This window comes from Marinobacter nauticus (assembly GCF_003634635.1).
Classification (GTDB): Bacteria; Pseudomonadota; Gammaproteobacteria; order Pseudomonadales; family Oleiphilaceae; genus Marinobacter; species Marinobacter nauticus.
On the sequence record NZ_RBJB01000004.1, the window covers coordinates 57,672 to 115,342 of the forward strand.

The window sequence follows — 57,671 nt, forward strand, 5'->3', positions numbered from 1 at the left end:
TGATTAACATGATGGATCAGGTGGCGGCCGGGCTGGCTACTGAACCCAGCCAGGAACTGATTCAGGAACTCGAGGCGCTGGCACAGGCAACCGCAGCCGAGCCCGCAGAACCGGATGAGTTCGAGCAGCAGTTCACCGACGATCTGGAAGAGATCGACCTCAGCCTGGAAATGGATGAACTGGAGCAGGCAACAGAAGAACCTGAGCTGACAGAAACGCCGCCACTGCTGGAAACGTCTGAAGACGATCAGGCCATGGACGACGAGCTGGCAGCAATCTTCCTGGAGGAAGCCCGCGATCTGATTGACAGCACCGCGGAAGCCCTGCACAGCTGGAGCGAGGACACTTCAAACCTGGACCTCCTGCGGTTGCTCCAGCGTGACCTGCACACCCTCAAGGGTGGCGCCCGACTGGCCGACATTCCGGCCGTGGGTGACCTGTCCCACGAACTGGAAAACCTGTTTGAAGGACTGACCGAGCAGAAATTCTCGATCAATGACACTCTGTCTGACCTGTTGTTCCGCTGCCATGACCGGCTTGCCGGCATGGTCGAGGCACTTGAAGCCAGTGAGGCGCCGAGGCCCGCGCCGGATCTGATCACCGAGATTCATTCCTACATCGATGGCGCCCGCGGCACTCGCCCGGTAACCGATGTACACACCGAGGACTCTGCGGAGCCGGAAGACGAAGAGCTGACCCTGCCGGAGCCCGAGCTCGAGGAAAGCACCGAAGAAACTGAAGGTGCAGAGGAGGAAGAGCTCCAGGCCACCGATCTGTCCCATCTGGACCCGGAACTGGTGGGCATTTTCCTGGAAGAAGCCTACGACCTGATCAACTCCACCGGCAGTGCCCTGCATACCTGGAGCGAAGACCCCTCGAACCGGGAGGTTGCCGCCGAACTGCAGCGTGATGTGCATACCCTCAAGGGTGGCGCCCGCATGGCCGGAGTCGAGGCCATCGGCGATCTCACTCACGTGCTTGAGGATCTGTTCGAAAAAGTGGCCGAAGGCCAACTTGAAGCCAGCGGTCAGATGACCGACTTGCTGTTTGCCTGCCACGACCGCCTGGCTCAGATGGTAGAGCAGGTGGCGACCCAGAAGCCGTGCCCGCCAGCCGAAGAACTGGTGCATCAGGTTCAGGCCATTCTGCGCGGCGAATCCCTGCCTTCGGAGGCACCGCCGCAGTCAGAGCCGGGTGAGCGCGACGTTAGCGAACTGGAAGAACTGGAAATCAGTGAACAGCCGGCGGCAGAATCCGAAGAATCCGCGTCCAGCCTCAGCGAGAGCCTGGAGGACGCCACCGACGACGATCTGGTTGGCATCTTCCTGGACGAAGGCCTGGAAATCCACGAGGCCATTACCGAGTGCCTCGACCAGTGGCGTGAGGAGCCGGAGGAACTGGCTGGCATTACCCGCCTGCAGCAGGAACTGCACACCCTGAAGGGCGGCGCGCGACTGTCGGATGTCGACCCGATTGCGGATCTGGCCGAAGCCTGGGCCAACGCCCTGGACCAGCTGATTGCCGGCGACCGGGGCCAGTCGGCCATGCTTGGCCTGAGTGACCGCGCCGCGGCCAGCCTGAAATCCATGCTTGATGCGCTGGAAGACAGTCGCAAGCCCGATGCCGACACGGCCCTGATCGACGCGTTGCGCACTACCGCACCAGCGGAGGACACATCCGGAACAGAATCGCCACAGCCAGAAACGGCTGAAGCGGACTCCGTGGATCCGGAAGTGCTCGAAATCTTCCTGGAAGAAGCTGGCGAAATCATGGACCAGCTGGAGCAGCTACTCGATGACTGGCGTCGTGAGCCGGCCAATGAGCACTTCAACCGGGAAGCACAACGGGCATTGCATACCCTCAAAGGCGGCGCCCGTCTGTCCCAGCTCTCCGAGCTTGGCGACAAGGCTCATGCTTTCGAGACCCGCCTGATCGATCTGGGCGGTAACGCGCCAACCGAGGAGCAATGGCAGGCCATCACCGGCGATCACGATGCCATCATCGCGCTGGTGGCGGATATCCGCAAACGCTTTGAATCCGGCGCACCGACACCTGCCCCGCAGCCGGAGAAAGCACCCGAACCGGTTCGCGAAGAACCCGCGCCGGTGCCAAAGGCCTCCACTGCGGAGCCAGCCCCGACCAAACCGGTTCCGGCACCTGCGAAACCGGAGAAATCCGCGGCCCAGGCGCGCAAGAAAGCCGCCGATGCACAGAGAGCCGCCCAGGAAACCATTCGGGTATCGGCACCGCTGCTGGATGAGCTGGTTAACCTGGCCGGTGAAACCAGTATTACCCGCGGTCGCCTGGAGCAACAGAGCAGTGATTTCAGTTACACCCTGGACGAAATGGCCGCCACCATCGAACGTCTGCGGGAACAGCTGCGGCGCATGGATATCGAAACCGAAGCGCAGATCCTGTTCCGGGCCGAGCAGGAGCACGGGCCAGACTACGGCGACGATTTCGATCCGCTGGAAATGGACCGCTACTCCTCCATCCAGCAGCTGTCACGGGCCCTGAGCGAATCCACTTCGGACCTTGCTGATTTGCGTGAAACCCTGTCCGAGCGGGTTCGGGACACCGAAACCCTGCTGGTTCAGCAATCACGAATCAATACGGAACTCCAGGAAGGTCTGATGAAGACCCGGATGATTCCGTTCTCCTCCATGGTGCCCCGTCTGCGCCGCATCGTGCGCCAGATCAGTGGCGAACTCGGCAAGAAAGTCGATTTCGACGTACGCAATGCTGAAGGGGAAATGGACCGGAACATTCTGGAGCGGATGGTCGCGCCGCTTGAGCACATGCTCCGCAACGCGCTGGACCACGGCATCGAAACGCCGGAAGACCGCACCAAGGCAGGCAAACCGGCCACAGGTGAAGTGGTTCTGTCCCTGACCCGGGAAGGCGGTGATGTGGTGTTGAGGATGATGGACGACGGTAAAGGCATTCCGTCCGACGTTATCCGCGACAAGGCCGTTCGCCAGGGCCTGATGCGCGCCGACGAAGACCTCTCGGAAAGGGAAATCCTGCAGTTCATTCTGCAGCCGGGCTTCTCCACCGCCCAGCAGGTTACCCAGATTTCCGGTCGTGGCGTGGGCATGGACGTGGTTGCCAGCGAAATCAAACAGCTCGGCGGCAGCCTCGACATCGATTCCGCCCTGGGCCGTGGCACCACCTTCACCGTACGCCTGCCGTTCACCGTGTCGGTCAACCGGGCATTGATGGTGTCCACCGGGGAAGATTTCTACGCCATCCCGCTCAACACCATCGAAGGTATCGTCCGGGTCAGCACCTACGAGCTGGAAGAGTACTACAAGCCAGACGCCCCCATGTACGAGTATGCCGGCCAGCAGTATCGCCTGCAGTACCTGGGCAGCCTGCTCAACAGTGACCACCAGCCCAAGCTTCAGGGCCAGGCTCTGCCACTGCCGGTCATTCTGGTGCGCGGCGCGGAGCAGCCCATGGCTCTACAGGTGGACCAGCTGATGGGTAGCCGGGAAATCGTGGTTAAATCCCTCGGGCCGCAGTTCAGTTCCGTCCGGGGCGTTTCCGGTGCCACCATTCTCGGTGACGGCAACGTGGTTGTGATTCTCGACTTGCCGGCGATGATCCGCTCCGACATCCTGTCCGAACGCCAGCGCCTGGCGAATCTGGAAAAGGCACGGGACAGCGCCCGCTACGAGGAAAAAGCCACGACGGTTATGGTGGTGGACGACTCCGTTACGGTGCGCAAGGTGACCTCCCGTCTGCTGGAGCGCAATGGCATGGAAGTGGTGACCGCCAAAGATGGTCTCGACGCCGTTGCCCAGCTTCAGGACCACCGGCCGGACATCATCCTGCTCGATATCGAAATGCCCCGTATGGATGGTTTCGAAGTGGCCAGCTTTGTGCGCCACGACGACAACCTGAAAGATACGCCGATCTGCATGATCACCTCGCGGACGGGCGAGAAGCACCGGGAACGTGCTCTGGCCATCGGGGTCAACGAGTACCTTGGCAAGCCGTTCCAGGAAACCGAGCTGCTTGACACCATCAAGCGGCTGACCGGGAACCGGTGATGGCCGGCCCTCACGGCCGGCCTGGCGTCGGGATTGTGTCCGATGTGGTGCTGCAACGGCATCGGCTGCAGGCGGCGACCGGAAAATTTGGCCTGGACGTCAGCTTCTCGGGAGATCCCGAGCGGCTGATGGACTACCCGGTGTTTCCGGACGCGGCGCTCTGGCTGGTGACCCTGGAAGACGAAGCGGATCACCCGGCACTGTTCGAGCATCTGCTGGAAAATACAGAAGCACCGGTCTTATTCGGCCTGGACCAGGCTCCCAAGCCCGGCACCACGGAATACTTTCGCTGGGAACGCCGGCTGCTCGACAAGCTGGAAAAACAGCTCGGGCATCTGGAGCAGCTGGATACCGCCAACGACATTGAAGAGCTGGCCGAGACCACGCCAGATGCGGTGGACGCGCCGACGCTGCCACACTGGATAACTCCGGCGGCGCCGGGTTCGGTGGCTGAGGAAGTCTGGATTCTCGGAGCCTCGCTGGGCGGTCCTGCAGCGGTGAAGACCTTTCTCGATCACCTGCCGCCAAGGCTACCGGTCGGGTTTATCTATGCCCAACATATTGATGGCAATTTTACCGAAGTCCTCACCCGGGTTCTGGGCCGGCACGCCCACTATTCGCTGAAGCGGGCCGAGGAGGGCTATCGGGTACGCAATGGCGATGTGGTGCTGATGCCGGTAGAAAGAGAGTGGTGCTTTGATCGCCAGGGCCAGCTGACGGAACAGAATCATCCCTGGCCGGGCCCTTATGGCCCATCGATAGATCAGGTGTTGCTGAACGTGGCGGATCACTATGGCAAACACTGCCATGCCATCCTGTTTTCCGGCATGGGCAACGACGGCGCTATCGCTGCACCCATGCTGAAGGCCTATGGCAGCCGCATCTGGGTTCAGGAAAGCACCAGTTGTGGTAACAGCTCCATGCCCGATTCGGTGGCCGCCACCGGCTGCGCCAGTTTCTGTGGCACTCCAGAGCAACTGGCCAGGGAACTGGTAAAAGTCATTGAGAACAACTGCCTGCTCAAGGGCCGGCAAAAACGGGATTCCGCCTGAGGTAACAAGCAATGAGTGAAAACAGCCAATCCCTGTCCTGCGTCATGATACCGGTCTCGGACCGCCAGCTCCTGCTGCCCAACGTCTCCATTGCCGAGGTGGTGGATTTCACCAGCAACGATGCCGGCGCCAATACACCGGACTGGCTGGCCGGATTCCTGGACTGGCGCGGGCTCACACTGCCGGTCATTTCCTACGATGCCGCCAACGGCAACAAGCTCACCATCCCTGGTGACAACCGTGGCCGCATCATTATCCTCAATACCATCGGCCCGAATCACCAGAGCACCCCGTTCATGGCCCTGGTCACCCAGGGCATTCCCAGCCAGGCGCGCCTGATGGAAGACCAGATCCGACAACTGGACGGCGACCCCGGCCCTGCGGACCTGATGCAGGTGGAAGTAGACGGCGAGCCAGCCTGGATCCCGAATCTGGAATACCTGGAATCCCTGGCCGTCGACGCACATCACTGAGCCTCCGGTCGGCATGGCGTGGCCGCCTGCAAATGTTATAATGTTGCAAATTTTGCAGGATCCACGCCATGCCGGAACGCGCACTTCCCTACCGTCCCCATAACCATCAGGCCTGTGTCGCCCAGGCGTTGTCCGATGCCCATGCCATCTGCCGCGATGAAAACGCCCGCCTGACTCCGATCCGTGAACGGGTACTGGAGTTGATCTGGCAATCCCACAAGCCGCTGGGCGCCTACGATATTCTGGCCAAACTGTCCTCGGATGGACATAACGCAGCCCCCCCCACGGTCTACCGGGCCCTGGACTTTCTGCTTCAACATGGACTGGTTCACCGGATTGCCTCGCTCAACGCCTTCGTCGGCTGTGCCCATGCCGGTGAACATCATCGCGGTACTTTTCTGATCTGCCGACAGTGCGGCACGGTGCTGGAACTGGCCATGCCGGAACTCAATCAGGCCATCGAATCCGCGGCGCGCGCGGAAGCCTTCCTTCCTGACGACGTTACCCTCGAAGTGGCTGGTCTCTGCCCTCGCTGTCAGGGGGAGCAAACGAATGACTGACCCCCTGGTCCGGCTAGAACAGGTTACGGTGGCATTTGACGACCGGCCAGTGGTTGATCGGGTCAACCTGACCGTGAGCCGGGGCGATATCGTCACCATCATCGGCCCGAACGGTGCCGGCAAAACCACGCTGATCAAAACCGTTCTGGGGATTCAGCGGGCGACCAGCGGTCAATTATCGGTGGCGCCCGGCCTGGTGATCGGTTACGTACCCCAACACCTGACTCTGGAGCCCACTCTGCCACTGAGTGTCCGGCGCTTCATGCTGCTCAGCGGACGTGCACTGTCAGACTGCAAGGCAGCGCTGGAAAGGACCGGGGTCGCGCATCTACTGGATGCGTCCGTCCACCACCTGTCCGGCGGCGAAAAACAACGACTGCTGCTCGCCCGGGCACTGGCCCGGAAACCCGATCTGCTGGTGCTGGACGAACCCGCCCAGGGGGTCGATATCAATGGCCAGGCCACACTCTACGATCTGATTCGCCAGCTTCGGGATGAGCTGCACTGCGGTATCATCATGATCTCCCATGATCTGCATCTGGTGATGGCGGCCACAGACCGGGTTATCTGCCTTAATCAGCACGTATGTTGCAGCGGATATCCGGAGGATATTTCCCAGGACCCGGCTTTTGTGGAAACCTTCGGTCATCAGGTTGCCGAGTCTCTGGCGGTCTACCACCACCATCACAACCATCGCCATAACCTCCATGGCGATGTGGTCTCTACCGCGGACGCCCACGAAGGTTGCAGCCATGACCATCATTGATGCGGTGCTGGGCGACTTCTTCTGGCGGGCGCTGCTCGGCGGCCTGGGCGTGGCTTTGGTGGCCGGTCCCCTTGGCTGCTTCGTAGTCTGGCGTCGCATGGCCTATTTTGGAGATACACTGGCCCATTCGGCCCTGCTGGGCATCGCGCTTAGTTTTCTGATCAGCGTGCCTTTGAATCTGGGTGTGGTGATTACCTGTGTGCTCATTGCGCTGGCCCTGGTGCTGCTGTCCCGGACCCGCACCCTGGCTACCGATACCCTGCTCGGCATCCTGGCGCACAGCGCGCTGGCCATTGGCCTGGTAACCCTGAGCTTCATGCCGGATGTCAGGGTGGACCTGACCGGCCTGCTGTTTGGCGATCTGCTGGCCATGACCCGACAGGATCTGGTCTGGATCTACGGTGGCGCCGCCTTTGTCCTGTCTTTGCTGGCGCTGCTCTGGCGCGGCCTGCTGATGAGCACCATTCATGAGGAACTGGCACGGGTAGAAGGGATTCCGGTGGAACGCCTGCGGCTGGCGTTGATGCTGATGTTTTCGCTGGTGATTGCGGTGGCCATGAAGATTGTCGGCGTCCTGCTGATTACCGCCCTGCTGATTATTCCGGCCGCAACCGCACGCCGACTGGCCCACAATCCCGAACACATGACCGCCCTGGCAGTGGTCTTCGGGGTGGTGGCGGTGTCCGGCGGACTGACCCTGTCCTGGTACCTGGACACGCCGGCCGGACCATCGGTGGTGGTCACTGCATTTCTGGTGTTCCTGATGGTGTATGCAGGTGCCCGCCAGAGCCGGCACTGACCGTCCGCGCCACCAGTCAGCACAGGGCGGCGCCTGAATTGCCGGGCCGGTATTGCTGGTCTAAAGTTAGGCGGTATCCGAGCAGCAAATGCCTCGCGGGAGCACACCAGCATGGACAGCGACCTTCGTAACACACCCGGCACCCGATTCCGGCTCTGGCCGGGTCTCTGGATGCCTGGGGTTATCCTGGGTATCGGCATACTGGTGTCAGTGGCACTGGCCAACACCCTGGCGCGAACTATCGCTGACCTTGGTCTTGAGGCCTACCATGCCAGGCATCAGGCTCTGGTTGCGACGATCGCAGCCCGACTACAACACACGCCGGGGCAGCAATTGCCTGCATCGCTAACCTCAGCTTTGGCGACAGATCTGCCCGAGGGCCTGCAGCTTCGAATCGATACTCTCGCCAGACACACCAAACAGGCTGTGCTGGAGCTCGGCAACGTAGACGAGCCCCGGGATTCCGAGGCCCTGCGTACCGAGCTGACACTGCCCGGCAGGCACTGGATGGTCACCACCACGCCCAGCGCAGGGTGGATAGACCGGGCCTCGAACCAGGCGCGCTGGCAGATTCTTACTGCAGGTGCCGGTATCTCGGTACTCGCAGCCTTACTGATGCTGGTCGCCTGCCGTCGACTGGCCATCCGCAATGCCAGAATCCGGCAGCAACAGGCACAACTCGATCGCAATCAACAACAGATTACCAATCTGCAGGTGGAGAAGTCTGTGCTCCGGCATGCGCTGAACGACAGCGAAGCAAGAAGCCGGGATCTGGTCCGGCTGGGCGGAGCGGTAATCGTCGAACTGGATCACCAGGGACGCATTGGGTTTGTGTCCGCCCAGATTGCCGACGTGCTCGGTCGCGCGCCCTCCGACCTGACCGATCAGCCGTTTGAACAACTGGTATCCGAACAAGACCGCAGCCGGTTCCGGGAAAGCCTGGACAGCGCCCGCAGCGAGGAAGACCTGACCCGAACCGACCTGGCACTGATCGGGGCCGAGGACGCCCGGCCAGTGCGGGTATGTCTGCGCCTGAAACCCATCAAGGATCCCGTCCACGGCATTACCGGCTTTCGGCTCAGTGCTACGCCGGACTAGGGCCCGCATAGACGGCCAGCGCGATCTACCAGCGACTCACAAGGGCTGAATCCGGTCCAGCAGCCGCCCACTCTCAACCAGCTCAAGAAACTCATCACCCAACCTGTCACTCTCCAAGATCGCTCGACGCCAGGCTCGTTCGCGACCGGCATCATCGCCGACGTAATTCTCGAAGTCCTTTCGATCCGGCAGTTTGCGATCCGGCAGGGTTGCCAGGTAATCCGGTGACGGCGATACCAGCACGACATCCTGCAGTCGACTGGCATCGCCCCGACGCCAGGGCAAGGTTTTATCGAACCAGCCGGGAACCACACGATCCGTAAAATGCGGATAGAGGATAATGCCAGGCTGCTGGTAAGGCAGGTCGAGGTGATAATCGAGCAGTCCGCCATCCCGGTATACACCCTCTGGCGCGCCCGGAATATTGCGGACTCCGGACATCACCAGAGGAATGGAAGCGGACGCCAGCAGGGCCGGCAACAGGTTATCCCGGCTCAGGGGCACTTCATGACTGGGGAAATCCACCAGGCTTGAGACCGGCGCGCGGCTCCGGGCATCGTGCACAATGCCACGTTCCATAAAACGACCCAGGTGCCGGCGGCTGACCATGTTGGCGCTGATGGCCCGCATCAACCCGAGGCTCAGCCTGCCACGGGTATCGTGTTGCAACAGGCCAAGACTCCGCACTACTACAATGCTCAACCGGTACCAGGGATGGCTGAGCAGAAAGTCTTCCCGCCCCCCCAGCAGCTCCTCCAGAAACAGTATGCTTTTGCGGGAGATTTCCGCAGCGCTGACGCCTTTGGCAAATCGCTGACTGGTGTACAGCTCGGCCAGGCGGGCCAACTGGGCCTTGGGATCATCAGAAGAGGCAATGGCGGCAAACCGCCAGCTGCCGATGGAAGATCCGATCAGAGCCCTTTCCTGGGGAGCCTGCGGCAACCAGTCACCAAAAATGGCCTTGTCCAGGCCACTGATTCCCAGCGCCTTCGGGCCACCGGCTGCCCCCGGAATCACGTGAACATCTTCGGGCCCCAGCGGTTTTTGCTGCAGGCGCTGCAAAGCCCGGCGTCCTGCTCGGATGGTCAGTGCGGGCTTCCGGCTGTGAATAGCAGTCATTCCTTTCTCCCCTGAAATGTCCGGCGAGTGTATCCGACCGACCGGAGGTGGCCAACTGAACAGAATTCATGACGGCCATGTATATTCTGAATAACAAATGTCTCCAGAATAGTTTTTGCGAATACCGTCAATCCGTGGTTTTTGCTTTCGCTCGCGGGACTCCGTGCTAGACTTGAGCCATCGATTACAAACGGAAACATGCCGGTTATGAACAGCGGGAGTAGGCTGTGAATCTATTTGCCTCGCCAAATACCCTGGCAACCAACCCGACCCTGGCTGTTCTCGGGTTCAAGCGGCAGTTGGTCTATCACCTGCACATCTGGGCTTTCATTGCCGTCGCGCCATTGGTCATGGTTCAGTGGCAAAATGGCAACATTTTACTGTCATCCCTGCTTATCCTGTTCTGCCTGAACGCTGCCCTGGTGATCGCGTTCCTGCGTTTTCGCAGTACCTATTTCTTCAAGGGCCGGCTGTTCCCCATACTGGCCGTGGTATGCGCAGCCTATTCCACCCTCATCAATGGCCACGCCGGCCTCTACTGGGCCTATCCCGCCGCCATTGCCCTGTTTTTCCTGCTGCCCCTGCGTGAAGCCATTTTCTGCAATATCGTGTTTGTGTCGGTCATGGCGGTGGTGTCTTTCTTCAAGTTTCCGGAGGCGGACTTCTGGCGTATCACTTTTTCACTCGGTCTCAGCTGCCTGTTTGCCATGATTTTTGCCTGGCTGGTGGGGCGCCTGCAGGCCGAGCTCACCCGCCTGGCGACAACCGATCCACTGACCGGCTGCCTGAACCGCTCCCAGCTGGCCGACATTCTGAACAGCCAGATTCAGATGCGGGAACGCTATGAGCGGGTCTCCAGTCTGGTGCTGATCGACCTGGATTACTTCAAGACCATCAATGACCGCTGGGGCCACCTGGCCGGTGACAAAGTACTCAAGGAAATGGCGCTGCGGGTACGCAAGCGCCTGCGGGAGAGTGATCAGCTGTTCCGTATCGGCGGCGAAGAATTCATGGTCGTGCTTCCGGAAACCCGGCAGAAGGACGCCGACACCCTGGCGCACCAGTTGCTGACCAGCATCAGCGCCCGGCCATTCCTGGACGACATCCGGGTAACCGCCAGTGCCAGTGTGGCGGAAGTTACCCAGGGCGAGACCTGGTCGGTTTGGCTCAACCGGGCAGACCAGGCCCTGTATGAAGCAAAATCCCGTGGCCGTAATCAGGTGGTGAACGCTCCCAGGCTCGCCAGCCAGGAGGACATCCTGGATCGGGCGCCAATGGCAGACCCGGCCACCGGCGGCACCACACCGGCCTGAGCTGGCTAGCGCGCCTTGCGAAACTCCCTGTAGGCGCTGTAGACATCCCAGGGTTGCTCAAAGTGGGGGTAATGCCCAACATTGCGCAACATCACCACATCGGCCTGAGGGATCAGCTCCCGATAGCGCCGGGCCATGGCGGCGCCGGACACCGGGTCGGCACCACCGGAAATCAGTCGCATGGGCTGCTCCGCCTTTTGCAACGCTCCGACCCAGCGGTTGCGGTGACAACGACGCTCCTCCATGAACTGAATCAGGCGATGCAGCACGCCCCGGCCGTTGTTGTAGTTCAGCAGATGCCAGAAGTCGTCCATGTCCTGCCGGCCCGGCGGATTACGCGGCCCGAACAGACGGCGGAAGTTGCGTTCGAACAGCGATCGGCTGAGGCCCCGGCCAATGAGGCCACCCAGGGGGCTGCGCAGAATCTTCTGGATAAACAGGGGATGGTGAACTTCCGGAAACAGGCCACCGTTTAGCAGGCAGACACTGCTGATGGCAAACGACAGCTCGCCCTCCTGCTCCCGGGCCAGCAATTCCTGTACGACCGTGGTGCCGTAGTCATGTCCGAACAGGTGCACCCGCTCAAGGCCCAGCCCCTCAATCCAGCCCTGAATCAGATCCGCCTGGTCTTCGATACTGTAGGAATAGTGCAGCGGTTTGTCGGAAAAGCCGAAACCGAGCATGTCCAGGGTCAGCAAGTTATGCTCGCGCACCAGCATGGGCCAGATTCGGCTCCAGTCCCAGCTCGCGGTCGGGAAACCGTGCAGCAGAACCAGCGGCTCCCCCTGCCCGCCCATGCGGCTGAAGATGGCGTGGCCCTCGTAACTGAACCATTTGCCAGCCTGCTGCCAGGCTTCCAGCGTAAATGTGTCCTGGCGACCAGACGCCGCCACTTCTGAACCCGGTATCACCTGTTCCATGTGCAATCCATGACCGTACCCGAAACCCTCACACTTTAGTGCAAAGCTGCTGCCGGAGCCATATCGCCTTTGGCGTCCTGTGCGGTGGTCCTTTTCAGGGCCACAGACGTAAACCATGGAGATACCCGGCGAATTGCCTTAAGCTTTGGCCTTTTTCAGACACCCCAAACCGGAATCGATTATGTCTCTACCCCTTGATGATCTGGCCGATCACTACCGCACCATTATCCAGGGCCTGGGCGAAGACCCGGATCGAGAAGGCCTCCAGAATACGCCCATGCGTGCAGCCAAGGCCATGCAGTTCCTCACCCGCGGCTACCAGCAGGACCTTGAAGAGCTGGTCAATAACGCCGTGTTTGAATCCGCCATGGACGAAATGGTGGTGATTCAGGACATCGAGCTGTACAGCATGTGCGAACACCACATGCTGCCCTTCATCGGCAAGTGCCACATCGCCTATTTGCCCCAGGGCAAGGTGCTGGGCTTGTCCAAGTTTGCCCGCATTGTCGACATGTATGCCCGCCGGTTACAGATTCAGGAAAACCTGACCCGGCAGATTGCCGAGGCCATCGAGAGCGTTACCCAGGCCAAGGGCGTTGCGGTGGTCATTGAAGCCCAGCACATGTGCATGATGATGCGCGGCGTCGAAAAGCAGAACTCGCGCATGAAAACCTCCATGATGCTCGGGCAGTTCCGCAAATCCCAGGCAACCCGGACCGAGTTCCTGAACCTGATCTCAAGCAACCGCTGATATCCGACTGACCCCAGGGAGTTGTTATGGCAAACGCCCAGAAGCCACTGGCCCGTGTCCAGATCAAGAACCTTCTTCTGCGCGCCTATATCGGCATCAAGGAAGAAGAGATCAACAACCAGCAGGATGTGGTGATTAACGTTTGCCTGACCTACGATGCCTCGGAGGCCATCGAGCGCAATGAAATCTCTGCTGCGCTCAACTACCGCACCATTACCAAGCAGATTATCGCCCATGTGGACGGCCAGCGGTTCGCCTTACTGGAGCGCCTGACCCACGAAGTATTGACCATCGTCATGGAACATGGCGCCGTGCGTTGGGCCGAGGTAGAAATCGACAAGCCCCATGCGCTACGTTATGCGGAATCGGTTTCCGTGACGTTGGAAGCCAGTCGCGACTAGGAGAATCTGCATCATGCCCAGCAACAGCCCCGAACAGATCCGGGAGATCCTGGAATCGGTTAATACCATCGCCCTGGTGGGTGCCAGCGAGAAGACCAACCGGCCTTCCCATGAAGTGATGGAATACCTGCAGCACCAGGGCTATCGGGTGATTCCGGTGAACCCGCGCCTGGCCGGTCAGCAGGTTCTGGGCGAAACCGTCTACACAGATCTCGCCACACTTCCAGAGCCAGTGGATATGGTGGAACTTTTCCTGGCTCCTGAGCGTACCGATGCGGTAATCGACCAGGCCATTGAGCAGAAGGTTCCGGTGCTCTGGCTGCAGATCGGCGTGATCAATGAAACCGGCGCCCAGCGTGCCGAAGCCGCCGGCCTGACGGTAGTGATGGATCGCTGTCCCAAGCAGGAGATTCCACGGCACGGCCTGCGCACCCCGGCCAATCGCTGAACACCCTTTCCCGCCCCTGCCGATTGCCTGCATTGCGGTAGCTGGCCTGAGAACCGGCTACCGGAGCTGAGCTGGATCAAGAGCCAGATCACAGTTTCAGATCGTAACTGTTACCAATTGCGACAGTCTGACATACTCTTTGAACAATAATTCGAAGACTGGCAGGGCCATGTGGTTCCGAAGTAAACCAGGCAAATCCAGAGCAGCCGCTAAAGGCCGCGATGTTCAGAGCACCCCCAAGGCGTCTGCAGACGTTGTACTGGAACGGGTGCGCCTGCCTGTGGACCTGCTTCAGTCCGGCATGAAAGTGGTCAAGCTTGACCGCCCCTGGACCGAAGTGCCGGTCCTGTTCCAGGGCTTCACCCTGCAGACCGAGGCCGAAGCCCGGGTACTGCGCCAGTATTGCGCCTGGGTCGTGGTCGAGGATGAGGCCGAAAGGCTGGCCCCGGTTCTGGATCAGATTCCCCACCTGAAGCAACGTACCACCGAACCCCTGCAAGAAACCCGCACGCTCGAACAGGAACTGCCCCGGGCTGCTGACACCTGGAGCCGAACCCAGCAATTCGTGGAGAAGGTGATCCGGGACATCGAGCAGCACAACGATCTGGAGCTGGCGTCTGCCCGACCACTGATCCGGTCCTGCGTGGACAGTGTCAAAGCCAACGCCAGTGCCATGTTCTGGATGGCACGGATCAAGCACCGGGACGCCTACACCGCCGAACACTGTTTACGCGTCGCCATTTTTACCGTGGCCTTTGCCCGTTTCCTGGGCCTGCCCGAGGATGACCTGGAAGTGGCCGGCATGTGCGGGCTCTTACACGATATCGGCAAGTTACGGGTACCGGACGAGATCCTCAACAAACCCGGGCCGTTATCCCCCCGGGAATATGAGGTGATGCGGGAACATACCACCCTGGGCCATGAACTCCTGAAACAGGATCCAAGCCTAGACCCGATCATCAGCGATGTGACCCTGCATCACCATGAACGTATCGACGGCCGGGGTTATCCACAACAATTGCCCGAGTGGCAGATCAGCCGGTTTGCCCGCCTGATTTCCATTGTTGACGCCTACGATGCCATGACCAGCGACCGCTGTTACCGTGACGGCATGTCACCCGCCGATGCCGTTCGCATCCTGTATAAAAATCGTGCTCAGCAGTTTGATGCCGACATGGTGGAGGCCTTTATCCGGATGATCGGGATTTATCCCCCCGGTAGTCTGGTGGAACTGAATACCGGTGAAGTGGCCCTGGTGGTCAGCACCCACCCGGGACGCAAGTTAAAGCCGAAAGTGGAGATTTTGCTGGATAACAACAGACATCCGATCACGCCCCGGGTAATGGACCTGAGCAGCCAGACCACCACGGACGGCCCCGCCAGAGAAATCAAGGCGCCGCTGCCGGATGGCGCTTTCGGTATCTCTCTGGAAGGCCGAGTTAAACAGCTAATGGCCAAAACCATTGCAAATCACTCATAATCTGGCCGTGCCTGCCGTTAAATCAGGTGCACCCGAAGCCAACCACACCGGAGCATAATGTGGCGAAACCCGAGACATCCATCAGACTGGTCGTACGCGCGCTGATGAGCCCGGTTTTCCCGGTTCTGATCTTCCTGGTGTTTCTGGGTATTGCCACCGGGCTCCGGGTTGGCCTGATCCAGCAGAATACCCACCAGATCCAGACCAATCTCAGCAATGAAGCCAGAGCGCTCGCCAACAACCTTGAGCGCGAATTCATGGTGCACCTCGATGCCATCGGTCGTATGGCCATGCGCATGCAGGCCAATCCATCCCAGACCGAGGCGCTCTGGCGTGAGGATGCGCGCAATTATCTGAGAGACTTCGGGGTTTACCAGGCCATTGAATGGATTGACCGCAACTACATCATCCGCTGGCTGGAACCCCTGAGCGGCAACAACGATGTCATCGGTTTCAATGTCGCCTTCAATGAACAGCGGCGAGCGGCGCTATCGCGAGCTGCAGCCTCCGGACAGTACGATATTTCCGGCATCATTGACCTCCGACAGGGCGGAGAGGGTCTGGTGATCTATCATCCTGTCGGGCGGGGTGATGCCAATAACGGTTTCATGGCTGGCGTTTTCAGAATGAATACGCTGGCAGAGCAAATGTTGACCCGGCGGGTCCTTGAACAGTTTCAGGTCACCATCACCCAGAGTGACCAGACCAGTTATCTGCTGAACACCTCGTCGGACCTTGATAACTCGCTGAACCACACCGTACCGATCAACCTGCCGTCCCTGGACTGGTCACTGACACTCACGCCTTCGAGACAGTGGGTCGAAGGCCAGCGCAGCAGCTGGCCTACCATGACCTTTACAAGCCTGCTTCTGATGGGCCTGCTCACCAGCCTTACTACCCTGCTGGTGCAACTCATCCTGAAACGCAACCAGGCTCTGCTCAAAACCCGTAAAGAGCTGGAACAGGAAATCGATCAGCGAGTAGCCATGCAGGTGGACCTGGAACGGCTGGAGTCGACCGACACCCTCACGGGTCTGGCCAATCGCCGCTTCTTCATGGAAGACCTCGCGCATACCATCAACATTGCCGATCGACAGCTGCGCCAGATCGCCCTGGTGATGCTGGATCTTGACCGCTTCCAGATGCTTAACGATTCCCTTGGGCATCAGTTCGGGGATGAGCTTCTGATCAAGGTGTCTGAACGCCTGAACGGGTTGAGCAATGAGCGGGTACTGGTCGCCTACTCCGGTGGTGACGAGTTTATGGTGTGTCAGCAGCAGGTCGATGACATTGACGATGTGATTCACCTGCTGGGCCAGATCAAGCAGTGTTTCGCCGCGCCGTTCGAGGTGCAGGGCGAGGCTCACAGTATTACCGCGACCATGGGTGTGGCGGTTTACCCCCAGAGTGGTCTGGACGCGGATACACTGTTACGCAATGCCGATATTGCCCTGTACCGGGCCAAGGAGCAGGGCCGTAATACCTACCAGTTCTATACCGAGGGCATGCAGGACCGCGAAGTGCTGCGTCTTGAGCTGGACCGTGACCTGAGCCAGGCGTTGGCTAATGATGAATTCGTGCTTTACTTCCAGCCCCAGCTCAATCTCGACACCGGCCAGATCAACAGTGTCGAGGCGCTGATTCGCTGGCAACACCCGGTTCGCGGGCTCCTGCCTCCGGTGGAGTTTATTCCGCTGGCTGAGGAAAGCGGCCGGATTACCGAGATCGGCCGCTGGGTGGTACTGGCCGCCTGCCGTCAACTGGCGCGCTGGAAAGGCACGCCCTGTGAGCACCTGAGAGTCGCGGTGAACCTGTCCGGCCGCGAACTGGATGACGATTCCCTGATTGACCATATCCGTTCAACCCTGGCATCGGAGGCAGTGGATCCGTCCCGGCTGGAGGTGGAACTGACTGAGGAAATCTTTATCCAGAACATCGAGCACAACCTCAATCAGTTGTCCCAGCTGCACCAGCTGGGTGTGCATCTGGCGATTGATGACTTCGGGGTTGGTTACTCGTCTCTGGGCTATCTGAGAGATTTCCCGGTCGACCTGCTGAAGATTGACCGGTCGTTCATTACCGACGTCACTGAGCGCCACGATGATGCGGTGATTACCCGGGCGGTGATCAATCTGGCCCACAACCTGGGCATTCAGGTAGTGGCTGAAGGCGTCGAGACGGAGGAGCAACTGAACTTCCTGAAAGCGCACCGATGCAATCTGGCCCAGGGCTATCTGATCAGCCGGCCGATTCCGGCGGCCGATCTTGAGCGCGCACTGGCCGAGGGTATTCTGATCCCGGGCCTGCCCGTCGGTTCCGGTTTGTAATTACCGGGCCAGAACTCCACACTTCACTTTCAACGGTTTGTCACGAGAGCGTTATGTCGGCCAGATATCTGACTTCGGAGCAGGATGCACAGCTTCGCCGCTGGGAGCGGTGGAACCGAAATTATTTTGTGTTTGCGTTTGTGGCGTTGATTGTGGTGCTGGTGTTCAGCAGTCAGTTGGGGCTGTCGTCCGGCGATGACTGGGGGTCGCTGGGGGTGTTGCTGGCGTTGCTGGTGGCGCCGATTGTGGTTCTGCAATTGCGGCTGAGGTGCCCTGCCTGTGGCGTGAAAATTGGCTGGCAGGCGAAGCTGATGGCGCCGGATCAGTGCAAATCATGCGGTGTGTTTCTGCGTTCGAAAAACTCTTCTTCCTGATATTCTCTCCGAAAACCTTTGACCTGTGAGTTGGTCACAGGTTTTAGTCTTGTTCTGTGGATTTGGGAGAATGCCGTGTCGGTGTGGGTGGCGCTTCCGAAAACCGCTGCAAGTACTTCCCTGTACGCTTGTCTCCGCCATCCATGGCTACGAACATTTTCGGAAGCGCCACCCACACCAACACTCCGAAACATCTGAACAAGTCTCCCATCCACCCACATGCTCGTTGGGGGATTCGGCACCATGAAAGTCAAAGAAATCGCCACCGCCGCCGGGGTTAACCCGGATACCGTCCGGTTTTACACCCGGGAGGGTTTGTTGCGCCCTACTCGCAATCCGGACAACAACTATCAGCAGTACGATGCCGAGGATCTGCGACGGTTGCGGTTTGCCCGCAAGGCACGGCAGCTGGGGTTTTCTCTGCCGGAGATACGGCAGATTCTGGAGCAGGCGGACGATCATCATTCGCCCTGCCCGATGGTTCGGGATGTGTTCCAGCAGCGGCTGGCGGAGGTTGAGCGGGAGATTTCGGAGTTGCAGAAGTTGCGGGCGCGGATGGTGTCGGCATTGTCCACCTGGCAGGACATGCCCGATGGTACGCCGGATGGACATACGATTTGTCGGTTAATCGAACATTGGGATGATCCTTCGTCATCATCCTGCTGTGAGGAGTCTTGAGTAATGAGTGAAGCATCGGTTCTGAAAACAGCGCTGAGTATTTCCGGCGCCTCTTGTCAGGGTTGTGCGAAGAAGATTCGTCATGCTCTGGAACCGCTGACCGGGAGCACCGAGCGGGTGGAGGTGAATCTCGAAGACCAGACCGTGGCCCTGCCTGAGAATGTGGATAGCGCCGAGGCGGCACGGATAGTAACGGAGGCTGGCTACCCGGCGGAGCCGTTGGTTCATAACGAACCCATCGGCAGTTGTTGCGCATCCAAAAAGGATAATTCTGCCGCTGATAAGGCGCCGGACTTGGATACACCAGCTCCCTCGGCCGACGTCGAGCCATCGGATGCCGGCGACGGGCAGATCGCGCTGGCGGTCAGCGGGGCCACCTGTGCATCCTGTGTGAATACCATTGAGAAGGCGCTGATGTCGGTCCCCGGTGTCACTCACGCTCATATGAATCTGGCGGACAGCACCGCGACCGCCAGCGGTGATGCCGATCCGCAGGCGCTGGTGCAGGCGGTGGAGAGTGCGGGTTATGGTGCCCGGGTGATTGAAGACGCGGATGCCGCCGACGACCGCAAGCAGGAAGAGGACAAGAAGCAGTACAAGGTGCTGCTGGTGAAGATGGCCATCAGTCTGGGGCTGGGCCTTGGGTTGATGATCTGGGGCATGGGCTTCGGGTCGATGATGGTGACCGAGGCCAATCAGCTTACCTGGATCAATCTGGGCATTCTCACTCTGGGGGTGATGATTGCCACCGGCGGGCATTTCTACACCGGGGCCTGGAAGGCGTTCAAACATCATAACGCCAATATGGACACGCTGATTGCTCTGGGTACCGGCACCGCCTGGCTATATTCGATCGTGGTGGCCAGTGCGCCGGAGGCGCTGCCGGAGATGGCGCGCCATGTGTATTTCGAGGCTTCGGCGATGATCATTGGCCTGATCAATCTGGGCCAGGCCCTGGAGTTGCGGGCCAAGGGCAAGACCTCGGAAGCGGTGCGCCGGCTGCTGGATTTGCGGGCGAAAACGGCCCGGGTGATCCGCGATGGCCAGGAACAGGATATTCCCGTTGAAGAGGTTCAGAAAGGCGACCGCATCCGGGTGCGCCCGGGCGAGAAGCTGCCGGTGGACGGGGTGATTACCGAAGGCTCCACCCGCATTGATGAAAGCATGCTGACCGGTGAGCCCATGCCGGTGGGCAAGGGAGAAGGCGATGAGGTCTCGGCCGGTACTCTGAACACCCACGGCTCGATTATCTATGAAGCTACCCGGGTGGGCAGCGAGACCGCGCTGGCCCAGATCATCAAGCTGGTGAAGAAGGCCCAGGGCTCGAAACCCGCCATTGGCCGGCTGGCAGACAAGATCTCTTCGGTGTTCGTGCCCACGGTGATGCTGATTGCCGTGGTGTCGGCGCTGGTCTGGTACAACGTCGGGCCGGAGCCGGCGGTGGTGCACATGATGGTGGCCGCCACCACGGTACTGATCATTGCCTGCCCCTGCGCGTTGGGGCTGGCCACGCCCATGTCGGTGATGGTGGGTGTTGGCAAGGCAGCAGAGTACGGTGCGCTGATTCGCCAGGGCGATGCCTTGCAGACTGCCGGAAAAATCGATCTGGTGATTCTGGATAAAACCGGCACCATTACCGAGGGCCATCCCGCGGTAACCCGGGTGCACGCGGCAAACGGCGATGAGACGCGCCTGCTGGCATTAGCCGCCGGGCTGGAGCAGCATTCCGAGCATCCGCTGGCAGAAGCCATTCTGGACAGGGCCCGCGAGAACGATGTTGAGCCAGAACCGGTCTCCGGCTTCGAAGCGCTCAATGGCAAAGGTGTGCAAGGCAAGCTTGATAGCGAACCGGTACGCCTGGGCAATCGGCGCTGGCTGGAAGCCGAAGGGCTGTCTATCGAGGCTCTGGATGATGCCGCCGCAACCATCACCCGGGAGGCCGGCACGCCGCTGTTCCTGGCGGTGGGCCAGGAAGTGCTGGGTGTCATCGGCGTGGCAGATGCGATCAAACCGGATTCCGAGGCTGCCATCCGGCGCCTGCACGACGCTGGCATCAAGGTGATGATGGTCACCGGCGATGTCGATGCCACCGCCAAGGCCATTGCGGCCAAGGCCGGCATCGATGACTACCGGGCCGAGGTGTTGCCGGAGGACAAAGCCGAAGTGGTCAGCGAAATGCGAGGTAAAGGCCACACGGTGGCCATGGTGGGGGATGGCATCAACGATGCCCCGGCGCTGGCGGCTGCGGACGTGGGCTTTGCCATCGGTACCGGCACCGACGTGGCCATTGAAAGTGCGTCCATCACCCTGATGCGAGGTTCCCTGCACGGGGTGCCGGACGCCATCGAGATCTCCCGGGCGACCGTGAAGAACATTCACCAGAACCTGTTCGGAGCCTTTATCTATAACTCCCTGGGTATTCCGGTGGCCGCCGGCCTGCTCTACCCTGTGTGGGGCATCCTGATGAGTCCGATCCTGGCCGGCGCCGCCATGTCGCTGTCTTCAGTGACGGTGGTTTCCAACGCCAACCGGCTACGGCTGTTCAAGACCAGCCATACCAAAGTATCAGCAGAGGAGCGGAACTGATGACAACATTTCTGGTCAATGCCGGTGGTCTCGCCCTGATGGCTGCCATTGTCTGGTGGTTCTGGCTCTCCGGCTCTAACTCGGACAACTCCGATCAACATCACTGAGGTAATCACCATGAGAAAACACACCCTTGCCCTCGGCCTGATGGCTGCCCTGGGATTCAGCACCACCGCCCTTGCCGGCGGTGCGGCCCAAAGCATTCACGTGTACAAATCCCCCACGTGCGGTTGCTGCGGCGACTGGATCGACCATCTGGAAGAAAACGGTTTTGATGTCACCGCCACCAACAGCGACGACATGGGCAGGATCAAAGCCGAAGCCGGGCTGATTCCGGGTCTGGGCAGTTGCCATACCGCCTTTGTCGACGGCTATGTGATTGAAGGCCATGTGCCGGCGGACGACATCAAGCGCTTGCTGGCGGAAGCCCCCAAGGCCACCGGCCTGAGCGTACCGGGTATGCCGGCGGGCTCTCCGGGTATGGAGATGGGCGACCGGAAAGATCACTACAAGGTTATTCTGTTCAACGACCAGGGACAGACGCGGGTGTTCAACCAACACAACTGATGGTTCTGCCTATTTTTTCTACACGATAGCCCCGCTCTGTTCTATGATGGAGTATAGATTCAGAACACGATTGGCAAGGACACATTTTGAGCCTCAAAACCCGCATTCTCGGGCTGGCCGCGCTGTTGATCATAGCGGCAGGAACCGCTTCCTGGCTGGCCTATCGGGCATTATCGGAAGATATTATTGAACGCTGGGGCCAGCAGGTCGCCGAGATCCAGGTACGCTATGACAGCGCCCGACTGTTGCAGTCCCTGGAGCGGGAAATCGGGCTGGCCCGGCAAATGGCCCGCTCCTCCACACTGATTCAGTGGGCCCAGTCACCGGAAGACCCCGCGCTGGAAAACCAGGCCATCCGCCAGATGGAGAGTTTCCGCAGCAACTTCCGGGATAACAGCTATTTTGTGGCCCTCCGCTCCAATGGTCATTACTACTACAACAACGCCTCCAACGATTACGCCGGCGACCAGTTCCGCTATGTGCTGAGCCCGGACAAACCCGACGATGCCTGGTTCTTCCAGCTCATTGACGAAGGCCGCGACTTTCACCTGAACGTCAATCCCGATACCGAACTTGGCGTTACCAAGCTGTGGATAGACGTGCTCATGCGCGATGCCGACAACAACATCGTCGGCATGGTGGGTACCGGCCTGAATCTGGACGACTTTCTGCAGGACATTGTCGACATCGGCCAGGACGGCATTACCACCCTGTTCGTGGACTATAACGGCGCCATCCAGCTGTACCGCGATCGCAACTACATCGATTTTGCCACCATCATCAAACCCGAAGGCCAGAAAAACACCGTGGATCTGCTGTTCGACGATCCCCAGGACAAACAGCAGATTCTGGGCATGCTGCAGATGCTCAAACAGCGTAATGGCGAAGATGGCGCGGTGGAAAGCGGGTTTGTGTCGGTGGATGGCCGCAAGCATCTGGCCGGCGTGGCCTTTCTGCCCGCCATTGGCTGGTTTGAGATTACCCTGCTGGACCTGAACACACTGATCCCCCGGAGCTATCTCTGGCCTCTGGTAGCGGTGTTTCTGGTCAGCCTGCTGGTCACCCTGGTGCTGTTCCACCAGATCATACAGTCCCGCATTCTGCGCCCGGTCATCAGCCTCGAGGAAGCCGTGCACCGGTTACGGGACGGTCGCTTTGATCTTCCCTACCTGCCCAAACCGGACAACGAGATCGGCCGCCTGGTGGATCATTTCGAAAAAATGTCCCACTCCCTGCAAGATACCACCCGTGAGCTGGAACAGAAGGTGGCCCACCGCACCGAAGAACTGCAGCGTCTGGCCCGGGTCGATGCCCTGACCGGCCTGAAGAACCGGCGGGGCCTGGACGAGGTGATGAATGAGGAAATCCAGCGCGCGGAAAGGGAGCAGAAGGGCTTCGGGCTTCTGTGGCTGGACATAGACCACTTCAAAGCCATCAACGACAGCCAGGGCCATCAGGCCGGCGACGAGATTCTGTGCCGGGTTGCGCTCTGGCTGAAAGCGGCGGTTCGGCCCTACGACCACCCCGGTCGCTGGGGCGGCGACGAGTTTGTAGTCCTGCTATCACCCTGCGATGCCGCCACGCTGGAGCAGATCGCCTGTCGTATTCGCGCCAGCGTCGAGCAGGAAAGCCAGCGCACCGGAACACCGGTAACCATCAGTGTTGGCGGCTATTTTTGCCAGCCCGGTGAAGATCTCGATGTCCTGCTGCGCAACGCAGACCAGGCTCTGTACGAGGCCAAGCGAAACGGCCGGAATCGGGTCTGCATCCGCACGGGTACCGGCGAGGCCATTCATCCGGCCTGACAGATCTGACTCGCACTGGCAGAACCGTTATACTCCGCTGCAACACACTTTTTTATTCAGGTTATCTCTTCATGCTCAACGCCGACGCTCTCAATCAGTTGCGCCAGCTGAAAACCGACATCAAACAGAACAAGGTGGTCTTCCCCGGTACCGTCAAGTCCACCAACGGTCGTTTCGGCTTTGTGGCCCTGGATGAAGGGCGGGATGTGTTTCTGCCTCCCGAGGAAATGCAGAAAGTCCTGCCCGGTGATCGGGTCAATGTCACCGAACACGAAGTGGAAAAAGGCAAAACCCAGGGCGTTGTCGACGAGCTGCTGGAATCGCACCTGACCACCTTCGTGGGCCGCTATCTGATCAAGGGCAAAGGCCACTTTGTGGCACCGGAAACCCCGGGCATCAACCGCTGGATTTTTATTCCGCCGAAAGAACGCAAGGGCGCCCAGCCCGATGATTTCATCTACTGCCAGATTCACCGCCATCCGATCAAGGACGGCAAGGGCCAGGCGAAGGTGCTGCGGGTGATCGGCAAGGCCGGTGAGCCGGGCATTGAACGGGCCTTCACCCTGGCCAACTTTGATTTGGCCGATGCCTGGCCGGAAGAAGTGCAGAAGCAGGCCGACACCCTTACTGAGGAATCCGTTACCTCACACCGCGAGGGCCGGGAAGACCGTACCGAACAGCCCTACGTGACCATCGACAGTCCGGGCACCCAAGATATGGACGATGCCCTGATGGCAACCCCGAATGCCACTGGCTGGACCCTGTCCATCGCCATCGCCGACCCGACCGCGATGATCGAGCCGGGCAGCCCGGCCGAAGAAGAAGCCTTTAACCGCGCCACCGCCATCTATTTCCCGGGTGAGCCACTGCCGATGTTACCGGACGCCATCAGCACCCGCCTGTGCTCGCTGATGCCAGAGGTACCCCGGTTGGCCCTGGTGTGCGACCTGCAGGTGAACAACGATGGCAGCCTGGGCGACTACAGCTTTCGCCAGGCCGTCATCCGCTCCCAGGGCAAGCTGAGCTATGAGCTGGTGTCACACCTGATTGAAGGTCGGGAAGACGATGACATCAAGGCCTTGCCCGAAGCAGTCGCCAACAGCCTGGACCAGCTGCATCAGGCCGCCACTGCCCTGCGCAAATGGCGCTCGGAGCACGCGTTACTGAGCAATGATCGCCCCGAATTCCGGTTGCGTCTGGACGAGAATAAGCGAATCCGGGTGATAGAACCGGCGGTGCAGAACGAAGCCCACCGTCTGGTGGAAGAATGCATGGTCGCGGCCAATCGTTGTGCGGCCGATTTCCTGGAAAAGCAGGGGCAAGGCCTGTTCATTCAGCATCCGGGGCTGCGGGACGACCGCGCCGACAATATCCGTAAACTGCTGGAGGGCTACGCCCCGCATCTGGCCGAACTGGATGCCACCAGTGCCGAAGGCTTCAAGGCGTTGATGAAGCACACCGATGGCCTGCAGGCCGATGTGCCGGTCAAGTCCATTCTCTCGCGCCAACTGGCCCGGGCCGAACTGGGCTTCGAGCCTGCTCCGCATCAGGGTATGGGACTGGCGGCCTACACCACCTTTACCTCACCGCTGCGCAAGTTCTCGGACTTCTACGTGCACCGTCTGATCAAGGCCGCACTCTGGGATCAACCCATCAAGGCACTGAACCCGCAGCAGCTGGAGAGTCTCCAGACCACCCAGTTCCGCGCCCGCATGGCTGCCAACACCCTGGAGGCCTGGCTCAAGAGCGATTACGCCAAAGGCCTGCCAGCAGATCCGATGGAAGGCACCATTACCCGCACCATGCCATCGGGTTTTTTCGTGCGCCTGGATTGCAATGGCCTGGAAGGCTTTGTCAGTTGCAAGGACCTGGAGGGCAAGTTCAGCTTTGATCCGGTTACGCTGCGCCTGGTGCACAACAAGAACGGCCGGATCTTCCAGCTGGACCAGCGGGTAACCGTGAGCTTTTCCGGTGTGGACGAAGAGCGTCGGCAGATCAACTTCAAACTGCTCGAGGCCGAGGACATTAATCCCGGAACCAACGACAAGGGTTGAAAACCAGCCGGGCAGACACACCGTATCTGTTCAGAGGTCTTCTGTTTTCAGGAGGTGTGTTATGCCCATCAGTCCTCAGGAATTTCTGCGAAAGTACGGCTTCGACAAAGAAGAGGAAGAGCCCGACCATAGCCTGCGCCACAATGCCATGGAGCATGCCAGGCATTTGAAACGGCCCCATGCCGGTACTCCCCATGACTGGGAAGAATGGGAAAGGTTCAAGAAGGAACACCCGGATCAGGTCGAAGACGACGACTGACCCGGTACAGCATCAGCTGAGGTTCTGGTCCTGCCGGGCCAGCATTCGTCCCAGCCGCTCGTCTTTGGCACGCCACAGATCGCCCAACCAGTCCTTGACGTTACGGCGGTGCTCGGCGTCCTCAGAGTAATCCCTGCCCTTGAGGTGTTCCGGAATGGCCTGGGTATCAATGGTCATCCGGATCTCCGGCACCCGCCCGCAAATGAAGTCCCAGAACGTTGGAGCGCCATCGGGATAGGCAATCGTGACATCCACCAGGGTATCAATGGAATCCCCCATGGCATCCAGCACAAAGGCCACTCCACCGGCCTTCGGCACCAGCAAATGCTGGTATGGTGACTTCTGCCGGTCGTGCTTGGCCGGGGTAAAACGGGTGCCTTCCACAAAGTTCATCACGCTCACCGGCGTGTAGCGGAATTTCTCACAGGCCTTGCGGGTCGCCTTCAGGTCATCGCCTCGTTTTTCCGGGTGCTTGATCAGATACTCCCGGGTGTAGCGTTTCATAAACGGGAAATCCAGCCCCCACCAGGCCAGGCCGATCACCGGCACCCAGATCAGCTGTTGTTTCAGGAAGAACTTCAGAAACGGCGCCTGGCGATTGAACACCCGCTGCATGGCGAGGATATCCACCCAGCTCTGATGATTGCTGAGCACCAGATACCAGCTCTCGCGCTTGAGCTTGTCGGCGCCTTCCACGTGCCAGCGGGTATTGTGGGTGAGCTTCATCCAGCCTGTATTACAGGCCACCCACGACTCCGAAATCCAGATGATCACGCGGGTGCACAACACCCGGAAACCCTTATGCGGAATCACCAGCTTGAACACCGCGGGGATATAGAGCAGCAGGCACCAGAACACGGTGTTCAGGCCTAGTAGCAGCGAATTAAGCACGCCAATAACGGGGGCAGGCAGGAAACTGAGCATGGGCATCCTGTTGTGGTTGTTGTTTCCGAAGCCCGCAATCATAGCAACCTGGCAGCCGCTTGGGCAGTGGCCCGAAGTGACCAAAACGCCGACCGGATGTGACAGTCTTGCCATGGCTGGGGGAATGAATCCACTCTATTATCTGACTCCACACGCACCGCTGCTACACCGGATACCCTATGCGCAACCCCCTGAAATCCGCCATCAAGACCTCCTCCGGCCTCGCCCGCCAGAGCGCACTCTACGCTGGCAATGCCTTCGACCGGATTTTCCGGGCGGCCAGCCTGGTACAGGCAGGCCAGACCCCGTTCGAGACCCTGTACAGCAATGGGCTGGTGAGCCTGCGATACTATCCGCCGCTGGAGGAGGATTTCATCGAACTGGATGGCATGGTGATCCCGGTAGAACGCAAGACCCACCGCACGCCGATCGTCATCATTCCTCCTCTGGCCGTGAATATGCTGATCTATGATCTGTTTCCCCAGCGAAGTCTGGTGCGTTTCCTTCGAGCCAGAGGATTCGAGGTCTATCTGATCGACTGGGGTATGCCGGGCCGGGAACACACCCACTACAACATGCATACCTATGTTGCCGAATTCCTGCCGGAGTATCTGAATCGGGTCCGGGAACATAGTGGAGAACAGGAGCTGTCACTGCATGGCTGGAGCATGGGCGGCATGTTCACGCTGTTCTACTCTGCCCTCAGCAAGGACCAGCACATCCGCAACGCCATCGTTCTGGGCCTGCCCATCGACAGCCACGCCTCCGGCCTGATCGGCTGGATGTACCAGCGCATTGCCGATGTCGCCGAACAGGTGCGCAAACGCACCGGTTTCCGGCTCCACGACATGAAACCGCACTGGTTCCATACCCCGGGCTGGGCCAACACCATCGGCTTCAAGTTGACCAACCCGGTTGGCAGTGTGATGGGCTACTGGGAGTTGATCGTGCGCCTGGGCGACCGCGAATTCGTCACCAACCATGCCACCACCTCGGCCTTTCTGGACCGGATGGTGGCCTACCCCGGCGGTGTCATTCAGGACACCGTGGTCCGGGTCTGGATTGATAACCAGTTGGCCAAAGGCCAGATCCAGATTGGCGACGACTTCGCGCGACTGGAGAACGTAAACGCCAACTTACTGGCCATCGCCGGCCAGGAAGACACCCTCGCTACACCCGGCGCCGCCAAGCGAGTGATGGACCACGTCAGCTCCACGGATAAGACCTTCCGGGTGGCCCCCGGCGGGCACATGGGGATACTGGCCGGAAGCAAAGCGCCCCGGGCGTCCTGGCTTGAACTGGCCGACTGGTTGGCCGCAAGGTCTGACTAAGGCGTTGGCCGACCGGCAAGTGGCTCGGAAGACCTTTCCAAAAAACGCTCCTTCGGCACATCCCTGTGGCGCTTCTGCTCCGCCATCCCTGGCTCCGCAAATTTTTGGAAAGGTCTTCCGAACCACTTACCTACATAAGCTTACTGCTTTAAACTGCCACCCATGAAACCTGTTGATATGTTGAGCCTGGATCTGCGATCCCTGGCAACGTTTGTGGCGGTTCTGGATGAGGGCAGCGTGTCCCGGGCGGCGGTTCGCCTGGGCGTTACCCAATCGGCCGTGAGCCACACCCTCGAGCGCCTGAGACAGGCCTTCGGCGACCCCCTGTTTGTGAAATCAGGGCGCGGCATTGTACCCACCGACTACGCCCTGCGCACCGGCCCCCACATCCGCCAACTGCTGGACGATCTGCGCACCCTGCCCTCCGGGCCTCCCTTCGAACCGGCGTCGGCGGAATTCACCTTCACCATTGCCGCCAACGACTACCAGCGGGATCTGCTTCTGCCCGGGCTGCTCCGAATCCTGCGGCAGAAGGCCCCGGGCATCCAGCTGCAGGTGATTCCCTCCGGCATCCCCAACGCCGACATGCTGCGCAAAGAAGCCTGCGACCTGATCATCAGCCCGCACGCACCGGAAACCACGGACATCATGCAACGGGGCCTGATGGCGGACCGCATGGTGGTGTTCTACGACCCAAACCAACGCAACGCGCCCACAGATCTGGCCGAATACCTGAAAGCCGATCACATCGCCCTGATGTTCGCCACCGGCGAACGGCCGGGCTTTGAAAACACCCTGCACGCCAAGGGCCTGGACCGCCGCAACGTGGTCACCGTCTCCAACTTCTCCGGCCTGCCCGAATTCCTCCGCGGCACCGACATGCTGGCCACCGCCCCGGAACGCATGAGCGCACAACTCATGCGGGACTTCGCCTGGGTTCCACTTCCCTTCGACTACAAGCCCTTTACCCTGCTGATGCTATGGCACCGACGGCACCAGAATGACCCGGCCCACCGCTGGGTACGCAACCAGGTGAATTCGGTTGCAGCGACCATGAACGGGCTGAACGATTAATCAATCAGTTTTGTTCATGTATTGCATGAGGCTACAAGCCGTTATCCAAACGCACCATAAACCCTAGACTTCACGTCAATCGTCGACCTAGCGCAACTCTAAAGTCAGGACAAATAGTGTTAGCACTCACAAGCATCTGGACAACCATACTGCTGGCCGCCGCCGTCGCCCTCGGGCCATTGGCCGTGGACATGTACCTGCCAGCATTGCCCCAGATCGGCGCCGACTTCCATGCCGGCACCGATCAGGTCCAGCTGACCCTGAGCGTCTATCTGGCCGGCTTCGCCATCGCACAACTCATCTGTGGGCCGCTGGCCGACCGCTTCGGCCGCAAACCCATCATGATCGGTGGCTTCCTGCTCTTTACTGTTGCGAGCATCGGCTGCGCCCTGGCCAACAACATCGAAACCCTGCAGCTGTTCCGGTTTCTGCAAGCCCTGGGCGGCTCCGCCGGCCCTGTGTTGGGTCGCGCCATCATCCGCGACATCTACACCCCCCGGGAAGCCGCCAAAATCCTCGCCCTGCTGGCCAGCATCATGGCCCTGGCCCCGGCAGTGGCCCCTACCCTGGGCGGCCTGATGGTCGGCGGTCTCAGCTGGCACTGGATCTTCATCGCCATGGGCGGCTACGCCCTGGTCATGGCCGCGGTCACCGCTTTTGGTATCCCTGAGCCCCTGAAACCGGAGTATCGCCAGCCCCTGCGCCTGTGCCACCTTTTCGCCAACTACCGGCGCATCAGCACCGACGCCAGCTTCATTGGCTACACCCTGACCAACGCCGCCATCTACGGCGGGCTGTTTGCCTTCCTGTCTGGCGCCTCCTTCGTGCTGATTGACGTACTGGGGGTTCAGCCCGAGCACTTCGGCTTCTACTTCGCCGCCATCGTCGTGGGCTACATCGCTGGTAATCTGGGCTCCATCCGACTGGCGCGTTACCTGGGGCCGGATCAGATCCTGTTCTACGGTCTGATCACCGCTCTGGCCGGCGGCGCCATCATGGCGCTCCTGGCCTACCAACAGGTTTACAGCCCGTGGGCGGTGATGATTCCCCAGGCCATCTTCATGGCCGGTACCGGCCTGGTACTGCCCCAGTGCATGGCCGGCGCCCTGGCCAACTTCCCCACCATGGCCGGCTCCGCCTCCGCGCTTTTTGGCTTTATCCAGATGAGCGCCGCCGCCATCGCCGGCGCCATCGTCGGAGCCCTGCACAATGGCACCCCTCTGGTGATGGCCACCGTCATCGCCACCTGCGCCGGCCTGGCCATGATCGGCTACCTGCTGCTGGTACAACGCTACCCGGCGAAAGCCTTCGAAACCGGAAAAGCCAGCGCCTGAGAGGCTCGCACGAGCATGATCCAGCTAAAGTCGGGGATGAAAAGTCATCCAAAGTAAGCTACACAGAGTAAGTTGCAGAACGTAAAACCAAGGAACTCTCAACAAACTCAGGAGCAGCATATGAGCAACGTTACCCTCGACGGCAACCCCATTGAACTGAGCGGGAAATTTCCCCAGCCGGGCGATAACGTACCACCCTTCACCCTCACCAGCAGCGGGCTGGAAGAAGTCAAACTCGACAACTGGGCCGGTAAACGCAAAATCCTCAACATCATCCCCAGCATCGACACCGGCGTATGCGCCGCCAGCACCCGCAAGTTCAACGAAAAGGCCGGCAGCCTCGACAACACCGTAGTACTGGTTATCTCCGCGGACCTGCCCTTCGCCGCTTCCCGTTTCTGTGGCGCCGAAGGCCTGAAAAACGTGGAAACCCTGTCCACCTTCCGCAACTACAGCTTCCAGCAGGACTACGGCGTCGCCATCCAGAACGGCCCCCTCGCCGGCCTCTGCGCCCGCGCGGTGGTGGTCCTGGACGAGAACAACAAAGTGATCCACAGCGAACTGGTCAACGAGATCAAGAACGAGCCGGATTACGATGCGGCTTTGAGTGTGCTCTGAACCGAACCAGCTACTGACGCCTCATCAGTAGAGTGCCCTGATACGTTCCGGAGTATTCCAGAACGTTGGGGCGGTCGGGGGCGGAAGGCTTTCCAAAAATTTGTGGAGCCATGGGTGAAGAGCGAAAAGCTCTTCACGGGCCGGCCAGGGATGGCCTGCCCTGGACCCTCTGCGCGACGCAGGAGCGATTAGCGCTGAGGGGCGGAACACAAGCGCCCATGGATGGCTTGAGCGCTTTTTGGAAAGCCTTCCGCCCCCGAGTGCTTCCACCAATGCTAGAATCCCCGCCACACTCAATACCAAGGCCCTCAAGCTAACGTGCAAAACCACCTGCAAAACGCCTCCCTGGGCCGCCAGCTCTACCACATGACCTGGCCCATGCTCTTCGGCGTGCTCTCGCTGATGACCTTCCAGCTCACCGACAGCGCCTTCGTCGGCCAACTCGGCCGCGACCCGCTGGCAGCACTGGGCTTTACCGTGCCCATGCAGCAGCTGGTCAGCGGCATGTACGTCGGCCTTGGCATTGCCACCACCGCCATCATCTCCCGCACCCTGGGCCAGGGTGACGATATGCGCGCGCAACGCCTGGGCGGCCTGGTGGTCGCCATTGGGGCCGGTCTGGCCTTTATTCTGTGCCTGTCGGTCTGGCTCCTACAAAGCCTGATCCTGGACCTGCTGGGCGCCGAACAGGCCCTGCGGCCGGTGATTCGCGAATACTGGGCACCCTGGCTGCTCTCCGCGTGGACTGGCGCCATGGTCTACTTCAGCTACGCCGTGTGCCGCGCTAACGGCGATACCCGCCTGCCGGGCTACATGATGATCATCACCAGCCTGCTCAACATCGCCCTCGACCCGCTGTACATCTTCGTGTTCGGCTGGGGCCTGCCCGGCGCCGCCTGGGCCACCATCACCGCCTTCGGCATTGGTGCGCTGATCGTCTACCCGATCCTGCTCAAACGCCAGTGGCTGCGGTTCGACCTGCTCCAGCTACAACTGGCTCAGGCTGTGCGCCAGCTTGGCGGCATCATGGCACCGGCCATGGTCAGCCAACTGATGCCACCGGTCTCGGCCATGCTGGCTACCGCACTGGTGGCGGGGTTCGGGTCTGCCGCGGTGGCCGCCTGGGGCCTGGGCACTCGTCTGGAGTTCTTTTCCATTGTGGTCGTGCTGGCCCTGACCATGTCCATGCCGCCCATGATCGGCCGCATGCTGGGGGCCGGGGAAATCGAAAAAATCCGCAAGCTGGTGCGCATTGCGGTGCGCTTTATCGTGATCTGGCAGCTGGCCATCGGGCTGATCTGGCTGGCCGCCTCCGGCTTCGTCTCTGGCCTGTTCAGCCGCGATGCCGGGGTACAAGATATTCTGGTGAGTTATCTGCTGCGAGTGCCGCTGAGCTACAGCGGGCTTGGCGTGTGTATTCTGATGGTGTCGGTCAACAACGCGCTGGGCATGCCCATGCGCGCACTGTTGATTTCCACCCTGCGGCTATTCGCCTGCTATCTGCCCCTGCTCTGGGTTGGCGGGCAACTGGCCGGGCTGACCGGGCTGATGTCCGGCGCTCTGGTGGGCAACCTGCTGGCCGGCACCATGGCCTATAGCCTGTATCGCCAGGGTATGAGCCGGTTGCGCCAGCAGGGGTAATACTCAGGCAAACCGGGCGCGGAAGCTCTCGGGCATGGGGGTTACTTCCCGGCTCTGGTAGTTAAAGAACACGAAACCGTACTTGGCCAGCGCCACTGGTTGCCCGCTGTCGGCCTTGGTGACCCGGAACACGAAATCACCGCCGTATTTGTTGAAATCCATCAGCCCCACTTCAAAGCGCAGCAGGTCCGGGTAGAAGGACTCTCCTTGGTACATGGTAGCGAGATCCGTGACGATGATGCCCACACCATCGTGGCCCGCCTCTTCAATGCCGTGCTCCACCAGGAATTGGGCGCGCGCTTCAGACAGCATGGAGATCAGCGCGTCGTTGCCCAGGTGGTTGGCGCCGTTGATGTCGGTGATGCGCACCGGCAGGCGGGTTTCGAAGGTGAAGGCGGTGTCGGGAAAGTCGAGTTTGATTCTGGCCACTTGGGGTCCCCTGGGGTGCGCTTGGTGCGATTGAGTAATGGGGGTGCATCATACTCCGACCTTTGTCGCTTCTCATCCTGTGGGTTGTTCGGGTATCTTGCTGTAAACGTCGTAGCGCCGCGAATGCTGGTTCGGTCGGCCGTAGGGATAAGCTTTCCAAAACACGCTGTGAATACATCCCTGTACGCTCTGCTCCGCCATCCATGGCTCCGCAAGGTTTTGGAAAGCTTATCCCTACGCCCTCATCCTGGCCTTCTACGCGCACCATAAAAACAGCAAAATGACAGAGAGCCTTATGAACATCCGCCCCGCCGCCACCCTGGTTCTGACCCGTGATACCGATAACGGTATTGAAGTCCTGCTTCTGCAACGCACCTGGGATGCGGTGTTTCTGCCGGGTTATTACGTGTTCCCGGGGGGTGCGGTGAATGCGCAGGAGCCGGAGGGGCGGGCTCATGTGGTGGGTGTGGAGGATGCCGACATCAGTCAGACCATGAGTCTGGATGAAGGCGGGGCGGATTACATGCTGGCGGCGGTTCGGGAGTGTTTTGAAGAGGCGGGGATTCTGCTGGCTCAGGATGCATCCGGTCAGTTGATTGGCGCCGATCACGGGGTGTATGGTGAGCGTCTGGCGTTGTTTCAGGAGGAAATTTCGCTGGCGCAGTTGTGCGCGAAGCATGGTTTGACGGTGCCGCTGGACCGGTTGGCGTATCTGAGCCACTGGGTGACGCCACCGGGGCCGCCGCGCCGGTTTGATACCCGGTTTTTTGTAGCGGTGGCGCCGGAAGGCCAGGTGGCGAGCCACGATGGTACGGAAACCATTGATCACATCTGGATTGCGCCGGCTCAGGCGCTTGAAGAACATCGGGCCGGTGCCCGGTTGCTGGGGTTACCGACGATCCGAACCTTGCGGGTATTGAGTGAGTTCGGCACGACCGGCGAGCTGATGCGTTATGCCCACGCCAATCCCCCGGAGGCGTTTCCGGATCAGCCTTGGCCGGCGGTGCGCAAGGGCAAGCCGGTGATGCTGGAACCCAACGCTCCGGCCTATGACGAGGCCGTCAAGCTGGATCCGGAAGGTGAGGGGTCAACCCGTGCGGAGATTGTTCCCGGGGAACCAGTGGAGGTAGCCGCCGGGGTTATCCGGCTGACCGCGCCGAACCCCGGGATGATGACCGGCCCGGGCACCAACACCTATATCCTTGGCCATGAACGTTTTACGGTGCTGGACCCCGGCCCGGCGAACGAGGCGCATATCGAGCGAATTCTGGAGCTTACCGGTGGTGTGGTGGATCAGGTGGTGGTTACCCATACCCATATGGACCACTCCCCGGCGGTGGCCCAACTCAAGGCCCGTACCGGTTGCCGGGTATTTGGCTGGCCAGCGCCGGAGGGCGCGGGGCAGGATTCGAGCTTCACACCGGATGATCAACCCGGGCACGGCGATCTGATTGTGACCGAAGCGGGCATCCTGAAGGTTTTGCATACCCCGGGCCATGCTTCGAACCACCTGTGTTATCTGTTGCTGGATCAGGAATTACTGTTTTCCGGGGATCACATCATGCAGGGATCAACGGTGGTGATTAACCCACCGGACGGTGATATGAAGGCCTACATTGATTCCATGTACGATCTGCTGGCCGAGCCTGTGCGCTTCATTGCACCGGCCCATGGTTTTCTGATGGGCCAGCCTGCGGCGGTGATGGATTACCTGATCACCCACCGGCTGTCCCGGGAACACAAAGTGTGGCGGGCGCTGGAGGCGCTGGCACCGGTCAGTCTGAAAGACCTGACCGCCAGGGCCTATGACGATGTCCCGGCCGCCATTCACGGCCTGGCCGCCCGCTCAGCGCTGGCGCACCTGCTGAAACTGGAAGCCGAACACAGGGCGTTCGCCGACGACGGGCTCTGGCACGTGGTCGCGCCAGACTGAGGCTACTTCTTGGCGATCACCCATACCGCGTGCACGATGCCCGGAATGTAACCCAGGATGGTCAGCAGGATGTTGATCCAGAAATGCTTACCGATACCAACCTGTAAAAAGACGCCTAACGGCGGTAACAGAATTGCTACCAGAATTCGCAAAAGATCCATTCAGTTCTCTCCTTGACGGGCGTAAAACAGTCATATCACTGCAAGATAGCAGTGGTATGACATTTCACCATATCGAACCGGGTAAATTCGGCCCGGTTTCATGAAAGTGGCATTAAACCTCTGTCACAGCCGTATTCATGATTGAGGCTCATCCCTATCCTTGGGGCCACATCGTCAGGTAATTGAGGACTTATGCTGCGAGCAAGGCTCAGATATTCCATCACTAGCGCACTCACATCATCACTCCTGGTTTTTGCGACGCCCGCCGTGCTGGCTGAGGCAGTGAGTTCCAAGGCAGACGCCACTGCCCTGTTGGTGGCCGATCTGGCGGAAGATGAAAACGTTGAGGATGTTGAGCACTCGGAACCCCGCCGGGGCTCTGCGCAGGCACGCGCCCAGGCTGAGACAACCAGCGAACAGAGCAGCCCGCAGGAATCCCCGGTAGAGGCACCGGAGGCAGCCAGCAAGCCCCGTGAAATCGCACCCAATATCGACCTGAAAGAAGTGGCCCCGCTGCCGGAGCCGGAGCCGGAGCCCGAGGCAAGCGATTCCGGGGATTCTGCCGCGCAGCCGGAACCTCAGGCCGAAACACAATCCGGGACAGCCGACGCGGTCGGGAGCAACACCCCCGCCTCCCCGGACGATGTTGCCGAGAAGGAACCGGAGCCCGCAGCACCCGTTCCCGCAGAGAGTTTCACACTGCTGGGCAAGGAAATTCTACCCGGTACTGCGACACGACTGGCCTGGTCGCCAGGCATTCAGATTGCCGGGTTGTCCCAGATTACCCCGGTACTGGTGGTCAATGGCGTTAACCAGGGCCCGACCCTGTGCCTGACCGGCGCGGTTCATGGTGACGAGCTCAACGGCATCGAGATTGTCCGTCGCAGCATGTACGACCTGAACCCGGAAAAACTCAGTGGCAGGGTTATCGGCGTGCCCATCGTGAACCTCACCGGCTTTCAGCAGGGCAGCCGCTATCTGCCGGATCGTCGCGACCTGAACCGGCATTTCCCTGGCACCCCGGACGGCACACTGGCCGACCGCGTTGCCTATTCCCTGTTTAACAACGTTATCCGGCACTGCGACATGCTGGTGGATATTCACACCGGGTCACTCAAGCGCACCAACCTGCCGCAACTCCGGGCCGACATGAACAATCCGGATGTCGCCGAATTCACCCGGGGCTTTGACCGGATGGCCGTGGTTCACAGTTCCGGGTCACCCGGCATGTTGCGTACCGCGGCTACCGAAGCAGGAATCCGCACCGTGACACTGGAGGCCGGGGAATCCCTGCGCATCCAGGAACACCAGATCGAAGCGGGCGTAAACAGCCTCAATAGTCTGATGGAAAAGCACGGCATGATTTCCCGCATGTTTGTCTGGGGCGATCCGGAGCCGGTGTATTACGACTCTACCTGGATCCGGGCCCAGCACGGCGGCATCCTGTTCAGCGAAATCAAGCTCGGAGCGACGGTATCCGAGGGCGAGGTACTGGGTTATGTCGCCGATCCAATCACCAACGAACAGCATCCGATTCGCGCCTCCTCGGACGGCCGGGTCATCGGCATGGCGGTGGATCAGGTGGTGATGGCAGGGTTTGCCGCCTACCACATAGGTACGGAGGCACAAGTACCCGGAGAATAGTATGCTAGGCGTTTTCCATGGGCACGGAACCAGCAGGAGACGGAGTGTCTGACCTGAACGCCACAACGCAAAACTCCGGGCAAACCCTGGCCTACATCGGTCTGGTGCTGACACCGCTGTTCTGGGCCGGCAACGCCGTGGTGGCCCGCGGCACGGTCGAGCACATTCCGCCATTGTCCATGTCGTTCTGGCGCTGGGTACTGGCCCTGGCCATTCTCCTGCCGTTCGGCTTACCCGGTATCTGGCGCCACCGGCAGGTGATTCGTCAGCGCCTCGGGTCCATGATTGCACTTGCCACCTTCAGCGTTGCCGCCTTCAATTCCCTGCTCTATGTCGCGGCCATGACCACGACAGCCACCAACATCGCGCTGATCAATGCCACTATCCCGATTTTTGTCGCACTGCTGGCCTGGCTGTTGTTGGGTGACCGGACCCGCCCGATTCAGATACTGGGCATTGCCATGGCCCTGGCCGGCATTCTGTGCGTGATTGCCCGCGGCGATGTATCGGTGCTGACCGGCCTGCAGGCCCAGCCCGGCGACCTGGTGATGGTAGCTGCGGTGTTCAGCTGGGGCCTGTTCTCGGTGCTGTTGCGCCGGCAGGCGGTGCCACTGCCGGCACTGACCTTCCTCACCACGCAGATCCTGCTGGGCACCCTGATTCTCGCGCCGGTCTACCTGCTGGACTTTCTGTTCTTCAGCGGCGGCTTTGCCCTGTCACAAAGTACCGCCCTTCCTCTGATCTATTTTGCGATTTTTCCGGGCATTCTCGCCTACGCCTTCTGGAATCATGGCGTACACAGCATTGGCCCTGCCCGGGCTGCCATTTTCATGTACCTTACGCCGGTTTATGCCTCTGTGCTGGCGGTGGTTTTTCTCGGGGAAAACCTCAGCCTGTTTCATCTGGTGGGTGGACTGCTGATACTCGGAGGCCTGATACTGGCGACCCGAACCGGCCGGCGTCTGTCCCGCCCGCCTGTCACTGCACTGGATAAAGGAGAGCCGAATGACTAGGCAAACCGCCTCTTCATATTCCTGGCCGGCCATCATTACCCTGATGCTGGCCGCTCTTTCCCTGAACGTCGCGGCAGCCCCCTGCGACCCGGATGAGTCCAAATGGGCGCCATCCCACTACTACCCGGCCGGAGCGGTGGTGCACCATGACGGCAAGTGGTACCAGTCCCGGGAGCTACACCAGGGCCTGGAACCGGGCATTACCTTCGACTGGAAACAGCTCGATGCTGCACCCGAATGCTCCGGCGAGGCAGCGCCCCCGGCCCCGATCGACAAGTCCGATGTAGAAACCGGGCAAACAGCGCAGACAGGCACAGTCACTGGCAGCCCGGATTCACCAGCCTCGGAATCGTCCAGTGACAACGAACTGTGCGAGCAGCCCGACCAGTGGCTGTTCTCAGAGCGCTACACCGTGGGCAGCGAAGCCAGCCATGGTGGCAAGATCTGGAAGGCGATCCGCCCGACCAGCGGCGATATGCCCGGGATGAATACGCCGCCGCGATGGCAATTGGTTGAAGATCACTGCTCCCTGGAAAATCAGCTGCCCTGAAGGGCTGCCTCAATACGGTCGAGAATCTGCGCCAGTACCGCTCTCGGGCAGCCGATGTTCAGCCGCATGAAACCGCTGCCCTGGCTGCCGAAACTGAGTCCCGGATTGAGGCCAACCCCCGCCTGTTGCACGAAAAAGCGTTTCAGGGCGGTGTCGTCCAGCTTCAGGCCCCGGCAATCGAGCCAGATCAGGTAGGTGCCTTCCGGCGCGGAGGTGCGGATGCCCGTGAGTCGGCGGTCAACCTCCTGCACCACGAAATCGCGATTGCCCTTCAGATAGGCCATCAGATCATCCCGCCAGGGACCACCATGGCGATAGCCTGCCTCGAACCCGGCGATGCTGAACGGGTTACACTGCGGCAGGTGCAGCCGTTCGAACACCGTTTTCATGGCCTTGCGGCGCTCCGGATCCGGAATCACCAGGGCCGACAGGCCCAGCCCCGGCATATTGAAGGTCTTGCTCGGCGCAACCGCGGTTATCAGCGCATCATCCCCTTCGGCCAGGGTCGCTAACACCCGATGAGCGGGCTTGTCTGGATAGGTAAGATCGCAGTGAATCTCGTCCGACAGCACCACCAGGCCATGACGGCGCGCGATGTCCAGCACCTGAACCAGTTCCGCCTCGCGCCAGACCCGTCCCACCGGATTATGGGGTGAACACAGCAGCAATACCTTGGCCTCCTGCCGGGCGGCGCATTGCTCCAAATGCTCCAGATCCATGCGGTAGTCACCGGTTTCGTCTGCCATCAAAGGATTTTCAATCACGGTCCGGCCGGTATCCCTGACCGAGCTGAAAAACGGCGGGTACACCGGCGGCTGGATAATCACGCCCTCTCCGGGTTTGGCAAAGGCCAGGCAGGCCGCGTTGAGGGACGGCACCACCCCGGGCGCCATGACAATCCAGTCTCGCTGGATGCTCCAGCCATGACGGCTTTCAAACCACTGGATCATGGCCTCATAAAGGCTGTCCGGGAACAGGGTATAGCCATATACCGGATGCTGCGCCCGCTCGGTCAGCGCACGGGTGACCGCTTCCGGGGCCGGGAAGTCCATATCGGCGACCCACGCCGGTATCACATCGTCACAGCCGAATACCGCCTTGCGGGCATCAAACTTTACCGAACAGGTGTGCTCTCTGGCGATGGGCTGATCGAAAACGCTGCCATTCATGGGGGCTCCGCTTGCTGTCTCCGTGAAAACGCTATTGTGGTGGCCCGGTGACGCCGTCGCAACCGACGCTTTGGCTCCGGCTTTGGTCGAAGAGCCATGAATTTCGCTTGCCCAATCCACCCGATGCTTGCGAACCTAACGGATTAGTCACCTGCGTTGACCAAAAACAATAATCGGAGCCCTTCCATGATTGGCCAGATTCTTTCCACCATGCTGCCGGTATTCCTGATTGCCGGCTGCGGCGCCTTGTACGGGCGTTATCGCACACCGGATATTCAGGGCCTGAACGTGCTCAACATGGAACTGTTCGTACCCATGCTGGTGTTTGCGGTACTGGCAGACCAGCAGGCGCCCTTGCAGGAATACGGTTGGCTGGCGCTGGCCGCCACGGTGGTGGTTCTGGGGTCCGGTGTGATTCTGTATCCGGTGGCCAGGCTGCTGAAGCTGAACCTGAAAACCTTCCTGCCACCGATGATGTTCAACAACTCCGGCAACATGGGGATTCCGATTCTGGTGCTGGCATTCGGGGATGCGGCGCTGCCTGCGGCCATTGTGCTGTTCATCGTGGAAATGCTGCTGCACTTCTCGGTAGGCCTGTACATGCTGGACCCCCACACCTCCATAATCCGCCGGCTGCGGTTGCCCATCGTTTTCGCCAGCATCGCCGGCCTGGCGGTGAATCTCAGTGGTATCCCGCTGCCGGGTTGGCTGCTGGAAACCCTGAACATGCTTGGCGGTGTGTGCATTCCACTGATGCTGTTTGCCCTGGGCGTCCGCATGCTGGATGTCGATTTCAGTGACTGGAAACTGGGGCTGATCGGCGCCATCGCCTGCCCACTCTCGGGGCTGATCCTGGCCTGGCCGATGATCGCCCTGCTGGATCTGCCGGGGCTTCAGGTTGCCAGCCTTTGGGTCTTTGCCGCCCTGCCACCGGCCGTACTGAATTACATGGTGGCCGAACAGTATCAGCAGGAACCCCACGCTGTGGCCTCCCTGGTGCTGCTGAGCAACCTGGGCAGTCTGGTGGTAATGCCCATTGTGCTGGGCTTGGTATTCGCGGCGGGCTACGTGTAAGCTTCTCCGCAATCCGGAGATTTGATCAATGTCAGAAACCCTTGCGGTGGTCCGCGCGTCCCGCCCGAATTTTTTACTGCTCGCCCCGTTGTGTGCCGGCCTGGGCCTGGCCGTCGCCTGGCAACAGGGCCAGGCGCCCGAACTTTTACACACCTTTCTGGTTTTCCTTGGCGCCGTACTTGCCCATGCGGCGGTGAATCTGCTGAACGAATACGACGATTTTCGCTCCGGCCTCGACATGATCACCGAGCGCACCCCGTTCTCCGGTGGCAGCGGCGCCCTGCCCGAGGTGCCGACTGCTGCCCGGCGCGTGCTCTGGGCAGGTCTGGGCACACTGGCGCTGGTGGTGGCCATCGGTCTGTATTTTCTCTGGCTGCGGGGTCTGCCGCTGCTGGTGCTCGGGGCGGCCGGTGTGGTGCTGGTGCTTACCTACACCCGCTGGATTACCCGTTCGCCGCTGCTGTGCCTGCTGGCACCGGGCATGGGCTTTGGTCCGATCATGGTCCTCGGCACCGTTATCGCGCTGGGTGGTGGCATCGATACCACTGCCCTGCTGGCGTCTCTGGTAGCCCTGTTGATGGTCAGTGAGCTGTTGCTGATCAACCAGATACCGGATGCAGAGGCCGATCGAGCGATTGGCCGGCGCCATCTGGTGATTACCCTTGGCCCCGAAAAAGCCGCCCATCTGGTGGCTGGCCTGTTGCTTGCCAGCTATGGTGTCATCGTTGCCGGTGTGGTCAGTGGCTATCTGGCAATGACCAGCCTTATCGCCCTGGCACCCTTACCCGCAGCTGTCTGGATCAGCCTTCGACTACCTTGGGTACTGGCGATGCCAGACCAGCTCAACCGCGTGCTGGGCGCCAACGTGGCGGTACTGCTGTCCACACTGGCGCTGCTGGTAACCGGGCTCAGCCTTTGAGCCTGAACCGGCTGACCCGGGACTGCAGCTGCCCCGCCAGCACGGCCAGGTTGCGGCTGGCACCCGCCACCTGATCTGAACCTGCGGAGGTTTCGATGGTGGCATCGTGAATCCGGGCGATGTTCCGGTTCACTTCCTCGGCCACCGAGCTCTGTTCTTCCGCCGCGCTGGCGATCTGGGCATTCATGTCATTGATTGAAGCCATTTCTTCCCGGATTCGCGCCAGCGAGCGCTCGGCTTCCGTCGTTTTTTCGACGGTAACGCCCGCCAGCTTCCGGCTCTCTTCCATTTCGCCCGCTGCCTGGCCGGCTCCGGTCTGTAGCCGGCCGATCATGTCCTGAATCTCACGGGTAGATTCCTGGGTGCGGGACGCCAGGGAACGGACTTCATCCGCCACCACAGCAAAGCCACGACCATGCTCACCGGCACGGGCCGCCTCGATCGCGGCGTTCAAGGCCAGCAGATTTGTCTGTTCGGCGATGGCGTTGATCACTTCAATAATCTGTTCGATGTTACCGCTGTCTTCGGACACCCGGTTCACCGAAGCCGCCGCCTGCTCCAGCTTGTCGGCCAGACCGGTAATGGCGGCAGCGGTTTCCTGTACCACCTGATTGCCGGTTTCCACTTCGGTGTCGGCTTTCTGGGTAGCGCTGGCGGCACTGGCCGCAAAGCCGGCCACTTCATTAACTGTGGCGGCCATCTGGTTCACGGCGGTGGCCATCTGTTCCGCCTCCGTCGCCTGCATTCGGATCTGGCGACTGTTATTATCAGACGTCCCTTCAAGCTCCCTGGAGGAGTTGGACAACTCATCCGCTGCCGAACGCACGTCCTGAATAATCCCGGTCAGGCGTTCGATGGTATCCACCAGCGCCCCCATCACACTGTTGGGGTATCGCGTGTCGAGTTGCTGGTTCAGATTGCCGTCAGCCAATTGCCGAATGGCCTGTGCGACGGTTTCCGGCTCGGCCCCCAGAATCCGCTTCAGTCCACGAATGATCACCGTCGCAATCACGACACTCAGCAACACCGCGACCGCTGTTACCGAAATGATCAGAAGATTGAAGCCACTGGCCGCCTGACGCACGGCATTCACATCCCCTGCAATTTCATCTTCCTGGTAATCAATAAAGGCGTTAACCCGGTCGAGCCACTCGCTGTACGCCGGCGAGGCTTCCTGCAGCAGCAGTTGCCGGGCCGCTTCGTTCTGACCATTGCTGCGAAGCTCAATCACTCTGGCCGTCAGGGCAAGGGTGGTTGTCTCGATGTTTTCGATCGCATCCAGCAGCTCCCGTTCCTGTGCCTGGGCGCCCTGCTCCCGGAACATCCGGGCCATATCACTGGCGTTCTCACGATACATCGCGGCCAGCCGGTCGATGTCCTGCAGATGCCGCTGCAACTCGGAATCCCGGTTTACCAGCACCGCATCGCGGATGGCAATCGCCCGATCATGTACGCTGCCCCGAAAATTGATGGCATAGCGCTGCTTCAACGCCGCGCCTTCGTTAACCGAGGTGAGGGTCTTGTCCATGAACCCGACCCGCTGGTTGCCGATCACCGTGATCGCAATCATCAGAGACACGATCAGCCCGAATCCCAGGGCCAGGCGTTTGGCAACGGTAAGTTGGCCAGTCAAAAAACACTCCAGAGTGAGAGAAAACGTGGAGTGATTTACGATAGGTATTAGGAATAGCTCAAAAGGAATTGAAAGATTTTGTAAATTAACAATCTCCGTTCCCTGTTTTCCGCAACCCGACCAGATCCACAAACCGTGCTCGCTCTGGCCTTAACCACGCTAACCGCTTGCAACTGACTGAACTTTGACCGATGGTAAGAATCAAATCTGTCTGATTTCATTCATGATATGGAGGTCTGCCCATGAGCGTTCTGCTCCTCGTTCTCAGTGCCCTGGTACTGATCTACTTCAGTATCGGTGGCAAAACTGCCGCCCTCATCATGTCCGTCGCTACCCTGATTGGTGTCGCTCAGGACGACTGGCACATTCTGAGTTTTCTGATCGGCGGCATCCTGCTGGCTTTGGCACTGATCGTAACCCTCCCTGGCGACCTGCGCCTGGATAAACTCAGCCGGCCACTGCTGGGCTGGGTTCGCAGTCGCTTACCAAAACTGTCTCCCACCGAACAGGAAGCCCTCAACTCCGGCTCCGTTGACTGGGACGGCGAACTGTTTTCCGGCCAACCTGAGTGGAACAAGCTGCTGGATGCCGCGCCCGCTCACCTGACCAGTGAAGAACAGGCGTTTCTTGATGGCCCGGTGGAAGAACTGTGCAAGATGCTGGACGACTGGCAGATCACCCACGAACACTACGATCTGCCGGACAAAGTGTGGAAGTTCATTCGCAGCAAGGGCTTCTTTGGACTGGTGATTCCCAAAGAAGACGGCGGCCTGGGTTTTTCCAACACCGCCCATTCCGAAATCGTCATGAAGATCTCCACCCGCAGCGTGTCTGCGGCGGTGACCGTGATGGTGCCCAACTCCCTCGGTCCCGGCGAGCTGCTGATGCACTATGGTACCGACGAGCAGAAACAGCACTACCTGCCTCGCCTGGCCGGGGGTGAAGAAATCCCCTGCTTTGCCCTGACCTCTCCGGTCGCAGGCTCCGATGCCGGCGCGATTCCGGACAAAGGCATCGTCTGCAAGGGCGAATGGAACGGCAAGGAAGTGCTGGGCCTGAAAGTGACCTGGAACAAGCGCTACATCACCCTGGCGCCGGTCGCTACGCTGATTGGCCTCGCCATCAAGGTTTACGACCCCGAGCACCTGCTTGGCGAGCAGGACGAGATCGGTGTCACCTGTGTAATGGTGCCGCGGGATACCGACGGCGTAAATGCCGGCGCCCGCCACCTGCCGATGAACACGGTCTTCATGAACGGCCCCACCTGGGGCACCGAAGTTTTCATCCCCATGGAACAGGTAATTGGCGGCCAGGACATGCTCGGCAAGGGCTGGAAAATGTTGCTGGAATGCCTGTCCATCGGCCGCTCCATCTCCCTGCCCGCTCTGGGCACCGGTGCCGGCAAACTGGCCAGCCTGGCGACCGGTTCCTACGCCTACACCCGGGAGCAGTTCGGCCGCTCCATCAGTCAGTTTGAAGGCGTACAGGAAGCCCTGGAACCCATTGCCGGCTACACCTACATGATGGATGCAGCCCGCCTGCTGACCGCCGGTATGCTGGACCGGGGCGTTCGCCCGTCGGTACCTTCCGCGGTGCTGAAATACCGCAACACAGACCTGATGCGGGAAGTGATCAACCACGCCATGGACGTGGTCGCTGGCCGGGGCGTGATCACCGGCCCCCGCAACTTCCTGGCACGGGCCTACCAGGCCGTGCCTATCGGCATTACCGTGGAAGGCGCCAACATCCTGACCCGCAGCCTGATGGTCTTCGGCCAGGGCGCCATCCGCTGCCACCCCTTTATTGTTGAGGAAATCGAAGCGGCGGGCATGGAAGACCAGGATAAAGCCGCGAAAAAGTTCGACGGCATCTTCTACCGCCACCTGGCCCACACTACCCGCAATGCCCTGCGTGCATTCGTTCTGGGCCTGAGTAAAGGCTGGCTGGAAAGCGCACCCCGCCAGGGTGACATCCAGAAATACTACCGCCAGCTGGGCCGTTTCTCGGCGGCCTTTGCACTGATGACCGACGTGACCCTGCTCACCGTCGGCGGCGGCCTGAAAGCCCGCCAGCGGCTGTCTGGCCGCATGGCCGACTGCCTGGTACAGCTTTACTACGCCACCGCCGTGATCAAGCAATGGCATGAGGAAGGCTATCCGGACGACCAACGGGACCTGGTGGAATGGTGCCTGCAAACCTGCCTGCACGACCTGCAGGACTCCATGCGTGAAGCCATCATCAACTTCCCGGTACCCGCCCTGCGCTGGCCGCTGCGGCTGATGGTCTTCCCGCTCGGCGCCACCGGCCTGAACGGCCCGGATGACAAGCTCGGTGCAAAAGTGGCGGCTACCATCGTGAAAGACACGCCTGTGCGCCAGCGCATCAGCCGGGGAACCTTCATCAATGCCGATCCCAGCGACCCGCTCGGACGTGTACTCAACGCCTATCGATTGGCGAACGAAACCGAGGAATCCCGTCACAAACTGCACGAAGCGATCCGCAGCCGGGACGAAGACGAAGTGGATGGCATCGCCCTGCTGATGGGCCACCAACGCAAGGAACTGGTGGACTGGGCCTGTGCCCAGGGCATTGTCAAAGCAGAGGAGTGCCCGAAACTGGAAGAAGCCCTGACGGCACTCTATGACGTCATCCGCGTAGACGCCTTTGATGCCGACGGATTGAAATCCCTCGCCAAAAGCGCCAAAGGCAAGCGCAAGGTGGTGGAGCGGCCATCCAAAGGCTGAGCTTCGCCACCCTCCCGTTGAGGGGCGGTCACTCGCCCCTCAAGCCACCCCGAATCGCCTCATCCACCAACCACCGGCGCAGCGTCTGAATCCCGCGTTCCCGCCGGCGGCTGGTCTTCCAGGCAAAGTAAAATTTGTCGCCGGTTACCACTGAATGCGTCGGCAGCCGCACGAAATCTTCAGAATCCTTCCGGGTACTCAGCATGTAGTCATTGGTCAGGGCAATGCCCTGATGAAACCGCGCCGCCTCAAGTGCCAACAGCATATGGCTGAAGTGCTGAACGCGAGTGCCCGTGGGCATCAATTCACTTACCGCGCTGTACCAGGCCTCCCAGTCTCCGGCCGGTCGGTCGAAAATGCTGTGAGTTGATAGCAGCGGAAACCCCGCCATCTCACCCGGCGACACCGGTTGCTCATCCCGCCGCTCCGGCTCCGCATCCCGGCCCAGCTCCCGGCGCATACGCTGCCAGTAATCCTGACTACAGACCGGAAACAGTCGCTCCTCATACAGCAAATCGTAACTGTAGGCCCGGGAATCCCGGTGAATGGTGATGAAACAATCCGCCACCCGATCCGACAACACCGGGTTCTCGCTACTCATCTCCAGCGCCAGATCAATCTGCGGATGCAGCCGCTGCAAATCCGGCAACCGGGGCACCAGCCAGCGCACGGCGAACGAACTGAACACCGACAACCGCAACCGACTCTCCTCATGCCCCAGCAACTGCTCACTGGCCCGCTCAATCTGAAGCAGAGCCGAACCAATGGCATCGAAATACTGCCGCCCCTCATCGGTCAACGTCACGCGACGACCGGAGCGCCAGAACAACCGCTCGCCCAGATAGGTTTCCAGCTGTTTGATCTGGTGGCTGACCGCGCTCTGGGTGATGGCCAGTTCTTCCGAGGCCGCTGAAAAACTGTTCAGCCGGGCGGCGGCTTCAAATACTGGGAGAGCTTTTAGAGGTGGGAGTCTCATCGCTGCTTGTTATCTAATTTTCTAATGAATGGGGAATATTGATCATTTTATCGGATAGTTAAGCACGCCTAGAATCCACATCCAAGGTCAGGGGGTGTGTCGGCGGACTTGCTTCCGAAAATGTTCGTAGCCATGGATGGCGGAGACAAGCGTACAGGGATGTACTAGCAGCGGTTTTCGGAAGCAAGTCCGCCGACATACCCGTGCACTCAAGTTAGCGGATTTCAGGAAAAGGAGCACCACAGTGTCAGGCAAAACCGTAAACAGCGCCATTCTGCTGCTGGTCATCGGCAACGCCATGGCCATACTCTCAGACGTCTTCATCAAGCTCCTGGACCCCGGTGCCCCCGTCTTCCAGTTCGCCTTCCTGCGCTGCGTCCTCACCCTGGCGTTCCTGCTCCCGCTCGCCCGCAAACTCGACCGCAACAACCTCTTCGGCGGCCTGAAAATCCACGCCATCCGCGCCCACATCCATCTGGTCGGTATCGTCTGCATGGTGGTGGCACTGACCAACCTGCCACTGGCCACCGCCAACGCCCTGTTCTACGCCGCGCCCATCCTGGTGATGGTACTGTCCGCCGTATTCTTCAGCGAAAAACTGACTCCGCTCAGTGTGACTGCTGTGTTCAGCGGCTTTGCCGGCATCATCGTCATCCTGCGACCGGTGGACTTCAACTGGGCCGTCATCGCCGCCCTCGGCTCTGCCTTCGCCCTGGCCATCAACGCCGTCATGGTGCGCCAGTTGCCCAAGGAACAAACCACCGTCCACAAACTGTTTCTGAACTACCTGCTGATCGTCCCGGCGGCCGCCGCCCTGGCACTCTGGGAAGGCGCGGCCTGGAACCCGCAAATCCTGATCAGCGCCGCCGGTTCCGCCCTGTTCATCCTGGGCTACAACATCACCGTGTTGCTGGCCTACCGGCAGGTAGATGCCAACCAGGTCACCAGCGCCGAATACACCGGGCTGATCTGGGCGGTCGCCATTGGCTGGATCTGGTTTGGTGAGGTACCCGACCTGTGGTTCCTGGCGGGCAGCCTGATGATTGTCGTACCGCTGGTACTGATTGGCCTGCGGCACCGGAAGCGGTCACTCGCCCGGGGATTCAACCCGGCCGAGCAGGCAACAACTCAAGGGGTTGGCAATTCGTCAGCCCGCAGACAGGCCTCGATGGCAAAGGTGTGTGAACAATCATCACCCAGCTGACGCAGCGAATCCGCCAGCCTGAGCAAATACTCCGAATTGGGGCCGCTAGGCCCCGTGGCGAGGGCAATCTGCCGCGCAATATCTGCTTCCGGTGCCTCGCCTAGAAAGGCCTCATTGTCTTCCGTAGCGATGTACACCAACCCCTCGGCATGACTGCCATCGTCAAAGGTCATGGTGGTACTGAAGCGCAGATAGCCGTTCTTTTCCCGCACATCCAGATACTCGAAGACGTTGGGTGACACCCGATAGGCTACGCCCTTGCATACGGCATCGGGCTGCTCAATCAGCGTGACCACCCGCCCGGGCGCTTCGGGGGTGCCACGGTGATCATGAGAACCCTGCCAGAACCGACGAGCCCAACCGCGAATGGCTGCCGGGCGCTGCTCCAGGAAGGGGAAATCCACTTTGTAGATCAGCGAGCCATAGCCGAAGAGCCAGATGGCCTCGATGCCATCAAAATTGAACCGGCTGCGATTATGCTCAATGGTGTTCGCGGGCATGACTCATCCCATCCAGAAATAACGACCGGATTGTCTCAGGCGCCCGAGGTACTGGCAATGAAGCCGGCAATACCGGTCAGCACGATTTCTGCCGCCATCGCGGAAAGAATCAGGCCGCTGATCTTCGACATAATGTTCAGGCCGGTCTTGCCCAACGCTTTCTCCAGATAACCGGACAAGCGAAGCAATCCCGCCAGAATCAGCAAGCCCGACACCAGGCCCAGCAGACCACCGGCCACTTCTGGCACCGCTTTAAGCTCGGCGCCGTAAACCATGATGGCACCAATGGTCGCCGGGCCAATCATGACAGGAATGGCCAGGGGTACCACCGCGATGTCATCCCGATCCTCTTCGGGCAACCCGGTGGCGTGGTTACGGGTGCCACTGTTCACCAGACTGATGGCGGTGAGGAACAGCAGGCTGCCGGCACCGATGCGGAAGGAGTTCAGGGTGATGCCAATGGCGTTGAACAACAGCGGGCCGGCGAAGAACAGGATCACACCCAGAATAAAGGCCGAGACACAGGCCCGACGAATGATGGAGGTTTTCTCCGCCATCGAGAGCCCCCGAGTGAGGGCCAGGAACATGGTGACCACGAAAAATGGCGCCAGCAGGAACAGGAATCGGATGGTGCTGCTGAGATAGGTAGAGAAAAACGTTTCAAACATTCGGGCAAATCCGGCACAGGGTTAAAGCCGGTAAGCATAGCGCCCGAAAGGCTTTTTTGCCGTAAGGAAGAGAACCTATGGGTACTCAACGTTTCTTGATGGACGGCTTGCGGGGCTTGCCCGGTTTCGATGGCTTACCCTTGGACCCCGGATCACGACCACCCGGCTTTGGGCCGCCACCGGGTTTACCAGAGGGCCGTTTACCGGGCCCGGAACCGGGGCCTTTTCGCCCTTTAGCAGCCGGTGACTTCCCGCCAGCTTTTGCGCCAGCCCGCGCCGGTTTGCCTCCGGGCCCCGGGCGAGCGCCCCTCGCACCCGCCAGCTTCTTCCGGGGCTTGCTGCCAGCAGGCTCCGTGGCCTCGGACGAGGAATCCCGGATGGCATCGAACAGTACCGCCAGTTCCTTCTCCGTCAGATCCCGCCAGGCACCCACCGGCAACCCCTGCAGACTGACGTTCATGATGCGCACCCGCTCCAGCCTGGCCACCTCGTAGCCAAAGTACTCCGCCATACGGCGAATCTGGCGATTCAGGCCCTGAACCAGGGTAATGCGGAACACAAACCGGGACACCTTTTCGACCTTGCAGCGCTTGGTCATGGTCCCCAGAATCGGCACACCGTTACTCATTCCCTCTACGAATTCCCGGGTGACCGGCTTGTCGACCGTGACCAGGTATTCCTTCTCGTGATTATTGCCGGCGCGCAGGATCTTGTTCACCAGATCGCCATTGCTGGTCAGGAAAATCAGCCCCTGGGAATCCTTGTCGAGCCGGCCAATGGGGAAAATCCGTTCACTGTGGCCGACAAAACGCTGGATGTTGTCTTTCTCCGCGCTGTCGGTGGTGCTGACAATACCCACCGGTTTGTTCAGGGCAATGAACACCAGATCTTCTTCGTCTCTCGGCTCCACTACCTGGCCGTTGACCTTCACCACATCTCCGGGCAACACCTGATCGCCCACCTGGGCCCGGCGGCCGTTGATGTGCACGTTGCCCTGCTCGATGAACCGGTCGGCATCCCGACGGGAGCACATACCGCTCTCGCTGATGTATTTGTTCAGTCGGGTTGAGGTTCGGTTGACCATAACATCCTGCCGGTTTCAGATGATGGGTGAATGCGAGCCGGGCAGCACGCAACCCGCGCATCATCCCATTGCATCACCGTGACGGCAACTGCCGGTCACCGCCTGCGGAACGGGTAGAACAGCTGCCGCAGATAGGAACCCGGCAGTTTCTGGGTTGTGCCATACTCCGCTGGCCAGTGCGCTTTCGGGAAATGATAGGTGCCGAACAGCCGGTCAAAGAGCACCGTGTGTGCTGAATAATTGGTATCGATGGCAGGCTTCTCTGAGCTGTGGTGCCAGTGGTGGAACTGCGGCGTTACCAACAGGTACTTGAGCGGCCCCCAGGGCACATTGAGATTGCTGTGAATGATGATGGCCTGCAACGCGGCAAACGTGACGTAGATATCCAGCGCTTCCTTGCTGGCCCCGAGCAGATACAGGGCCAGCATAACCAACCCACGCTCAATAAATATCTGAACCACATGCGCACGGGAACCGGCCAGCCAGTCCATGGTTTCCACCGAATGGTGGACGGCATGGAACAGCCACAGCCGCCGGACTTCATGGAATACCCGATGCTCCCAATACAGCACGAAGTCGGCCACCAGAATCAGCAAAACCACCTGCAGCCATAGCGGCGTGCTCTGGATAGCCGCCTGAAGACTGTCGCTGGCCACCCATTCAAAGCGCGTTACCAGGAAGTTGCCAAACAGCAGAACCGCTGAGATCAGCAGGTGATTCAGGCAGAAGTAAAAGAAATCCAGCCCCCACTGATCCCGCAAGATGACCTGCTCCCGATACTTCGGAAAGAGCTTCTCCAGGCTGGTAAAGACAATGGTGGAACCCAGAAAGGCCAGAATCAGCCAGTCCACGCCGAGCGACAATGGTTTCGGCTCCACCGGCCCGACCGGGACGTTGTAGCCACCCAGGGCAAACGCGATCAGCGTCATGGCAATACCTGCAGCGCCAAGCCGTTTGCGCCGATCAAGAATGAAGGTGGTAATGCCGAAAAACAGGGAGAACCACATACCGTACTTCAGGACATCCTGAAGCGCCTCGGCATCATACGCGGCACGAAGATCAGTGGTGGTCAGATAGGAAGGGAACAGGTAGGCGAGCACCGCCGCCAGGCTCAAGCCACCGAGAAATATCGAAAAATACCCGGGGATTCGTCCATTCCGAAAGCGAAGTTCTTTTTCCGGGCGGGGCACTACCACCCGCTCGCGGTACTGGTAATCGGTATCCTGTTCCGTATTCATGCGTTCCCTGCTGAAATTTCAGGCTTAGCAACAAGCGCCGAATAACCAAGGGCGCCAGTTCATGATCCGTGTTCCAGTGGATCGGGGTGCTTATGGTATTTCAGGAACGCGAAAACTACCAACCACTCGTTGGGGTGGTGTGGCTTACATCAACCTCATAGCGCCCGAAGCATCCTGACTCGGGCGCATCATTATCTACCGTTTTAACCAGCCAATGCCGGCTCCCCACCCTGCTCCATCACCTCCGCCGATTCACACACATACTGCTCGGCATCAAACCGCCGGGTCTGCTGTCGGAACTGCCAGGTGAAGCCCGGCCACAAGGTGGTGTTCTTGCCGTTCTCGTTCACATACCAGCTCTTGCAACCGGTCTGCCACACGGAGTCGCCCAGTTTGGCGTGTATAGAGGCGTTGTACTGGCTGTAGGCATACTCTTTCACTTCCACGCTCTTCCAGCCTCTGTGGTCCATCTTCTTGATGGCATCCAGCACGTACTGCACCTGGGACTCGATCATGTACACCATGGAGCTGTGGCCCAGCCCGGTGTTGGGGCCCATCAGCATGAAGAAGTTGGGGAAACCGGCCACGGTGGTGCCTTTGTAGGCTTCCGCACCCTCACGCCAGGCGTCGAGCAGATCCTGGCCCCCACGGCCGAAGATCATGCCCCGGGGGATGGGTTCCTGGGCTTTGAAGCCGGTGCCATAGACAATGCAATCCACCGGGCGCTCGGTGCCATTGCTGTCAATGATGGTGTTACCTTTCACTTCGCGAACGCCGTCCGTCAGTACGTCCACGTGTTCCTGGTCCAGGGCCGGGTAGTAGTTGTTGGAGATCAGCACCCGCTTGCAGCCGAAGTGGAAATCCGGCGTCACTTTCTTGCGCAGTTCCTTGTCCTTGATCTGGTTGCGGATGTGTCGACGGGCCTGCAACTCACCGACTTTCAGAATGCGCGGGTTACCCACGAAGCCAAGCACCCGGGCTTCCAGCATCCAGTAAATGCTCTGGCGGAACGCATTCAGGGTTTGCGGGAACCGGCGGAACATGGCCCGCTCCAGTGGCCGTATTTCCCGGTCAGGCTTGGGCATGATCCAGGGCGGCGTACGCTGGTAAAGGTCCAGATGGGCGGCGTCTTTGGCAATTTCCGGCACGAACTGGATGGCCGAAGCACCGGTGCCGATAACCGCCACCCGCTTGCCACGAAAATCGTAGTCATGGTCCCAGTTCTGGGAATGGAAACTGGCCCCTGTGAACGTGTCTATGCCCTTGATCTCCGGATACGCGGGGGTGCTCAGGCCGCCCATGCCGGACACCAGAATCCCACTTCGCAGCTTGCGGATTGGCGGCAGGGCCTTGTCGCTGCGATCCAGTTCATCCCCGGGCTTCAAACCTTTCTTTTCCATGTAGTCCCAGAGTTTTGCACTGTTGCAGGTTTCCACAACCCAGCCCGAGGTGGCCTCATCCCAACGGGCACCCGCCACGTGGGTATTGAAACGAATGTGATCCATCAGGCCGTATTTCTCGGCGCAATGCCGCAGGTACGCCTGAATCTCCGGCTGGGGAGCAAACATGCGGGTCCAGTTCGGATTCTGCTCAAAAGAGAAGGAATACAGCGCAGATTGAACATCGCAGGCGCAACCCGGGTAGTGGTTATCGTGCCAGGTGCCCCCGACATTGTCGCTCTGCTCCAGAATCACGAAGTCGTCAAAGCCGGCCTCTTTCAACTTGATGGCCATGCCCAGGCCGGAAAATCCGGTGCCGATAATGGCGATCTTGGCGGTTTGTTTCATTGCTGCACTCCTGTGTGGCCTGAAGGGCCTTGCCTGTTGTTGTCGGTGTGGTCATCATGACCAGTAGACACATGTATACCGGTCAAAGTAGACACCTGTATACCCACTCGCACAGGAATGGCCCTGAGTGACAGGTTGTTGGCCCAACGCCCAAAGGAAACACGACTCGATGCAACGACTTGCCGGCGGAAAACTGAAACTGGTCCAGGCCGCTCTAAGGCTGATTACCCAAAGCCGTAGCCTGACCTCTCTGGGCCTGCGGGAACTGGCCCGGGAGGCGGGGTTAAACCCGAACACCTTTTACCGACACTTCCGCAATCTGGACGAATTCGGTTTGCAGGTGCTGGGGTATATCGCCGAGGACATGAAAGCCGGCGTGCGGCAGTTGCGGCAGATGGCGGATTCCTCGGAACAGGCCTCCCACGACACCGTCACCTTTGTGTACCACTACTTTCTGGCCAACCCGGCGGCAACCACGGTGGCGGTCAGGGAACTGCACGGCCCGTCGCCCGTGTTACGCCGGGCTCTCGAAGCACAGCTGGACGCCAGCGCCCGGGAAATGGCCGAGGATATTCTGGAACGCGGGCTGGTGCCCGGTGTCGATGAGGTGGTGGTACAGGAGATTTCCAACATGACCATCCGCTACATCCTGTTCCGGGCCATGGACTATATCGAGAAGCCCGAGCAGCGGGAGCGGATTCAGGTGGAAACGGAGCGATTCATCAACCGGCAGTTCCGGGGGGCATTAATCGAGGAACTGGATTCCGGGCAGATTCTGGCGCTGAAACAGGCGCCGGCCGCTGACTGAGGTCATACCGGCGCCCGGGCGCTTTTATTCGGTGGTGTTGTATACGTAAGAGGATACGGTGCCGTCGTTATTGAAACGGACCACCAGATCCGTGGTTTCATCGTCACCAAAGGCGGACCAGCGATACTTGCCGTAAGTCCAGGTGCGCTTGCCGTCTTCAATACCGGTGCGCCAGGGCTCACCGAACATCTCCTGTATCTCGGCGCGGGTCGTCTCACCGATCGTTATCTGGTCGACATTATGAGTCGCAAAATCCCGGCCTACGCTGGCGCAACCCACCAGGGTGACCAATACCGCAGCCAGCCCAGCCAGTTTAAGATGACGCATCAAAGCCATATCCAACTCCTTGTCTGGTGAATAGCAACAATCTGCCTACAGCATAGCGTTTCTGGCGATTGCTGCGATTACGAACCGGACAGATTTCAGACCCAAAAAAGCCGCGGGCCCGAGGGCGCGCGGCAGGCACGATCGAAGGGGTAAGTTCGATCAGTAGAGTTTGGCCAGAGACTTCCTGGCGAAGGCTTCCACTTCGTTCAGGCGGCCTTCTTTCACTTTCACCAGCCACTCAGGGTCTTGGAGCAGGGCACGGCCAACGGCGATCAGATCGAATTCACCGCTGTTCATGCGCTCAACCAGCTCATCGATGCCAGACTGCTCGACCGACTCTTTCTTGCTGGCGAAGGTGCCGCTGATGAAGTCTTCGGTCAGGCCCACACTGCCAACCGACATGGTCGGTTTACCAGTGATCTTCTGGGTCCAGCCGGCCAGGTTCAGATTGGAACCTTCGAACTCCGGTTCCCAGAAGCGGCGGGTGGAAGCGTGGAAGATGTCGACACCGGCCTCCGCCAGAGGCTTCAGGAAGCGCTCCAGTTCCTCGGGGCTATTCACCAGTTTTGCTTCGTAGTCCTGCTGCTTCCACTGAGAGAAGCGCAGCATGATCGGGTAATCCGGGCCCACGCGGTGGCGCACTTCCTCGACGATTTCCACCACAAAGCGCAGGCGGTTTTCCAGGCTGCCGCCGTACTCATCGTCGCGCTGGTTGGTGCCTTCCCACAGGAATTGATCCAGCAGATAGCCGTGGGCGCCGTGGATTTCCACACCGTCGAAGCCCAGAGCCTTGGCATCCTGGGCGGCATCACCGAAAGCTTTGATCACGTCCTGGATGTCTTCCCTGGTCATGGCCTTGCCGTTGGGCTTGCCAGGCGCAAACAGGCCTGAAGGGCTGTAACCGGGAACAGAGGGATCCGGCTCGATACCTTCCTTGCGTACCGCGCCCACGTGCCACAGTTGCGGGAAAATGGCGCCGCCGGCTTCGTGCACGGCATCCACCACTTTCTTCCAGCCCGCCAGGGCTTCGTCGCCATAGAAGGCCGGTACGTTCGGGTAACCGTTGGCAGCCGCGTGGTTCACGACAGTGCCTTCGGTAATGATCAGGCCAACACCGGCCTCGGCGCGGCGGCGATAGTAGTCCACCACATCCTGACCGGGTACACCCTTAGGCGAGAAATTGCGGGTCATCGGCGCCATGGCTACGCGGTTGCGCAGCTTGAGGTTATGAAGTTCAAACGGCTCGAACAAAGGACCAAGATTCATACTCATGTGATGTGCAACCTCATCAATTTGGTTTCGTAAAGCAACCCTATTAAATCCGGTTTCAAAATGCAACCCTATTCGGTACACTCCCCTACATGGCCAGAAAACGTTTTGATGACTCCAACTGCTCCGTCGCCCGCGCCCTGAATGAAGTGGGGGACTGGTGGTCGCTGCTGATTGTGCTGCACGCTATGTACGGCACCCGCCGGTTTGTGGATTTTCAGCAGCAACTGGGGATTGCCAAGAACATTCTGTGCGACCGACTGGCCAAACTGGTCGACAACGAGGTCTTGCGCAAAGTGGATGTTGGCGAGCACGGCTCACGCTTTGAGTACCGGCTCACTGAGAAAGGCCGCGACCTGTTCCCGGTGGTGGTGGCTCTGCGCCAGTGGGGCGACAAGTGGAACCCGTCTCCGGACGGCCAGCCCCTGGACCTACGGGACCGCGATAGCGGCCAGCCAATACAGCCAGTCACCGTGCAGAATACCCAGGGTCAGCCCCTGTCCATTCGGGACGTATTTGTGCCCAGCGATGAAGACAATCCCCTCGACGAAGCCCAGGGCTGACCATCCGCAATAGCCGCATTCCCACCTTTTCTTGAGTTGAATCAAGACTTATTGGCCAGTCGCGCTGCCTTCCGCCATTTCTTGCGCTAAATCAAGATTGCCTGTCCGGATGTCATTACATTTAAGCCATCGATCTTTCATGGATAAGGAGATGGCTATGTCTCGTGGTTTTAAACTCAGTGTTCTGGCTGCGGCCGTAATGGCAGTGGCTCCTGCAGCTCAGGCTTTTGAAGCGGGTGATTTTGTTCTGCGTGCGGGTGCGGTTCACGTCGCGCCGGATGACTCCAGTGATTCCATCACCGTAGGCGGCGCACCGCTGCTGGGAGCTGGCGTGGATTCCAAAGTCAGCGTTGACACCAACACCCAGTTGGGCTTGCGTGCGACTTACATGATGACCAACAACCTGGGTATTGGCTTGCTGGGCGCCACTCCGTTCAAGCACGACATCAACGGCGGCGGCGATCTTCCGGGCGACCTGAACCTGGGCGAAACAAAGCACCTGCCACCGACCCTGACGCTGCAGTACTTCCCAATGGCAAGCTCCTCAGCCTTCCAGCCATTCGTCGGCGTGGGTGTGAACTACACCGTGTTCTTCGAAGAGAAAACCAGCAGCAATCTGGATAACGCGTTGGGTGTGGCATCTAGCGAGCTGGAACTGGACGACAGCGTTGGCGTCGCCGTTGAAGTAGGCATGGATTACATGCTGAGCGAGAACTTCGGTCTGAACGCCGCGATCTGGTGGGCCGACATCAACACCGACGCCAGAGTCGATGTGTTTGATGCCAACGGAACCAAACTGGCAGAAACCGATGAATTCGAAGTCGAAATCGACCCCATGGTCTACATGGTAGGTTTCACCTACAAGTTCTGATCCGCACTCCCGGTAGCTCCCACGGTCTGTCGGCTACCGGATGGTGCGTTCTCCTGCGCGGGGCTTCGGCCCCGCCTTTTTTATGTCAGGAGAAACGGTTTTCAGGCGCTCTGGCGTTGAGCCGGGCGACCACTTCTACCCTGCCCCTGGCCACGGCCCTGTCCTTCGCCCTGACCACCACGGCCACGACCGCCGCTACGACCAGTCGGCTTCGGGCCAAAGCTCTTACCATTGCCACCCTGAGGGCGACGATTCCGCGCCTTGCTCGGGTCTGCTTTGGCCTTGGGCTTCAGCGGCAGG

At 60.0% G+C, this 57,671-nt stretch carries 52 protein-coding genes (2 of these 52 cut by a window edge); 36 read left to right on the top strand and 16 right to left on the bottom strand.

The genetic code is table 11. From position 1 onward, the window contains the following. The 7 genes from C7436_RS11690 to C7436_RS11720 form a co-directional block, all read left to right on the top strand. Positions 1–4,055, top strand: the 3' portion of a protein-coding gene (locus C7436_RS11690) for an Hpt domain-containing protein (protein WP_121207945.1). Its footprint begins 3,565 nt before the window's first position; 4,055 of the gene's 7,620 nt are visible here — the last part of the coding sequence; its start codon lies beyond the left edge, outside the window; it ends in the stop codon at positions 4,053–4,055. Further along, on the top strand, positions 4,055–5,107 hold the full coding sequence (locus tag C7436_RS11695; RefSeq protein WP_121207946.1) for a chemotaxis protein CheB: 1,053 nt from the start codon (positions 4,055–4,057) through the stop codon (positions 5,105–5,107). Before C7436_RS11690 ends, C7436_RS11695 begins: the two co-directional genes overlap by 1 nt. An 11-nt stretch (positions 5,108–5,118) precedes the next feature. Further along, positions 5,119–5,580, top strand: a complete 462-nt coding sequence (locus C7436_RS11700; protein ID WP_011787177.1) for a chemotaxis protein CheW — start codon at positions 5,119–5,121, stop codon at positions 5,578–5,580. Between the two features lie 68 nt (positions 5,581–5,648). Then, positions 5,649–6,140 carry a Fur family transcriptional regulator gene (locus C7436_RS11705; protein ID WP_011787178.1) on the top strand — a complete coding sequence of 164 codons (492 nt, stop codon included), beginning with the start codon at positions 5,649–5,651 and terminating at the stop codon, positions 6,138–6,140. After that, on the top strand, positions 6,133–6,906 hold the full coding sequence (gene znuC, locus C7436_RS11710; protein ID WP_022991335.1) for a zinc ABC transporter ATP-binding protein ZnuC: 774 nt from the start codon (positions 6,133–6,135) through the stop codon (positions 6,904–6,906). Before C7436_RS11705 ends, znuC begins: the two co-directional genes overlap by 8 nt. Then, positions 6,893–7,705 (top strand): zinc ABC transporter permease subunit ZnuB, encoded by an 813-nt coding sequence (gene znuB / locus C7436_RS11715; RefSeq protein WP_041655189.1) that lies wholly within the window; start codon positions 6,893–6,895, stop codon positions 7,703–7,705. The genes znuC and znuB overlap by 14 nt, the downstream gene beginning before the upstream one ends. Before the next feature lie 111 nt (positions 7,706–7,816). Then, on the top strand, positions 7,817–8,803 hold the full coding sequence (locus C7436_RS11720) for a PAS domain-containing protein (RefSeq protein ID WP_121207947.1): 987 nt from the start codon (positions 7,817–7,819) through the stop codon (positions 8,801–8,803). Between the two features lie 36 nt (positions 8,804–8,839). Here the strand turns inward: C7436_RS11720 and C7436_RS11725 are convergent, their stop codons facing one another. Continuing rightward, the gene (locus C7436_RS11725; RefSeq protein ID WP_121207948.1) at positions 8,840–9,922 is read right to left on the bottom strand and encodes a patatin-like phospholipase family protein; all 1,083 of its coding nucleotides are present in this window, start codon (positions 9,920–9,922) and stop codon (positions 8,840–8,842) included. Positions 9,923–10,149: 227 nt separating this feature from the next. Here C7436_RS11725 and C7436_RS11730 point away from each other — a divergent pair, with 227 nt between their 5' ends. Then, positions 10,150–11,235: a GGDEF domain-containing protein gene (locus C7436_RS11730; protein ID WP_121207949.1), complete on the top strand. Its 1,086-nt coding sequence runs from the start codon at positions 10,150–10,152 to the stop codon at positions 11,233–11,235. Positions 11,236–11,240: 5 nt separating this feature from the next. Here the strand turns inward: C7436_RS11730 and C7436_RS11735 are convergent, their stop codons facing one another. Next, positions 11,241–12,155 carry an alpha/beta fold hydrolase gene (locus tag C7436_RS11735; RefSeq protein ID WP_170155433.1) on the bottom strand — a complete coding sequence of 305 codons (915 nt, stop codon included), beginning with the start codon at positions 12,153–12,155 and terminating at the stop codon, positions 11,241–11,243. Positions 12,156–12,336: 181 nt separating this feature from the next. Between C7436_RS11735 and folE the strand changes: the two genes are divergently transcribed. The 12 genes from folE (at position 12,337) to C7436_RS11795 (ending at position 25,885) form a co-directional block, all read left to right on the top strand. Further along, positions 12,337–12,906 carry a GTP cyclohydrolase I FolE gene (folE, locus tag C7436_RS11740; protein ID WP_011787185.1) on the top strand — a complete coding sequence of 190 codons (570 nt, stop codon included), beginning with the start codon at positions 12,337–12,339 and terminating at the stop codon, positions 12,904–12,906. Positions 12,907–12,932: 26 nt separating this feature from the next. Then, positions 12,933–13,307: a dihydroneopterin triphosphate 2'-epimerase gene (gene folX, locus C7436_RS11745; RefSeq protein ID WP_014423006.1), complete on the top strand. Its 375-nt coding sequence runs from the start codon at positions 12,933–12,935 to the stop codon at positions 13,305–13,307. Positions 13,308–13,320: 13 nt separating this feature from the next. Beyond that, positions 13,321–13,755 carry a CoA-binding protein gene (locus C7436_RS11750; RefSeq protein WP_121207950.1) on the top strand — a complete coding sequence of 145 codons (435 nt, stop codon included), beginning with the start codon at positions 13,321–13,323 and terminating at the stop codon, positions 13,753–13,755. Positions 13,756–13,924: 169 nt separating this feature from the next. Next, the gene (locus tag C7436_RS11755) at positions 13,925–15,235 is read left to right on the top strand and encodes an HD-GYP domain-containing protein (RefSeq protein ID WP_121207951.1); all 1,311 of its coding nucleotides are present in this window, start codon (positions 13,925–13,927) and stop codon (positions 15,233–15,235) included. Between the two features lie 59 nt (positions 15,236–15,294). Beyond that, positions 15,295–17,562, top strand: a complete 2,268-nt coding sequence (locus tag C7436_RS11760; protein ID WP_121207952.1) for a putative bifunctional diguanylate cyclase/phosphodiesterase — start codon at positions 15,295–15,297, stop codon at positions 17,560–17,562. A gap of 53 nt (positions 17,563–17,615) precedes the next feature. After that, the gene (locus C7436_RS11765; protein WP_121207953.1) at positions 17,616–17,936 is read left to right on the top strand and encodes a hypothetical protein; all 321 of its coding nucleotides are present in this window, start codon (positions 17,616–17,618) and stop codon (positions 17,934–17,936) included. A gap of 243 nt (positions 17,937–18,179) precedes the next feature. After that, the gene (locus C7436_RS11770; RefSeq protein WP_014423036.1) at positions 18,180–18,614 is read left to right on the top strand and encodes a MerR family transcriptional regulator; all 435 of its coding nucleotides are present in this window, start codon (positions 18,180–18,182) and stop codon (positions 18,612–18,614) included. 3 nt (positions 18,615–18,617) lie between these two features. Next, on the top strand, positions 18,618–21,200 hold the full coding sequence (locus C7436_RS11775) for a heavy metal translocating P-type ATPase (RefSeq protein ID WP_121207954.1): 2,583 nt from the start codon (positions 18,618–18,620) through the stop codon (positions 21,198–21,200). 117 nt (positions 21,201–21,317) lie between these two features. Continuing rightward, positions 21,318–21,767: a DUF411 domain-containing protein gene (locus tag C7436_RS11780; RefSeq protein WP_014423038.1), complete on the top strand. Its 450-nt coding sequence runs from the start codon at positions 21,318–21,320 to the stop codon at positions 21,765–21,767. Positions 21,768–21,853: 86 nt separating this feature from the next. After that, positions 21,854–23,572 (top strand): GGDEF domain-containing protein, encoded by a 1,719-nt coding sequence (locus C7436_RS11785; protein ID WP_023011553.1) that lies wholly within the window; start codon positions 21,854–21,856, stop codon positions 23,570–23,572. Positions 23,573–23,643: 71 nt separating this feature from the next. Then, positions 23,644–25,626 (top strand): ribonuclease R family protein, encoded by a 1,983-nt coding sequence (locus C7436_RS11790; protein ID WP_023008711.1) that lies wholly within the window; start codon positions 23,644–23,646, stop codon positions 25,624–25,626. A 61-nt stretch (positions 25,627–25,687) separates the two neighbouring features. Next, entirely contained in the window at positions 25,688–25,885 is a 198-nt protein-coding gene (locus tag C7436_RS11795; RefSeq protein ID WP_011787196.1) for a hypothetical protein, read from the top strand. A 12-nt stretch (positions 25,886–25,897) separates the two neighbouring features. On the opposite strand, the gene C7436_RS11800 is transcribed toward C7436_RS11795, so the two are convergent. Beyond that, positions 25,898–26,809 carry an acyltransferase gene (locus C7436_RS11800; RefSeq protein ID WP_170155434.1) on the bottom strand — a complete coding sequence of 304 codons (912 nt, stop codon included), beginning with the start codon at positions 26,807–26,809 and terminating at the stop codon, positions 25,898–25,900. A gap of 179 nt (positions 26,810–26,988) precedes the next feature. On the opposite strand from C7436_RS11800, the gene C7436_RS11805 reads away from it, so the two are divergent. The 5 genes from C7436_RS11805 (at position 26,989) to C7436_RS11825 (ending at position 32,807) form a co-directional block, all read left to right on the top strand. After that, positions 26,989–28,140: an alpha/beta fold hydrolase gene (locus C7436_RS11805; protein ID WP_121207956.1), complete on the top strand. Its 1,152-nt coding sequence runs from the start codon at positions 26,989–26,991 to the stop codon at positions 28,138–28,140. A 162-nt stretch (positions 28,141–28,302) separates the two neighbouring features. Then, positions 28,303–29,214, top strand: a complete 912-nt coding sequence (locus C7436_RS11810; protein ID WP_121207957.1) for a LysR family transcriptional regulator — start codon at positions 28,303–28,305, stop codon at positions 29,212–29,214. Positions 29,215–29,330: 116 nt separating this feature from the next. Then, positions 29,331–30,548, top strand: coding sequence for a Bcr/CflA family multidrug efflux MFS transporter (locus C7436_RS11815; RefSeq protein ID WP_121207958.1), 1,218 nt, complete (start codon positions 29,331–29,333; stop codon positions 30,546–30,548). A 120-nt stretch (positions 30,549–30,668) separates the two neighbouring features. Continuing rightward, positions 30,669–31,166 carry a thiol peroxidase gene (tpx, locus tag C7436_RS11820; RefSeq protein WP_011787201.1) on the top strand — a complete coding sequence of 166 codons (498 nt, stop codon included), beginning with the start codon at positions 30,669–30,671 and terminating at the stop codon, positions 31,164–31,166. Between the two features lie 318 nt (positions 31,167–31,484). After that, positions 31,485–32,807 carry an MATE family efflux transporter gene (locus tag C7436_RS11825; protein WP_228198120.1) on the top strand — a complete coding sequence of 441 codons (1,323 nt, stop codon included), beginning with the start codon at positions 31,485–31,487 and terminating at the stop codon, positions 32,805–32,807. 3 nt (positions 32,808–32,810) lie between these two features. Here the strand turns inward: C7436_RS11825 and C7436_RS11830 are convergent, their stop codons facing one another. Further along, complete coding sequence (locus C7436_RS11830; protein ID WP_014423046.1) at positions 32,811–33,236, bottom strand: thioesterase family protein; 426 nt, start codon at positions 33,234–33,236, stop codon at positions 32,811–32,813. Between the two features lie 295 nt (positions 33,237–33,531). Between C7436_RS11830 and C7436_RS11835 the strand changes: the two genes are divergently transcribed. After that, the gene (locus tag C7436_RS11835) at positions 33,532–35,169 is read left to right on the top strand and encodes an MBL fold metallo-hydrolase (protein ID WP_121207959.1); all 1,638 of its coding nucleotides are present in this window, start codon (positions 33,532–33,534) and stop codon (positions 35,167–35,169) included. Positions 35,170–35,171: 2 nt separating this feature from the next. On the opposite strand, the gene C7436_RS11840 is transcribed toward C7436_RS11835, so the two are convergent. After that, positions 35,172–35,330: a YqaE/Pmp3 family membrane protein gene (locus tag C7436_RS11840; RefSeq protein ID WP_014423048.1), complete on the bottom strand. Its 159-nt coding sequence runs from the start codon at positions 35,328–35,330 to the stop codon at positions 35,172–35,174. Positions 35,331–35,612: 282 nt separating this feature from the next. Here C7436_RS11840 and C7436_RS11845 point away from each other — a divergent pair, with 282 nt between their 5' ends. The 3 genes from C7436_RS11845 to C7436_RS11855 are packed head-to-tail and all read left to right on the top strand — an operon-like array spanning position 35,613 to position 38,537. After that, positions 35,613–36,974, top strand: a complete 1,362-nt coding sequence (locus C7436_RS11845) for a succinylglutamate desuccinylase/aspartoacylase family protein (RefSeq protein ID WP_228198122.1) — start codon at positions 35,613–35,615, stop codon at positions 36,972–36,974. A 17-nt stretch (positions 36,975–36,991) separates the two neighbouring features. Next, positions 36,992–37,987: a DMT family transporter gene (locus C7436_RS11850; RefSeq protein WP_121207961.1), complete on the top strand. Its 996-nt coding sequence runs from the start codon at positions 36,992–36,994 to the stop codon at positions 37,985–37,987. Beyond that, on the top strand, positions 37,980–38,537 hold the full coding sequence (locus C7436_RS11855; RefSeq protein ID WP_011787208.1) for a carbohydrate-binding protein: 558 nt from the start codon (positions 37,980–37,982) through the stop codon (positions 38,535–38,537). Before C7436_RS11850 ends, C7436_RS11855 begins: the two co-directional genes overlap by 8 nt. Here the strand turns inward: C7436_RS11855 and C7436_RS11860 are convergent. Further along, positions 38,525–39,706 (bottom strand): MalY/PatB family protein, encoded by a 1,182-nt coding sequence (locus C7436_RS11860; protein ID WP_121207962.1) that lies wholly within the window; start codon positions 39,704–39,706, stop codon positions 38,525–38,527. The two genes, C7436_RS11855 and C7436_RS11860, sit on opposite strands and share 13 nt — an antisense overlap. 186 nt (positions 39,707–39,892) lie before the next feature. On the opposite strand from C7436_RS11860, the gene C7436_RS11865 reads away from it, so the two are divergent. Both C7436_RS11865 and C7436_RS11870 read left to right on the top strand, forming a co-directional pair. Beyond that, complete coding sequence (locus C7436_RS11865) at positions 39,893–40,780, top strand: AEC family transporter (protein WP_011787210.1); 888 nt, start codon at positions 39,893–39,895, stop codon at positions 40,778–40,780. 28 nt (positions 40,781–40,808) lie between these two features. After that, on the top strand, positions 40,809–41,699 hold the full coding sequence (locus C7436_RS11870) for a prenyltransferase (RefSeq protein WP_023011543.1): 891 nt from the start codon (positions 40,809–40,811) through the stop codon (positions 41,697–41,699). Here C7436_RS11870 and C7436_RS11875 read toward each other — a convergent pair. Continuing rightward, positions 41,689–43,332: a methyl-accepting chemotaxis protein gene (locus C7436_RS11875; protein WP_121207963.1), complete on the bottom strand. Its 1,644-nt coding sequence runs from the start codon at positions 43,330–43,332 to the stop codon at positions 41,689–41,691. The genes C7436_RS11870 and C7436_RS11875 overlap by 11 nt on opposite strands. Positions 43,333–43,574: 242 nt before the next feature. Between C7436_RS11875 and C7436_RS11880 the strand changes: the two genes are divergently transcribed. Further along, positions 43,575–46,076 (top strand): acyl-CoA dehydrogenase, encoded by a 2,502-nt coding sequence (locus tag C7436_RS11880; RefSeq protein ID WP_121207964.1) that lies wholly within the window; start codon positions 43,575–43,577, stop codon positions 46,074–46,076. Between the two features lie 28 nt (positions 46,077–46,104). On the opposite strand, the gene C7436_RS11885 is transcribed toward C7436_RS11880, so the two are convergent. Then, positions 46,105–47,052: a LysR family transcriptional regulator gene (locus tag C7436_RS11885; RefSeq protein WP_022991359.1), complete on the bottom strand. Its 948-nt coding sequence runs from the start codon at positions 47,050–47,052 to the stop codon at positions 46,105–46,107. Positions 47,053–47,296: 244 nt separating this feature from the next. On the opposite strand from C7436_RS11885, the gene C7436_RS11890 reads away from it, so the two are divergent. Beyond that, a complete protein-coding gene (locus tag C7436_RS11890) occupies positions 47,297–48,256 on the top strand; it encodes a DMT family transporter (protein WP_121207965.1) in 960 nt (319 codons plus the stop codon). On the opposite strand, the gene C7436_RS11895 is transcribed toward C7436_RS11890, so the two are convergent. From C7436_RS11895 to C7436_RS11915, 5 genes are all read right to left on the bottom strand, one after another. After that, positions 48,181–48,756, bottom strand: coding sequence for a gamma-glutamylcyclotransferase (locus tag C7436_RS11895; protein ID WP_023011391.1), 576 nt, complete (start codon positions 48,754–48,756; stop codon positions 48,181–48,183). The two genes, C7436_RS11890 and C7436_RS11895, sit on opposite strands and share 76 nt — an antisense overlap. A gap of 35 nt (positions 48,757–48,791) precedes the next feature. After that, positions 48,792–49,424 carry a MarC family protein gene (locus tag C7436_RS11900; RefSeq protein ID WP_022991362.1) on the bottom strand — a complete coding sequence of 211 codons (633 nt, stop codon included), beginning with the start codon at positions 49,422–49,424 and terminating at the stop codon, positions 48,792–48,794. 85 nt (positions 49,425–49,509) lie between these two features. Continuing rightward, on the bottom strand, positions 49,510–50,508 hold the full coding sequence (gene rluF / locus C7436_RS11905; RefSeq protein WP_022991363.1) for a 23S rRNA pseudouridine(2604) synthase RluF: 999 nt from the start codon (positions 50,506–50,508) through the stop codon (positions 49,510–49,512). 95 nt (positions 50,509–50,603) lie between these two features. Then, entirely contained in the window at positions 50,604–51,746 is a 1,143-nt protein-coding gene (locus C7436_RS11910) for a sterol desaturase family protein (protein ID WP_022991364.1), read from the bottom strand. Between the two features lie 203 nt (positions 51,747–51,949). Beyond that, positions 51,950–53,533, bottom strand: a complete 1,584-nt coding sequence (locus C7436_RS11915) for a flavin-containing monooxygenase (RefSeq protein ID WP_121207966.1) — start codon at positions 53,531–53,533, stop codon at positions 51,950–51,952. A 169-nt stretch (positions 53,534–53,702) separates the two neighbouring features. On the opposite strand from C7436_RS11915, the gene C7436_RS11920 reads away from it, so the two are divergent. After that, entirely contained in the window at positions 53,703–54,341 is a 639-nt protein-coding gene (locus C7436_RS11920) for a TetR family transcriptional regulator (protein WP_113879338.1), read from the top strand. Positions 54,342–54,365: 24 nt separating this feature from the next. Here C7436_RS11920 and bamE read toward each other — a convergent pair whose 3' ends face one another. After that, positions 54,366–54,677, bottom strand: a complete 312-nt coding sequence (bamE, locus tag C7436_RS11925) for an outer membrane protein assembly factor BamE domain-containing protein (RefSeq protein ID WP_041655220.1) — start codon at positions 54,675–54,677, stop codon at positions 54,366–54,368. A gap of 150 nt (positions 54,678–54,827) precedes the next feature. Further along, the gene (locus tag C7436_RS11930; RefSeq protein ID WP_121207967.1) at positions 54,828–55,940 is read right to left on the bottom strand and encodes an NADH:flavin oxidoreductase; all 1,113 of its coding nucleotides are present in this window, start codon (positions 55,938–55,940) and stop codon (positions 54,828–54,830) included. Between the two features lie 89 nt (positions 55,941–56,029). On the opposite strand from C7436_RS11930, the gene C7436_RS11935 reads away from it, so the two are divergent. Both C7436_RS11935 and C7436_RS11940 read left to right on the top strand, forming a co-directional pair. Further along, complete coding sequence (locus C7436_RS11935; RefSeq protein ID WP_113879339.1) at positions 56,030–56,500, top strand: winged helix-turn-helix transcriptional regulator; 471 nt, start codon at positions 56,030–56,032, stop codon at positions 56,498–56,500. A 157-nt stretch (positions 56,501–56,657) separates the two neighbouring features. Beyond that, positions 56,658–57,371, top strand: coding sequence for an OmpW/AlkL family protein (locus C7436_RS11940; RefSeq protein WP_121207968.1), 714 nt, complete (start codon positions 56,658–56,660; stop codon positions 57,369–57,371). Positions 57,372–57,472: 101 nt separating this feature from the next. Here the strand turns inward: C7436_RS11940 and C7436_RS11945 are convergent, their stop codons facing one another. Next, a protein-coding gene (locus C7436_RS11945; protein WP_113879340.1) for a DEAD/DEAH box helicase crosses the window boundary here: on the bottom strand, positions 57,473–57,671 show its end. Its footprint extends 1,133 nt past the window's final position; the window shows 199 of its 1,332 coding nt (coding positions 1,134–1,332); its start codon lies off the right edge, out of view; it ends in the stop codon at positions 57,473–57,475.

Excerpts from the sequence above, each read along its gene's own strand:
- C7436_RS11765 (WP_121207953.1), top strand. The coding sequence starts at position 17,616 with ATGTCGGCCAGATATCTGACTTCGGAGCAGGATGCACAGCTTCGCCGC.
- C7436_RS11850 (WP_121207961.1), top strand. The coding sequence starts at position 36,992 with ATGGGCACGGAACCAGCAGGAGACGGAGTGTCTGACCTGAACGCCACA.
- C7436_RS11900 (WP_022991362.1), bottom strand. The coding sequence starts at position 49,424 with ATGTTTGAAACGTTTTTCTCTACCTATCTCAGCAGCACCATCCGATTC.
- C7436_RS11700 (WP_011787177.1), top strand. The coding sequence starts at position 5,119 with ATGAGTGAAAACAGCCAATCCCTGTCCTGCGTCATGATACCGGTCTCG.
- folE (WP_011787185.1), top strand. The coding sequence starts at position 12,337 with ATGTCTCTACCCCTTGATGATCTGGCCGATCACTACCGCACCATTATC.
- tpx (WP_011787201.1), top strand. The coding sequence starts at position 30,669 with ATGAGCAACGTTACCCTCGACGGCAACCCCATTGAACTGAGCGGGAAA.
- C7436_RS11930 (WP_121207967.1), bottom strand. The coding sequence starts at position 55,940 with ATGAGTATGAATCTTGGTCCTTTGTTCGAGCCGTTTGAACTTCATAAC.
- folX (WP_014423006.1), top strand. The coding sequence starts at position 12,933 with ATGGCAAACGCCCAGAAGCCACTGGCCCGTGTCCAGATCAAGAACCTT.
- C7436_RS11775 (WP_121207954.1), top strand. The coding sequence starts at position 18,618 with ATGAGTGAAGCATCGGTTCTGAAAACAGCGCTGAGTATTTCCGGCGCC.
- C7436_RS11885 (WP_022991359.1), bottom strand. The coding sequence starts at position 47,052 with ATGAGACTCCCACCTCTAAAAGCTCTCCCAGTATTTGAAGCCGCCGCC.
- rluF (WP_022991363.1), bottom strand. The coding sequence starts at position 50,508 with ATGGTCAACCGAACCTCAACCCGACTGAACAAATACATCAGCGAGAGC.
- C7436_RS11915 (WP_121207966.1), bottom strand. The coding sequence starts at position 53,533 with ATGAAACAAACCGCCAAGATCGCCATTATCGGCACCGGATTTTCCGGC.
- C7436_RS11855 (WP_011787208.1), top strand. The coding sequence starts at position 37,980 with ATGACTAGGCAAACCGCCTCTTCATATTCCTGGCCGGCCATCATTACC.
- C7436_RS11800 (WP_170155434.1), bottom strand. The coding sequence starts at position 26,809 with ATGCTCAGTTTCCTGCCTGCCCCCGTTATTGGCGTGCTTAATTCGCTG.
- C7436_RS11735 (WP_170155433.1), bottom strand. The coding sequence starts at position 12,155 with ATGGAACAGGTGATACCGGGTTCAGAAGTGGCGGCGTCTGGTCGCCAG.
- C7436_RS11750 (WP_121207950.1), top strand. The coding sequence starts at position 13,321 with ATGCCCAGCAACAGCCCCGAACAGATCCGGGAGATCCTGGAATCGGTT.
- C7436_RS11870 (WP_023011543.1), top strand. The coding sequence starts at position 40,809 with ATGTCAGAAACCCTTGCGGTGGTCCGCGCGTCCCGCCCGAATTTTTTA.
- C7436_RS11910 (WP_022991364.1), bottom strand. The coding sequence starts at position 51,746 with ATGAATACGGAACAGGATACCGATTACCAGTACCGCGAGCGGGTGGTA.
- C7436_RS11880 (WP_121207964.1), top strand. The coding sequence starts at position 43,575 with ATGAGCGTTCTGCTCCTCGTTCTCAGTGCCCTGGTACTGATCTACTTC.
- C7436_RS11810 (WP_121207957.1), top strand. The coding sequence starts at position 28,303 with ATGAAACCTGTTGATATGTTGAGCCTGGATCTGCGATCCCTGGCAACG.
- C7436_RS11790 (WP_023008711.1), top strand. The coding sequence starts at position 23,644 with ATGCTCAACGCCGACGCTCTCAATCAGTTGCGCCAGCTGAAAACCGAC.
- C7436_RS11860 (WP_121207962.1), bottom strand. The coding sequence starts at position 39,706 with ATGAATGGCAGCGTTTTCGATCAGCCCATCGCCAGAGAGCACACCTGT.
- C7436_RS11795 (WP_011787196.1), top strand. The coding sequence starts at position 25,688 with ATGCCCATCAGTCCTCAGGAATTTCTGCGAAAGTACGGCTTCGACAAA.
- C7436_RS11780 (WP_014423038.1), top strand. The coding sequence starts at position 21,318 with ATGAGAAAACACACCCTTGCCCTCGGCCTGATGGCTGCCCTGGGATTC.
- C7436_RS11895 (WP_023011391.1), bottom strand. The coding sequence starts at position 48,756 with ATGCCCGCGAACACCATTGAGCATAATCGCAGCCGGTTCAATTTTGAT.
- znuB (WP_041655189.1), top strand. The coding sequence starts at position 6,893 with ATGACCATCATTGATGCGGTGCTGGGCGACTTCTTCTGGCGGGCGCTG.
- C7436_RS11755 (WP_121207951.1), top strand. The coding sequence starts at position 13,925 with ATGTGGTTCCGAAGTAAACCAGGCAAATCCAGAGCAGCCGCTAAAGGC.
- C7436_RS11805 (WP_121207956.1), top strand. The coding sequence starts at position 26,989 with ATGCGCAACCCCCTGAAATCCGCCATCAAGACCTCCTCCGGCCTCGCC.
- C7436_RS11695 (WP_121207946.1), top strand. The coding sequence starts at position 4,055 with ATGGCCGGCCCTCACGGCCGGCCTGGCGTCGGGATTGTGTCCGATGTG.
- C7436_RS11935 (WP_113879339.1), top strand. The coding sequence starts at position 56,030 with ATGGCCAGAAAACGTTTTGATGACTCCAACTGCTCCGTCGCCCGCGCC.
- C7436_RS11725 (WP_121207948.1), bottom strand. The coding sequence starts at position 9,922 with ATGACTGCTATTCACAGCCGGAAGCCCGCACTGACCATCCGAGCAGGA.
- C7436_RS11720 (WP_121207947.1), top strand. The coding sequence starts at position 7,817 with ATGGACAGCGACCTTCGTAACACACCCGGCACCCGATTCCGGCTCTGG.
- C7436_RS11770 (WP_014423036.1), top strand. The coding sequence starts at position 18,180 with ATGAAAGTCAAAGAAATCGCCACCGCCGCCGGGGTTAACCCGGATACC.
- C7436_RS11940 (WP_121207968.1), top strand. The coding sequence starts at position 56,658 with ATGTCTCGTGGTTTTAAACTCAGTGTTCTGGCTGCGGCCGTAATGGCA.
- C7436_RS11840 (WP_014423048.1), bottom strand. The coding sequence starts at position 35,330 with ATGGATCTTTTGCGAATTCTGGTAGCAATTCTGTTACCGCCGTTAGGC.
- C7436_RS11865 (WP_011787210.1), top strand. The coding sequence starts at position 39,893 with ATGATTGGCCAGATTCTTTCCACCATGCTGCCGGTATTCCTGATTGCC.
- bamE (WP_041655220.1), bottom strand. The coding sequence starts at position 54,677 with ATGGCTTTGATGCGTCATCTTAAACTGGCTGGGCTGGCTGCGGTATTG.
- znuC (WP_022991335.1), top strand. The coding sequence starts at position 6,133 with ATGACTGACCCCCTGGTCCGGCTAGAACAGGTTACGGTGGCATTTGAC.
- C7436_RS11835 (WP_121207959.1), top strand. The coding sequence starts at position 33,532 with ATGAACATCCGCCCCGCCGCCACCCTGGTTCTGACCCGTGATACCGAT.
- C7436_RS11705 (WP_011787178.1), top strand. The coding sequence starts at position 5,649 with ATGCCGGAACGCGCACTTCCCTACCGTCCCCATAACCATCAGGCCTGT.
- C7436_RS11920 (WP_113879338.1), top strand. The coding sequence starts at position 53,703 with ATGCAACGACTTGCCGGCGGAAAACTGAAACTGGTCCAGGCCGCTCTA.